46 protein-coding genes and 1 riboswitch (1 of these 47 only partly in view) are annotated in these 56,217 nt (G+C 69.7%); of the genes, 21 read left to right on the top strand and 25 right to left on the bottom strand.

What is annotated here, in order from left to right:
• Window positions 1–194: 194 nt before the first annotated feature.
• Window positions 195–1,430 (top strand): UbiH/UbiF family hydroxylase, encoded by a 1,236-nt coding sequence (locus ACT541_RS09700; RefSeq protein ID WP_476136331.1) that lies wholly within the window; start codon window positions 195–197, stop codon window positions 1,428–1,430.
• A gap of 260 nt (window positions 1,431–1,690) precedes the next feature.
• Here ACT541_RS09700 and ACT541_RS09695 read toward each other — a convergent pair whose 3' ends face one another.
• Window positions 1,691–2,656 carry an AEC family transporter gene (locus tag ACT541_RS09695; protein ID WP_476136330.1) on the bottom strand — a complete coding sequence of 322 codons (966 nt, stop codon included), beginning with the start codon at window positions 2,654–2,656 and terminating at the stop codon, window positions 1,691–1,693.
• 248 nt (window positions 2,657–2,904) lie between these two features.
• On the opposite strand from ACT541_RS09695, the gene ACT541_RS09690 reads away from it, so the two are divergent.
• A complete protein-coding gene (locus ACT541_RS09690) occupies window positions 2,905–3,957 on the top strand; it encodes an HpcH/HpaI aldolase/citrate lyase family protein (RefSeq protein WP_476136329.1) in 1,053 nt (350 codons plus the stop codon).
• A 240-nt stretch (window positions 3,958–4,197) separates the two neighbouring features.
• Entirely contained in the window at window positions 4,198–4,539 is a 342-nt protein-coding gene (hspQ, locus tag ACT541_RS09685) for a heat shock protein HspQ (protein ID WP_476136327.1), read from the top strand.
• Between the two features lie 77 nt (window positions 4,540–4,616).
• Here the strand turns inward: hspQ and ACT541_RS09680 are convergent, their stop codons facing one another.
• The 4 genes from ACT541_RS09680 to ACT541_RS09665 all read right to left on the bottom strand — a co-directional run bounded on the left by ACT541_RS09680 (window position 4,617) and on the right by ACT541_RS09665 (window position 10,750).
• Window positions 4,617–5,639: an SLAC1 family transporter gene (locus ACT541_RS09680; RefSeq protein ID WP_476136325.1), complete on the bottom strand. Its 1,023-nt coding sequence runs from the start codon at window positions 5,637–5,639 to the stop codon at window positions 4,617–4,619.
• Window positions 5,640–5,718: 79 nt separating this feature from the next.
• Window positions 5,719–6,639, bottom strand: a complete 921-nt coding sequence (locus ACT541_RS09675; protein WP_476136324.1) for a response regulator — start codon at window positions 6,637–6,639, stop codon at window positions 5,719–5,721.
• Window positions 6,629–10,039, bottom strand: coding sequence for a hybrid sensor histidine kinase/response regulator (locus ACT541_RS09670; protein ID WP_476136322.1), 3,411 nt, complete (start codon window positions 10,037–10,039; stop codon window positions 6,629–6,631). Before ACT541_RS09670 ends, ACT541_RS09675 begins: the two co-directional genes overlap by 11 nt.
• 300 nt (window positions 10,040–10,339) lie before the next feature.
• Window positions 10,340–10,750 (bottom strand): methylglyoxal synthase, encoded by a 411-nt coding sequence (locus ACT541_RS09665; protein WP_476136320.1) that lies wholly within the window; start codon window positions 10,748–10,750, stop codon window positions 10,340–10,342.
• A 323-nt stretch (window positions 10,751–11,073) separates the two neighbouring features.
• On the opposite strand from ACT541_RS09665, the gene urtA reads away from it, so the two are divergent.
• From urtA to urtE, 5 genes are all read left to right on the top strand, one after another.
• Window positions 11,074–12,360, top strand: a complete 1,287-nt coding sequence (gene urtA, locus ACT541_RS09660) for an urea ABC transporter substrate-binding protein (RefSeq protein WP_476136319.1) — start codon at window positions 11,074–11,076, stop codon at window positions 12,358–12,360.
• A 108-nt stretch (window positions 12,361–12,468) separates the two neighbouring features.
• Entirely contained in the window at window positions 12,469–14,079 is a 1,611-nt protein-coding gene (gene urtB / locus ACT541_RS09655; protein ID WP_476136317.1) for an urea ABC transporter permease subunit UrtB, read from the top strand.
• On the top strand, window positions 14,076–15,221 hold the full coding sequence (gene urtC, locus ACT541_RS09650; protein ID WP_476136315.1) for an urea ABC transporter permease subunit UrtC: 1,146 nt from the start codon (window positions 14,076–14,078) through the stop codon (window positions 15,219–15,221). Before urtB ends, urtC begins: the two co-directional genes overlap by 4 nt.
• Window positions 15,222–15,234: 13 nt before the next feature.
• Complete coding sequence (gene urtD / locus ACT541_RS09645; RefSeq protein ID WP_476136313.1) at window positions 15,235–15,996, top strand: urea ABC transporter ATP-binding protein UrtD; 762 nt, start codon at window positions 15,235–15,237, stop codon at window positions 15,994–15,996.
• Window positions 15,997–15,999: 3 nt separating this feature from the next.
• Entirely contained in the window at window positions 16,000–16,695 is a 696-nt protein-coding gene (gene urtE, locus ACT541_RS09640; RefSeq protein ID WP_476136312.1) for an urea ABC transporter ATP-binding subunit UrtE, read from the top strand.
• 222 nt (window positions 16,696–16,917) lie between these two features.
• On the opposite strand, the gene ACT541_RS09635 is transcribed toward urtE, so the two are convergent.
• Both ACT541_RS09635 and ACT541_RS09630 read right to left on the bottom strand, forming a co-directional pair.
• Entirely contained in the window at window positions 16,918–17,418 is a 501-nt protein-coding gene (locus ACT541_RS09635; protein WP_476136310.1) for a DUF4405 domain-containing protein, read from the bottom strand.
• Between the two features lie 205 nt (window positions 17,419–17,623).
• Window positions 17,624–18,457, bottom strand: coding sequence for an invasion associated locus B family protein (locus ACT541_RS09630; protein ID WP_476136308.1), 834 nt, complete (start codon window positions 18,455–18,457; stop codon window positions 17,624–17,626).
• 502 nt (window positions 18,458–18,959) lie between these two features.
• On the opposite strand from ACT541_RS09630, the gene ACT541_RS09625 reads away from it, so the two are divergent.
• The 3 genes from ACT541_RS09625 to ACT541_RS09615 all read left to right on the top strand — a co-directional run bounded on the left by ACT541_RS09625 (window position 18,960) and on the right by ACT541_RS09615 (window position 23,881).
• Complete coding sequence (locus tag ACT541_RS09625; RefSeq protein ID WP_476137514.1) at window positions 18,960–20,699, top strand: extracellular solute-binding protein; 1,740 nt, start codon at window positions 18,960–18,962, stop codon at window positions 20,697–20,699.
• On the top strand, window positions 20,696–22,426 hold the full coding sequence (locus ACT541_RS09620) for an AMP-binding protein (RefSeq protein ID WP_476136306.1): 1,731 nt from the start codon (window positions 20,696–20,698) through the stop codon (window positions 22,424–22,426). Before ACT541_RS09625 ends, ACT541_RS09620 begins: the two co-directional genes overlap by 4 nt.
• A 132-nt stretch (window positions 22,427–22,558) precedes the next feature.
• Entirely contained in the window at window positions 22,559–23,881 is a 1,323-nt protein-coding gene (locus ACT541_RS09615; protein ID WP_476136304.1) for a GGDEF domain-containing protein, read from the top strand.
• Between the two features lie 2 nt (window positions 23,882–23,883).
• Here ACT541_RS09615 and ACT541_RS09610 read toward each other — a convergent pair whose 3' ends face one another.
• A complete protein-coding gene (locus tag ACT541_RS09610) occupies window positions 23,884–24,735 on the bottom strand; it encodes a ChbG/HpnK family deacetylase (protein WP_476136303.1) in 852 nt (283 codons plus the stop codon).
• A 192-nt stretch (window positions 24,736–24,927) separates the two neighbouring features.
• On the opposite strand from ACT541_RS09610, the gene ACT541_RS09605 reads away from it, so the two are divergent.
• The 3 genes from ACT541_RS09605 (at window position 24,928) to argE (ending at window position 29,633) form a co-directional block, all read left to right on the top strand.
• On the top strand, window positions 24,928–25,950 hold the full coding sequence (locus ACT541_RS09605; RefSeq protein ID WP_476136301.1) for a glycosyltransferase family 2 protein: 1,023 nt from the start codon (window positions 24,928–24,930) through the stop codon (window positions 25,948–25,950).
• A complete protein-coding gene (locus ACT541_RS09600; RefSeq protein ID WP_476136299.1) occupies window positions 25,947–28,367 on the top strand; it encodes a hypothetical protein in 2,421 nt (806 codons plus the stop codon). Before ACT541_RS09605 ends, ACT541_RS09600 begins: the two co-directional genes overlap by 4 nt.
• Window positions 28,368–28,472: 105 nt before the next feature.
• A complete protein-coding gene (gene argE, locus ACT541_RS09595; protein ID WP_476136298.1) occupies window positions 28,473–29,633 on the top strand; it encodes an acetylornithine deacetylase in 1,161 nt (386 codons plus the stop codon).
• 206 nt (window positions 29,634–29,839) lie between these two features.
• Here the strand turns inward: argE and ACT541_RS09590 are convergent, their stop codons facing one another.
• Window positions 29,840–30,109, bottom strand: coding sequence for an EscU/YscU/HrcU family type III secretion system export apparatus switch protein (locus ACT541_RS09590; RefSeq protein WP_476136296.1), 270 nt, complete (start codon window positions 30,107–30,109; stop codon window positions 29,840–29,842).
• A gap of 7 nt (window positions 30,110–30,116) precedes the next feature.
• A complete protein-coding gene (locus tag ACT541_RS09585) occupies window positions 30,117–32,567 on the bottom strand; it encodes a flagellar hook-length control protein FliK (protein ID WP_476136295.1) in 2,451 nt (816 codons plus the stop codon).
• Between the two features lie 428 nt (window positions 32,568–32,995).
• Between ACT541_RS09585 and ACT541_RS09580 the strand changes: the two genes are divergently transcribed.
• Entirely contained in the window at window positions 32,996–34,387 is a 1,392-nt protein-coding gene (locus ACT541_RS09580; protein WP_476136293.1) for an aspartate aminotransferase family protein, read from the top strand.
• Window positions 34,388–34,396: 9 nt separating this feature from the next.
• Window positions 34,397–34,612, top strand: a complete 216-nt coding sequence (locus ACT541_RS09575) for a hypothetical protein (RefSeq protein ID WP_476136292.1) — start codon at window positions 34,397–34,399, stop codon at window positions 34,610–34,612.
• A gap of 78 nt (window positions 34,613–34,690) precedes the next feature.
• On the opposite strand, the gene ACT541_RS09570 is transcribed toward ACT541_RS09575, so the two are convergent.
• The 6 genes from ACT541_RS09570 to ACT541_RS09545 form a co-directional block, all read right to left on the bottom strand.
• Window positions 34,691–34,849, bottom strand: coding sequence for a hypothetical protein (locus ACT541_RS09570; RefSeq protein WP_476136290.1), 159 nt, complete (start codon window positions 34,847–34,849; stop codon window positions 34,691–34,693).
• A 102-nt stretch (window positions 34,850–34,951) separates the two neighbouring features.
• The gene (gene recJ, locus ACT541_RS09565; protein ID WP_476136288.1) at window positions 34,952–36,775 is read right to left on the bottom strand and encodes a single-stranded-DNA-specific exonuclease RecJ; all 1,824 of its coding nucleotides are present in this window, start codon (window positions 36,773–36,775) and stop codon (window positions 34,952–34,954) included.
• 94 nt (window positions 36,776–36,869) lie between these two features.
• On the bottom strand, window positions 36,870–37,877 hold the full coding sequence (glpX, locus tag ACT541_RS09560; protein ID WP_476136287.1) for a class II fructose-bisphosphatase: 1,008 nt from the start codon (window positions 37,875–37,877) through the stop codon (window positions 36,870–36,872).
• A 44-nt stretch (window positions 37,878–37,921) separates the two neighbouring features.
• Window positions 37,922–39,247, bottom strand: a complete 1,326-nt coding sequence (locus ACT541_RS09555) for a homoserine dehydrogenase (protein WP_476136285.1) — start codon at window positions 39,245–39,247, stop codon at window positions 37,922–37,924.
• A gap of 74 nt (window positions 39,248–39,321) precedes the next feature.
• A complete protein-coding gene (locus ACT541_RS09550; RefSeq protein WP_476136283.1) occupies window positions 39,322–40,539 on the bottom strand; it encodes an LL-diaminopimelate aminotransferase in 1,218 nt (405 codons plus the stop codon).
• A 263-nt stretch (window positions 40,540–40,802) separates the two neighbouring features.
• Window positions 40,803–41,255, bottom strand: a complete 453-nt coding sequence (locus ACT541_RS09545) for a hypothetical protein (RefSeq protein ID WP_476136281.1) — start codon at window positions 41,253–41,255, stop codon at window positions 40,803–40,805.
• A 211-nt stretch (window positions 41,256–41,466) separates the two neighbouring features.
• Here ACT541_RS09545 and phaC point away from each other — a divergent pair, with 211 nt between their 5' ends.
• Together phaC and ACT541_RS09535 are read left to right on the top strand one after the other, a co-directional pair.
• A complete protein-coding gene (gene phaC / locus ACT541_RS09540) occupies window positions 41,467–43,269 on the top strand; it encodes a class I poly(R)-hydroxyalkanoic acid synthase (protein WP_476136280.1) in 1,803 nt (600 codons plus the stop codon).
• 140 nt (window positions 43,270–43,409) lie between these two features.
• Window positions 43,410–44,888 carry a hypothetical protein gene (locus tag ACT541_RS09535; protein WP_476136278.1) on the top strand — a complete coding sequence of 493 codons (1,479 nt, stop codon included), beginning with the start codon at window positions 43,410–43,412 and terminating at the stop codon, window positions 44,886–44,888.
• Here ACT541_RS09535 and bluB read toward each other — a convergent pair.
• The 4 genes from bluB to speB form a co-directional block, all read right to left on the bottom strand.
• Entirely contained in the window at window positions 44,843–45,556 is a 714-nt protein-coding gene (gene bluB, locus ACT541_RS09530; protein ID WP_476137513.1) for a 5,6-dimethylbenzimidazole synthase, read from the bottom strand. The genes ACT541_RS09535 and bluB overlap by 46 nt on opposite strands.
• A 152-nt stretch (window positions 45,557–45,708) precedes the next feature.
• Window positions 45,709–45,898, bottom strand: a riboswitch (cobalamin riboswitch).
• A gap of 91 nt (window positions 45,899–45,989) precedes the next feature.
• Window positions 45,990–47,330, bottom strand: coding sequence for a dicarboxylate/amino acid:cation symporter (locus ACT541_RS09525; protein WP_476137512.1), 1,341 nt, complete (start codon window positions 47,328–47,330; stop codon window positions 45,990–45,992).
• 369 nt (window positions 47,331–47,699) lie between these two features.
• The gene (gene argC / locus ACT541_RS09520; RefSeq protein WP_476136277.1) at window positions 47,700–48,743 is read right to left on the bottom strand and encodes an N-acetyl-gamma-glutamyl-phosphate reductase; all 1,044 of its coding nucleotides are present in this window, start codon (window positions 48,741–48,743) and stop codon (window positions 47,700–47,702) included.
• Window positions 48,744–48,832: 89 nt separating this feature from the next.
• Window positions 48,833–49,816 (bottom strand): agmatinase, encoded by a 984-nt coding sequence (gene speB, locus ACT541_RS09515; RefSeq protein WP_476136275.1) that lies wholly within the window; start codon window positions 49,814–49,816, stop codon window positions 48,833–48,835.
• Window positions 49,817–49,983: 167 nt separating this feature from the next.
• Here speB and ACT541_RS09510 point away from each other — a divergent pair, with 167 nt between their 5' ends.
• Window positions 49,984–50,301, top strand: a complete 318-nt coding sequence (locus tag ACT541_RS09510) for an SH3 domain-containing protein (protein WP_476136274.1) — start codon at window positions 49,984–49,986, stop codon at window positions 50,299–50,301.
• An 85-nt stretch (window positions 50,302–50,386) separates the two neighbouring features.
• Here ACT541_RS09510 and rpsI read toward each other — a convergent pair whose 3' ends face one another.
• The 3 genes from rpsI to ACT541_RS09495 form a co-directional block, all read right to left on the bottom strand.
• Window positions 50,387–50,872 (bottom strand): 30S ribosomal protein S9, encoded by a 486-nt coding sequence (gene rpsI / locus ACT541_RS09505; RefSeq protein WP_476136272.1) that lies wholly within the window; start codon window positions 50,870–50,872, stop codon window positions 50,387–50,389.
• A 2-nt stretch (window positions 50,873–50,874) separates the two neighbouring features.
• On the bottom strand, window positions 50,875–51,336 hold the full coding sequence (gene rplM / locus ACT541_RS09500; RefSeq protein WP_476136271.1) for a 50S ribosomal protein L13: 462 nt from the start codon (window positions 51,334–51,336) through the stop codon (window positions 50,875–50,877).
• A gap of 233 nt (window positions 51,337–51,569) precedes the next feature.
• Window positions 51,570–52,037 (bottom strand): PaaI family thioesterase, encoded by a 468-nt coding sequence (locus tag ACT541_RS09495; RefSeq protein WP_476136270.1) that lies wholly within the window; start codon window positions 52,035–52,037, stop codon window positions 51,570–51,572.
• Window positions 52,038–52,166: 129 nt separating this feature from the next.
• On the opposite strand from ACT541_RS09495, the gene ACT541_RS09490 reads away from it, so the two are divergent.
• A complete protein-coding gene (locus ACT541_RS09490; RefSeq protein ID WP_476136269.1) occupies window positions 52,167–52,964 on the top strand; it encodes an enoyl-CoA hydratase in 798 nt (265 codons plus the stop codon).
• 79 nt (window positions 52,965–53,043) lie between these two features.
• On the opposite strand, the gene folE is transcribed toward ACT541_RS09490, so the two are convergent.
• Complete coding sequence (folE, locus tag ACT541_RS09485) at window positions 53,044–53,676, bottom strand: GTP cyclohydrolase I FolE (protein ID WP_476136268.1); 633 nt, start codon at window positions 53,674–53,676, stop codon at window positions 53,044–53,046.
• Window positions 53,677–53,939: 263 nt separating this feature from the next.
• Here folE and ACT541_RS09480 point away from each other — a divergent pair, with 263 nt between their 5' ends.
• Window positions 53,940–54,377: an iron-sulfur cluster assembly scaffold protein gene (locus ACT541_RS09480; protein ID WP_476136266.1), complete on the top strand. Its 438-nt coding sequence runs from the start codon at window positions 53,940–53,942 to the stop codon at window positions 54,375–54,377.
• Window positions 54,378–54,657: 280 nt separating this feature from the next.
• Here the strand turns inward: ACT541_RS09480 and thrS are convergent, their stop codons facing one another.
• On the bottom strand, window positions 54,658–56,217 hold the 3' portion of the coding sequence (thrS, locus tag ACT541_RS09475) for a threonine--tRNA ligase (protein WP_476136264.1). 447 nt of this gene lie beyond the right edge of the window; the window shows 1,560 of its 2,007 coding nt (coding positions 448–2,007); its start codon lies off the right edge, out of view — the gene reads right to left on this strand; the stop codon is at window positions 54,658–54,660.

Here is a 56,217-nt window from a genome sequence, read left to right as displayed (position 1 = left end):
CGGAACATATCATGAACATGGAAGGATGGAAGCCCGGATTGCGCGCGATTCGTCGCAGGCCCGCGGCCCATGTCGACCATCGCCGCGGTCAGCTCGCCCGCTCCGGCACGCCCACCACGGATCGCCTCGCCGCTTGCGTGGATCCCCGCCCTGCCGCATGCTCCGCCGCCCGATCGACCCTCGAGAGACCCGCCATGACGAGCCCCGCCCCCGCCGCCGACCGCCTGTTCGACGTCGCCGTCGTCGGTGCCGGTCCCGCCGGCCTCGCCGCCGCGGCGCTCTTCGCCGAGATGGGCCTCGTCACCGCGCTTCTCGCCCCGCCGACCCGGCCCGACGACGTCCGCACCACGGCGCTGCTCGGCGGCTCGGTCGACTTCCTCGAGACCCTCGGCGTCTGGGAGAAGATCGCCGCCGCCGGCGCCGACCTCGCCACCATGCGTCTCGTCGATGCGACCGACCGGCTGATCCGCGCGCCCGAGGCGACGTTCCACGCCAGCGAGATCGACCGCCCCTCCTTCGGCGTCAACATCGTCAACCGCGACCTCACCGCCATCCTCGACGCCAAGATCGCCGGCCATCCGCGAATCGTCCGCGTCGCAGAGCCGGTCGAGACCGTCCGCCCGCTCGTCGACCGGGTCGAACTCGTCACGCCCTCGGGCGTCACCGTCTCCGCCCGCCTCGCGGTCGCCGCCGACGGCAAGCACTCGCGACTGCGCGAGGCGGCCGGCATCGGGACCAAGACCTGGGCGCATCCCCAGTCGGCGCTGGTGCTGAACCTCTCCCACGAGGTGCCGCACCGCGACGTCTCGACCGAGTTCCACACCCGCACCGGCCCCTTCGTGCTGGTGCCGCTGCCCGGTGGCAACCGCTCCTCGGTGGTGCTGATCGAGACGCCGGACGAGGCCGAGCGGCTGAAGGCGATGCCCGACGCGGAACTCGCGCGCGAGCTCGAGCGCCGCTCGCGGTCCGCCTACGGCAAGATGGCGGTCGAGCCCGGCCGTCAGGTCTGGCCGCTCGCCTCCCTCATCGCCGAGCGCTACGGCGCCCGCCGCATCGCGCTGATCGGCGAGACCGCCCACACCTTCCCGCCGATCGGCGCCCAGGGGCTCAATCTGACGCTTCGCGACGTCGCGAGCCTCGGCGAATGCGCCGCCAAGGCGCTGGCCGAGGGCGACGACCTCGGCGGCGACGCCATGCTCGGCCGTTATGAGCGCGCCCGCCGCCTCGACGTCGAGACCCGTACCCGCGGCGTCGACGTCGCCAATCGGGCGCTGATGTCGGATCTCCTGCCGGTGCAGGCGGCGCGCGCGCTGGGCTTCTTCCTCGCGGCCCGCGTCGGCCCGCTGCGTCGCCTCGTCATGCGCGAAGGCCTGACGCCGAGCCTGATCGCCCCGGCGATGATGCGCGGCGGGGCGTTGCCGAAGGCGTGAGGGTCGCACGCGACGACGTTGCGAATTCCGTCGCCGATGCTTTGAATGCGGTCGCCGCATCGTTCCCTCCCCCCGCGAGGGGGAGGGACAGGGAGGGGGGCAACGGCGGCTCCCCGTCGACTCAAATCCCGATCGCGACGCAGCGCCCCCCCTCTCTGTCTCTCCCCCTCGAGGGGGGAGAGGACCGGATGCGAGGGTCGTCGGATCCGCGAAGGCCGAGACGAGCCGGGAGACCGCGTCCGCGCCTCGCCGTGCTGCCCTCAATGCCCGACGACGACGCCGATCCCCAGCGGATCGTGGGTGACGAACCACAGCGCCGCCGTCAGTGTCGCGACCGACACCAGCGTGCCGATCAGCACGATCGCCGAGGCCGTCGGCACGTGCGAATGGTACTGCTGCGCCAGCACATAGACGCCGAGCGCCGGCGGCAGGCTGGCCATCAGCAGCGCCGTCATCGTCCAGATCGGATCGATCCCGCCGATCCACCACAGCGCCGAGAAGACGACGATCGGGTGCAGCACCAGCTTGATCGTCAGCACCACCGGGATCTCGGCGGTGATCCGCTCGAGCGGGCGCAGGCCCACCGTCACGCCCATGGCGAAGAGCGCGCAGGGGGCGGCCGCCTGCATCAGCGAAGTCAGCATCTTGTCGACGAAGATCGGCGGACGCAGCCCCGTCACCGCCGCCCCGACGCCGACGATGGTGGCGAGGATGAACGGGTGCAGGAAGATGCGCCTGGCGATGATCTGCGCCGTCGACCACGGGCTCTGCCGCTCGCCGGCGATCGCCATCAGCAGCGGCACCATGATGAAGAAGATCGCGTTGTCGAAGCAGAAGACCAGCGCGGTCGGCACCGTCGCCTGCGCCCCGAGCGTCGCCAGCGTCACGCCCGGTCCCATGTAGCCGATGTTCGAATAGGCCCCGCCGGTCGCGGTGATCGCGGCGGCGCGCATGTCGCCCTTGTTGAAGAGCATGCCGACGACGAAGGCGAGGCAGAACATCGCGAAGGTCGAGGCGGTCGTCGTCGCCACGAAGCTCCAGCGCGTCAGCTGCTCGACCGGCGTGCGCGACAGCAGCTGGAAGAACAGCGCCGGCAGCGACACGTAGACGATGAAGAAGTTGAGCCAGCCCAGCCCCTCGACCGGCAGCACGCGCAATTTGCCGCACGCCCAGCCGATGAAGATCAGGCCGAAGAACGGCATGGCGAGATTGACGACCTGTTCCATGGGGCTCCGGCGGGGAAATGTCGAGAAATCGGCGCGGGTCGCCGGCATTCCCGCCATGGACCGAGGCCGGACGATGGCGTTTCGCCCCCGCCCCTGTCAACGCCGCCGAGCCCCGAAAGCCCCGTCCGACCCATGCGCGGCGCGCCTATCAGACTTTCAGTCAGTTGTGCGACGCATCGGACCGATCTAGGACCATTCAAACGTTTCGCATTGCAGCGCAGCAAGAGACTGATCCGGAGGACGCCGCCATGACCGAGAAGACCCCCCGCGCCTTCTTCAAGCCCCTCGCCATCGGCGCGCCGGAGCCCTTCCGCGAGCTGCCGGTGACGCTCGAGCGCATGATCCACTTCGTGCCGCCGCACATGGAGAAGGTCCGCGCCAAGGTGCCGGAACTCGCCGCCAAGGTCGACGTGGTGCTGGGCAACCTCGAGGACGCCATCCCCGCCGATCAGAAGATCGCTGCCCGCAAGGGCTTCATCGAGATGGGCAAGGCGACGGACTTCGCGGCGCTGGGCACCGGTCTCTGGACCCGCATCAACTGCCTGAACTCGCCCTGGGTGCTCGACGACGTCACCGAGATCGTCGCCGAACTGGGCGACAAGCTGGACGTGATCATGCTGCCGAAGGTCGAGGGCCCGTGGGACATCCACTTCCTCGACCAGCTCCTCGCCCAGCTCGAGGCGAAGCACGGGGTGAAGAAGCCGATCCTGATCCACGCCATCCTCGAGACCGCCGAGGGCGTCAAGAACGTCGAGAAGATCGCGACCGCCTCCCCCCGCATGCACGGCATGAGCCTCGGCCCGGCCGATCTCGCCGCCTCGCGCGGCATGAAGACGACCCGCGTCGGCGGCGGCCATCCCGAATATCAGGTGCTGCAGGATGCGAACGGCGACGCCCCGCGCACCCGCTTCCAGCAGGATCTCTGGCACTACACGGTGGCCAAGATGGTCGACGCCTGCCAGTCGGCCGGCATCAAGGCCTTCTACGGCCCCTTCGGCGACTTCTCCGACCTCGCCGCCTGCGAGGCGCAGTTCCGCAACGCCTTCCTGATGGGCTGCCTCGGCGCCTGGTCGCTGCACCCGACCCAGATCGACATCGCCAAGCGCGTCTTCTCGCCCGATCCGGGCGAGGTCGCCTTCGCCAAGAAGATCCTCGACGCCATGCCCGACGGCACCGGCGCAGTGATGATCGACGGCAAGATGCAGGACGACGCCACCTGGAAACAGGCCAAGGTCATCGTCGATCTGGCGAAGCTCGTCGCCTCCAAGGACCCGGATCTCGCCGCCGCCTACGGTCTGTGAGACATCGCGTTGTTCGCCGCCGAACAAGACGACGAACGCCCGTTTACCCCGTCCGAGCCCTCGGACGGGGTAAATTCTTACGCTTCATGCAAGAGATTTCGCATTTCAATCGGTTGAGACACGCCCACATCGCGGCGAGCGCTTGACTCTCGCGCCCCCCTCGTGAAGTTTTTGCTGCGCAAATTCGCGTAGAGCGCGCGCGGCCCCCTCGAGGGCGCCGAGGCACGCGGGAGTGATGCGTTGACGGTCGAATCCAAGATCCGCTTCGCCAAATACGGCATCGGTCAGGTGGTCCGCCACCGGGTCTACCCGTTCCGGGGCGTCGTCTTCGACGTCGATCCGATGTTCTGCAACACCGAGGAATGGTGGGAAGCGATCCCGGAGGACGTCCGTCCGTCCAGGGATCAGCCGTTCTACCACCTCTATGCCGAGAACGCGGAAAACGAATACGTCGCCTACGTTTCCGAACAGAACCTCATCCCCGACGACACCGGTATGCCGCTCAGGCACCCGCAGGTCGAGGAGACGTTCTTCGAGGCCGACGACGGCTCGCTCCGCGTCCGCCACCAGCCGGTGAACTGACCGCGCGATCTTCGGCCATACACCGAGACATCGACGCCCGAAGGCAGGCCTTCGGGCGTCGTCGTTTCAAGCCGTCTTCACGCCTGCGGCGGAGGAGCCGGCGGCATCGGCGGCACGTAGGTGCCGCGCAGGATCATCGCCAGCGACCGCCCGGCGAAGAGACCGATGATCAGGTTGGCGACGAGGAAGAGGCCCGGTGCCAAGAGCGCCGCGGTCGGCGCGCCGGCCTCGGCGAGGCGCATCGCCCCCGTCGGCAGCGCCGAGACGCCGAACGACCACGCCCACCACGGCGCGCCGAAGGGCTGTTCCGACACCCAGCCGAAGTTGCGGACCGCCACCGCGGCCCACAGAAGCGCCACGCCGAAGAGCACCAGCGCGATGACGTCGACGTTGCCCCCGTTGGCCGCCAGATAGGCGACGAGACCGACGGCCGGCGGCGCCATCTCGATACCCATCGACGCGCGCAGCGGCACCGGCAGCGCCGGTCCGTGCAGCAGCCGCTGCCAGATCACGCCCTCGATCACCAGCCAGGTGACGAAGCCGATGCCGAAGGCCATGGCCGAGGCATCGCGCAGGCCGAGGGCCGCCAGCGCCATGCCGGCGACGAAACCGCCGCCGACCGTCGGCAGGAACAAGACCGGCGTCGCCGTCGCGATCTCGCGCCCGCCCTGCAGCAGCCGCCCGACGAACCACGTCGCGAACAGGCCCTGGAAGACGAGGCCGACGATCATCAGGACGATGCCGAGCGGCGCGACGACCGGCTGGATGGCGATGCCGGCGACCATGGTGGCGACCCCGGCGAGCGCGACGAAGCCGCCCATCACCGGATGCGCCAGCTCACCGCGCGCCGCCGTCCGCGCCTTCACCCATTTCAGCACGACCAGCGTCGCGACGCTCGCCCAGACGAGGAAGGCGACCACCGCCAGCGCATCGCCGACGAGGCTCGGCACGCCCCACAGCCGCGCCGCCACCCGCCAGCCGTTGGCGAGCCCGCCGATGCCGAGCACCGCGCCGAAGAGCGCGGTCGGCACACGGGCGACGAAGGGAGCGGCGGGAGCCGGCGAAGGAGCAGAGGCAGGCGTTGCGGCGGTGTCGGTCATGGCGGATCTCGCGCGAGAGGACATGCGTGACCTCTCATAGGCATTTCGCCACCTCTGCGCCAGTCGTTCTCCCCCGCCCCTACCCCGCCTCGATCGCCCGCAGCGCCATGACGGCGGCGGAGGCGCGATTCTCGACGCCGAGCTTGGCGAAGACCGTCTCGAGGTGCTTGTTCACGGTGCGGGGCGACAGGCCGAGAATGTCGGCGATGTCGCGGTTCGGCTTGCCGCGCGCCACCCAGAGGCAGACCTCGGCCTCGCGCGCCGTCAGGCCGAAGCGACGGCGCAGCGCCGCCTCGTCGCCGCCGACCTCGTCGCACATCAGCCGCCACAGCCATTCGTCCTCGCCGGCCCGGCCGAGCGGCGTCAGCTGGATGCGCCGGTTGCCGCTCTCGCCGATCGGCACGAGGTCGGCCACCGCCGCACCCGCCGCCATCGCCGCCACCAGCCGTTCGCGCACCGCCATGGGAAGGCCGCCGGCCTCGCCGCCGATCTCGCCGATCAGCTTGACCGCCTGCGGCGTCGCCCAGGCGATGCGGCCGGTCGCGTCGGTCGCGAGCAGGAACCGCCCCGCGCCGTCGAGCGCCAGCCGCGCCGAGCGCTCGCGCCGGGCATTGGCGAGATGGACGCGGATGCGCGCCGTCAGCTCGTCGAGGACGATCGGCTTGGTGACGTAGTCGACGCCGCCCGCCTCCAGCCCCTCGACGATGTGTTCGGTCTCCGAGAGCCCGGTCATGAAGATGATCGGCACGTCGGCGGTGGCGGCGAGCCGCTTCAGCCGCCGCGTCGTCTCGAAGCCGTCGATGTCGGGCATGACGGCGTCCATCAGGATGACGTCCGGGGTGATCCGCTCGACGATCGCCAGCGCCTGCTCGCCCCCCGTGGCGACCAGCACCATGGCGCCCTGCCCCTCCAGCGTCTCGGTGAGGAAGCCGAGCGTGTCGGGGTTGTCGTCGACGACGAGGACGATGTCGCGGCTCTCCGCCGGTCTGTCAGCAGCCATCGTCGGTCTCCAGCAGCGCGACGAGCCGCGCCATGTCGAAGGTCTCGGCGGCCCGCGCCAGATCGATCATCCGCCGCCCCGGCTCGCCGCCCGCCGCGCGGATCTCCGCCTCGATCGCCGCGAGCTTGCCCGCCACGCCGCGAACATAGCCGATCCGCGCCCATTGCAGCAGATCGATCGCCTCCGCCGCCGTCGGCCGATCGTCGGCGGGAGGCGTCGTGGCAACGGCGGGCGCCGGCGCGGCGGGCGCAGCAGTGACAGCCGGCTCCTCCCCCGCCTCCAACCAGACGAGATCGAGGTGGAGCTGCAGTCGGTCGAGCAGACGAGCGAGATCGAAGGGCTTCGCCACCACGTCGTCGTGCGGCGCCACTTCCACCTCCGGCGGCCGGCTGTCGCCGACGTTGGCCGAGAGGATGACGATCCGCCCGCCGTACCCTCCCGCGCGCAGCGCCACCGCCACCTCCCAGCCGGTCATGCCCGGCATCGAGATGTCGAGCAGGATCAGGTCGGGCGGCGCCTTCCGCACCGCGTCGAGACAGGCCGCCCCGTCGACCGCCTCGGCGACTTCGAAGCCGATCGGCACCAGGACGCGCTTCAGCAGATCGCGGTGATCGTCGTTGTCGTCGACCACCAGGATCGACCGCCGCCGCCCCTCGTAGCCGGTGACCGTCGGCACCGCCGGCAGCGCCACCGGCCGGGCGACGACCGAGAGATGCATGCGGACGCGGAAGCGCGCGCCCTCGCCCGCCCGGCTGTCGACCCGGACGTCGCCGCCCATCACCGTGACGATCATCTTGGTGATGGTGAGCCCGAGGCCGAGACCGGGTTTCTTCGCCGCCGCCGCGCCGCGCTCGAAGGGATCGAAGATGCGGTCGATCTCGCCTTCGGCGATGCCCATGCCGGTGTCGGTGACGGTGAAGGTCGCGATCTCGTGGCGCATCGCGACGTCGAAATGAACCTCGCCGCGCGACGTGAACTTGACCGCGTTGGAGAGCAGATTGACCAGCACCTGCCTGAGCCGCTTCTCGTCGGTCGCCACCACATCGGGCAGTTTCGTCGGCCGGGTGAAGCGGAAGGCGAGGCCCTTGGCCTCGGCCTGCGGCCGGAACATCTCGACGAGGCTCTCGAGGAACTCGGCGAAGCGGATCTCGTCGCGGGCAAGCTCGAGCCGCCCGGCCTCGATCTTGGAAATGTCGAGGAGCCCGTCGATCAGGCCGGAGAGATGCTCGGCCGAACGGCGGATCACCTTGACCGAATGGGCGCGGCCCTCCGACAGCCCGGCGTCGCGCTCGAGCACCTGGGCATAGCCGAGCACGGCGTTGAGCGGCGTGCGCAACTCGTGGGAGAGCCCGACGAGATAGCGGCTCTTGGCGAAGTTCGCCGCCTCCGCCGCCTCCTTCGCCTTCTGCAGCTCGGCGTCGGTGCGCTCGTGCGCCTCGATCTCGTCGAGCAGCAGGCCGGTCTGACGCGCGGATTCTTCTTCCGCGACGCGGCGGCTCTCGTGCGCCAGCACGAAGAACCAGGCGACGACGCCGGCGACGATGATCAGCACGAAGAAGGCCGCCCACAGCGCCCGCGTCAGCGCCGCCTCGATCGCCGGATCGCGCGGGTCGGACTGGAAGTGGATGACCAGCAGCACGAGGCCGATCGCCGCGACGATCAGCGACAGGATGGCGACGTACTCGAGCAGCCGCGGCGACAGGCGTCGGGCGATCGGCTCGGGCAGCAGCGTCCGCGTCCATTCCCGCGCCTGCGCCGAGATGCGTGCCTGCGGCTTGCACTGGTCGCGGCAGCGGGCGTCGAGCGAGCAGCACAGCGAGCAGATCGGCGCGTCGTAGGCCGGGCAATGGGCGCTGTCCTCGGGCTCGAAGTCGTGCTCGCAGACCGAGCAGCGGATGGTCGAGCGGCTCGCCCAGTCCTTCTCCGGCTCGCGGGCGAGATACCACCGCCCGCCGGTCGCCCAGGCGAGGAACGGCACCGCGACGAGCGCCGTGGCGAGCGCCACGAAGGGGGCGAAGGCTTGGGCGATCACCCCGAAATGGCCGGTGACGGCGATCAGCGCCAGCGCGGTGGCGAGCCCCATCGAGCCGAGCCCGACCGGATTGACGTCCGGCAGATGCGCCCGCTTGAACTCGATCCCCGGCGGAGCGAGACCGAGCGGCTTGGCGATGCCGAGATCGGCGGTGATGGTGCCGAGCCAGGCGACGGCGACGATGGCGAAGAGACCGAGCGTCTTCTCCAGCGCCTCGTAGATGCCGAGCTCCATCAGCAGCAGCGCGATCGCCACGTTGAACACCAGCCAGACGACGCGGCCGGGATGGGAATGGGTGACGCGCGAGAAGAAGTTCGACCACGCCAGCGACCCGGCATAGGCGTTCATCACGTTGATCTTGAGCTGCGACACGACGACGAAGGCCGCCGTCAGCACCACCGCCGCCTCCTTCGACGGCAGCATGTAGGAGAAGGCGACGTCGTACATCCACGCCGGCTCGCCCGCATGGCTCTCGGGAACGCCCATGCGCAGCGCCACGACGGCGAGCAGCGATCCGGCGAAGAGCTTCGGCGCGCCGAGCACGATCCAGCCCGGCCCGGCGAAGAACGTGCCGATGCGATGGGCGCGGCCGGCCTTCTCGACGCGGGCGGGCAGGAAGCGCAGGAAGTCGACCTGCTCGCCGATCTGCGGCATCAGGCCGAGGATCACCGACGAGGCGAGGCCGAAGCGGACGACGTCGAAGCTCTCGAACAGCGACCCCGGCTGGCCGCCGGCATGGACGCCGCCGAACTGCCACCACGCCGCGATCTGCGCCGGGTCCTTCCACAGGATGAAGGCGAAGGGGGCGACGTTGAGCACGATCCAGAACGGCTGCGTCCACAGCTGGAAACGCGAGATCGCGGTGATGCCGTAGACGACGAGCGGGATCACCGCGAGCGCCGACAGGATGTAGGAGAGCCACAGCGGCCAGCCGAAGGCGAGCTCCAGCGCCGACGACATGATCGAGGCTTCGATGGCGAAGAGGATGAAGGTGAAGCTCGCGTAGATCAGCGAGGTCACCGTCGAGCCGATGTAGCCGAAGCCGGCACCGCGGGTCAGCAGGTCGATGTCGACGCCCCACTTCGCCGCGGCGCGCGCGATTGGAAAGCCGGTGACGAGCAGCACGATCGACACGACGACGATGGCGGCTGCGGCATTGACGAAGCCGTGGGCGAGCGTGATGGCGCCGCCGATCGCCTCGAGCGCCAGAAAGGAGATGGCGCCGATCGCCGTCTGGGCGACGCGCGGCGCCGACCAGCGCCGGGCGCTCTTGGCGGTGAAGCGCAGCGCGTAGTCTTCGAGCGTCTGGTCGGCGACCCAGCGATTGTAGTCGCGACGGACGGGAAGGATGCGCTGTCGACCGGCCATGCTCTCCGCGTTCCCCCCTCGCCGCGATGCGTCACGCCCGGTGTCGCACGCGCGGGCGCCGCGGTCGAGAGACCGGGCGAGTCGCGGACGTGGGCAGCGCGTAAGCGAGCAAGAATCGTGCGAGCTTCCGGGCACGACTTCGCGCAGAGGCCCTTCATGTTGAGGTGCTCGGCGAAGCCGAGCCTCGAAACGCGAAGGGCCGAGAGGCACCGCCCGTCGTGGCTTCGCCCTTCGAGGCCCGGCGTTGCCGGGCACCTCAGGGTGAAGCCGAACAGGAGGCAGAGATCGGGAGCGTTCCCCTCAGGCGACGCGGGCCGAGCGCTTGACGTGGTCGCCCTTCAGGAAGCCCGACACGACCATCAGGTCGGCCGTCGCCTGGTTGAAGGCGCAGAGCACGTCGTAGACCAGCGCCAGACGCAGCAGCGCCTTGACGTCGACGTCGTGCGGCATCGGCGTCAGCGGGTCGGGGAAGAAGACGAGGAGATCGATCTCCCCTTCCGCGATCATCGCGCCGATCTGCTGGTCGCCGCCGAGCGGGCCGGACTTGACCGTCCGCAGATCCATGTCGGGCAGCGCCTTCTTCACCAGCGAGCCGGTCGTCGCCGTGCCGATCAGCCGGTGCGGGCGCAGGGCCTCGGCGTTGCGCACCACCCAGTCCACCAGGGCGGGCTTCTTTTCGTCGTGGGCGATGACGGCGATCGTGAGCGACATGGGACCTCGTCGGTTCGGCGGCAGGCGGCCGGATCGCCGCATGCGACTTTCGTCGAAAGATTGATACGCGATCCGCACGGCGTCGACCAGTCTCGGCGACGCCGCCCCGATCCCCGCACGGTGCGGATCTCGGTGGAATTCCGCCCTCTGCCCAGCAAAAGGGCAGCAGTCTGCACCAATTCTTCGCATGCCGGCCGATCGGGCAGAACCTGCGTCATATGACGTATGGGCCGTTCTGCTGCGGCGCGTTCAACTCCCTTCCCGAGCGGACCCGACGGCGGGCTCCGTGATCCGAACAGGGTTCCATCCCGGGGGAGATATTCATGACTGTGAACGAGAAGCTTCTGGGCGCGATCGTCGGCGCCGCCATTTCGGCCGGTGCCTTCGCCTCGTCCGCCAATGCCGCCGACACCATCAAGGTCGGCGTCCTGCACTCGCTCTCCGGCACCATGGCGATCTCGGAGACGACGCTCAAGGACACGATCCTCTTCCTCATCGACGAGCAGAACAAGAAGGGCGGCGTCCTCGGCAAGAAGCTCGAGGCAGTCGTCGTCGACCCGGCCTCCAACTGGCCGCTCTTCGCCGAGAAGGCGCGCGAGCTGATCGCCAAGGACAAGGTCTCGGTGGTCTTCGGCTGCTGGACCTCGGTGTCGCGCAAGTCCGTGCTGCCGGTCTTCAAGGAGCTGAACTCGATCCTGTTCTACCCGGTCCAGTACGAGGGTGAAGAGTCCGAGCGCAACGTGTTCTACACCGGCGCCGCTCCGAACCAGCAGGCGATCCCGGCCGTCGACTACCTGATGTCGAAGGACGGTGGCGACGTGAAGCGTTGGGTGCTCGCCGGCACCGACTACGTCTACCCGCGCACCACCAACAAGATCCTCGAGGCGTATCTGATCTCCAAGGGTGTCGCCAAAGAAGACATCATGATCAACTACACGCCGTTCGGTCATTCCGACTGGCAGACGATCGTCTCGGACATCAAGAAGTTCGGCTCGGCCGGCAAGAAGACCGCCGTCGTGTCGACCATCAACGGCGACGCCAACGTTCCCTTCTACAAGGAACTCGGCAACCAGGGCATCAAGGCGACCGACATCCCGGTCGTGGCGTTCTCGGTGGGTGAGGAAGAGCTCGCCGGCATCGACACCAAGCCGCTGGTCGGCCATCTGGCCGCGTGGAACTACTTCCAGAGCGTGAAGGACCCGGCGAACGACGCCTTCATCGCCAAGTGGAAGGAATTCACCAAGAACCCGAAGCGCGTCACCAACGATCCGATGGAAGCCTCGGTCATCGGCTTCAACGCCTGGGTCAAGGCGGTCGAGAAGGCCGGCACCGTCGACACCGACAAGGTCATCGACACCCTGCCGGGCATCGAGACCCCGAACCTGACCGGCGGCATCGCCAAGGTCCTGCCGAACCATCACATCACCAAGCCGGTGCTGATCGGCGAGATCAAGGCCGACGGCCAGTTCGACGTGGTGTGGAAGACCAAGGACCTCGTCCCCGGCGACGCCTGGACCGACTTCCTGCCCGGCTCCAAGGACCTCGAGGCCGACTGGGTGTCGCTCAAGTGCGGCAACTGGAACACCGTCACCAAGAAGTGCGGCGGCTGATCCCCGCCCTCCGATCGTCGTGATGTTCCCCTTCGACGATCACCCCGACACGCACCCGGGCCACGGCCCGGGTGCTCCCTTCTCCTCCCCATCACGGAAGCGAGACGAATGACCGCCCACGTCCGCCGCCTCGCCCGCTCGGGCCTCGTTCTCCTGCTGTTGGCCTTCGGCTCGGTTCTTCCGGCCGCCGCGCAGGACATCTCCGCCGCTCTCGCCAAGCTCGCGACCGACAGCTACGCCGACACCGGCGAGGCGATCGGTCTGCTCTCGACCTCCGGTCACCCGCGCGCCGGGACGATCGTCGAGGCGCTGCGCGACGGCGCCCTCGAATTCGACGCCGCTTCGAAGACCGTCGTCATCCGCGCCGGCGGCAAGGTGGTCGACGCCGCCACCGGCTCGGCCGTCGCCGCGCCGCCCGCCGGCCTCTCGCCCGTGCGCCTCAACAATCGCCTGCGCTCCAGCGTCGCCGCCGCCATGGGCGCGCTGACACTGATGTCGCCCGACCCGGCTAAGCGCCACGAGGCGGCCGACGCCGTCTTCAAGTCGCGCGACCAGAACGCGCTCGCCACGCTCGATGCCGCCATCGCCAAGGAGGCCGACGGCCGCATCCGCGCCTCGCTCCAGATCGCCCGCGCCGCCGTGATCCTGACGAAGACCGACGCCGGCGAGGACGCCCGCGTCGAAGCCGCCCAGGCGATCCGCGAACGCGGCGATCAGGAGGCGGTGTCGCTGCTGCGCTCGCTCCCCTCCGACACGCCCAAGCGCGTACAGGACGCGGCCCAGACCGCCGCCAAGGCGATCGAGACCGAACTGGCGCTGTGGAACTCGGCGCAGAACGCCCTCTACGGCGTATCGCTCGGTTCGGTGCTGCTGCTCGCCGCGATCGGGCTGGCCATCACCTTCGGCGTCATGGGCATCATCAACATGGCCCACGGCGAGCTGGTGATGATCGGCGCCTACACCACCTTCGTGGTGCAGGAGGTGATCCGCACCCATGCGCCCGGCCTCTTCGGCTGGTCGCTGGCGATCGCCATTCCGCTCGCCTTCCTCGTCTCCGGCGCGGTCGGCGTCCTGATCGAGCGCACCGTCATCCGCTGGCTCTATGGTCGTCCGCTCGAGACGCTGCTCGCCACCTGGGGCATCTCGCTCGCCCTGCAGCAGACCGTCCGCTCGATCTTCGGCGCCAACAACCGCGAGGTCGGCGCGCCGAGCTGGATGTCCGGCTCGATCGATCTCGGCCCGCTGACGCTGACCTCCGGCCGCATGTGGATCATCGTCTTTTCGCTCGCCGTCTTCCTCGGCCTGATCCTGATCCTGAAGAAGACGTCCGCCGGCCTGCAGATGCGCGCCGTCACCCAGAACCGCGCCATGGCGGCGGCGATGGGCATCCGCACGCCGATGGTCGACGCGCTGACCTTCGGCCTCGGTTGCGGCATCGCCGGCATCGCCGGCGTGGCGCTCTCCCAGATCGACAACGTCTCGCCCAACCTCGGTCAGAGCTACATCATCGACAGCTTCATGGTCGTGGTCTTCGGCGGCGTCGGCAATCTCTGGGGCACGCTCGTCGGCGCCCTGACGCTCGGTGTCGTCAACAAGTTCCTGGAGCCCTTCGCCGGTGCCGTGCTCGGCAAGATCCTGGTGCTGGTCTTCATCATCCTGTTCATCCAGAAGCGTCCGCGGGGCCTCTTCGCCCTCAAGGGCCGGGCGGTGGAAGCATGATCACCAACTTTCTCGTCAAGGCCCTCGACCGCCGCGTCTCGCTCGCGCTCCTGGCGATCCTCGCCATCGCCGTGCTGGTGCCCGTGCTGAACCTCGTCGTGCCGGAGGGTTCGCCCTTCCACGTGCCGACCTATCTCGTCACGCTCTTCGGCAAATACGCCTGCTACGCGGCGCTCGCCCTGGCGCTCGACCTGGTGTGGGGCTGGTGCGGGATCCTGTCGCTCGGCCACGGCGCCTTCTTCGCGCTCGGCGGCTACGCCATGGGCATGTATCTGATGCGCCAGATCGGCACCCGCGGCGTCTACGGCAATCCGATCCTGCCCGACTTCATGGTGTTCCTGAACTGGAAGGAGCTGCCCTGGTACTGGACCGGCTTCGACCATTTCCCCTTCGCGCTGCTGATGGTGGTACTGGTGCCGGGCCTCCTGGCGCTGGTCTTCGGCGGCCTCGCCTTCCGCTCGCGGGTGACCGGCGTCTATCTGTCGATCATCACCCAGGCGATGACCTATGCCCTGCTGCTCGCCTTCTTCCGCAACGACATGGGCTTCGGCGGCAACAACGGCCTCACCGACTTCAAGGACATCCTCGGCTTCAACATCCAGGCCGACGGCACCCGCTCGGTCCTCTTCGCGCTGTCCTGCCTGACGGTGGCGCTGGCGCTGTGGCTGTCGGCGGCGATCGTCAAGTCGAAGCTCGGGCTGGTGCTGGTCGCCATCCGCGACGCCGAGAGCCGCACCCGCTTCATCGGCTACCGCGTCGCCGCCTACAAGACCTTCGTCTTCGTCGTCTCGGCGATGCTGGCGGGCCTCGCCGGTGCGCTCTACGTGCCGCAGGTCGGCATCATCAACCCGGGCGAATTCTCGCCCGCCAACTCGATCGAAGCGGTGATCTGGGTCGCCGTCGGCGGTCGCGGTACGCTGATCGGGCCGATCGTCGGCGCGGTGGCGGTCAACTGGGGCAAGACCTGGTTCACCGCCGTGCTGCCCTCGCTCTGGCTCTTCGCGCTCGGCGCCCTCTTCGTCCTCGTCACGCTGTTCCTGCCCAAGGGCATCGTCGGCACCATCGCCGACTGGAACGCCGAGCGGAAGGCGACGCCCACCCCGCCGGCCGGCCCCGCGCCCGCGCCTGCGCCCGCCGAGTGAAGGAACCGACGCCATGGCTCATGAAGTCGCCTCCCAGGCGCTGCTCTATCTCGACGACGTCAAGGTCTCCTTCGACGGGTTCAAGGCGCTGAAGGGCCTGAGCCTCGTCATCGAACCGGGCGAGATGCGTGCCATCATCGGCCCCAACGGCGCCGGCAAGACCACGATGATGGACTGCATCACCGGCAAGACCCGCCCCGACGAGGGAGAGGTCCTGTGGGACCGCGGCGCCGTCGATCTGACGACGCTGGACGAGGCGGCGATCGCCGAACTCGGCATCGGCCGCAAGTTCCAGAAGCCGACGGTCTTCGAGAGCCACACGGTCGAAGACAACATCTATCTGGCGCTGAAGGCCGATCGCGGCCCGCTCGCCACCCTGTTCCATCGCCTCTCCGGCGCCGAGGCCGCCCGCATCGACGAGATCCTGGCCACGGTCAAGCTCGCCGACCGGCGCGCGGAACTGGCGAAGAACCTGTCGCACGGCCAGAAACAGTGGCTGGAGATCGGCATGCTGCTGGCCCAGGAGCCGCGCCTGCTGCTGGTCGACGAGCCGGTCGCCGGCATGACCGACGCCGAGACCATGCAGACCGCCGCCCTGCTGCGCGAGATCAATGCGTCGGGCAAGTCGGTGGTGGTGGTCGAGCACGACATGGCCTTCGTCCGCGAGCTCGGCGTCAAGGTCACCGTGCTGCACGAGGGCGGCGTCCTCTCCGAAGGGTCGATCGACCATGTGGCGAACGATCCCCGCGTCATCGAAGTCTATCTGGGGCGCTGAGCCATGCTGAACGTCGACAACGTCGATCTCTTCTACGGCGCGGCGCAGGCCCTGCGCGGCGTCTCGACCAAGGCCGAGATCGGCAAGATCACCTGCGTTCTCGGCCGCAACGGCGTCGGCAAGACCTCGCTGATGCGCGCCATCGTCGGCCAACAGCCGATCGCCGCCGGCTCGATCACCTGGGAGGGCAAGGATCTCGGCCGCAGCGCGCCCTACGATCGCGCCCGTGCCGGCATCGCCTTCGTGCCGCAGGGCCGCGAGATCTTCCCGCTCCTCTCCGTCGAGGAGAACCTCCAGACCGGTTTCGCCGCCCTGCCGCGTGACCAGCGCGAGATCCCCGACGAGGTCTTCGAACTCTTCCCCGTGCTCGGCGACATGCTGCGCCGGCGCGGCGGCGACCTCTCCGGCGGCCAGCAGCAGCAGCTCGCCATCGGCCGCGCGCTGGTGACGCGCCCGCGCCTCCTCGTCCTCGACGAACCGACCGAAGGCATCCAGCCCTCGATCATCAAGGACATCGGCCGGGCGCTTTCCTATCTGCGCGGCAAGGGGACGATGGCGATCGTGCTGGTCGAACAGTATTTCGACTTCGCCCGCGAACTCGCCGACCACTATACCGTGCTCGACCGCGGCGAGGTGGTGATCGAAGGCCCGGCGGCGGACGTCGACGCCGAGGCGGTGCGCGCCAGGATCGCGGTGTGAGCGACGCCCGGGACCGAGACACGAAGAAGGGCCGGAGGACGATCCTCCGGCCCTTCTCTTCTGTTCGGCTTCACCCTGAGGTGCCCGACGAAGTCGGGCCTCGTGAGGCACGAAGCCACGACGGGCGGTGCCTCTCGGCCCTTCGCCCTTCGAGGCTCGCTGACGCTCGCACCTCAGGATGAAGGGCCTCTGCGACGAGTCCGCTCGGACGGTCCTGCGCCCTCACTTCGCCAGAGCCACCCCGAAGACCACCGCGCGGGCTTCCTTGCCGGCGGCCTCCGCCGCTTCGGCGAGGCTCTGCTCGGCCTTGGCTTCGACGCCGGCCGCCTTCAGCTTGGCGATCAGCGCGTCGGGCGTGGTCTTCAGCACCGGCGCGACCGCCGAGATCGGCGCCTCGGCGATGGCGCGGTACATCGCCAGCTGCGGATTGCCGCCGGCGTTGCCCCCCGTCAGTGCCGGCACCGCGAAGGCGACGCCCGCCGCCAGCGACACCGCCAGCGGCCACATCAGCCAGCCGCGCGTCATGTAGCCGACCAGGGGCCACCAGTTCTTGTAGACATGCAGCACGAAGGGCACGATCAGCACCATGCTCAGCCACTCGTGCATGCCACGGAACGCGGCCTGGCCGACATGGAAGAACAGCGCCACGCCCGAGACGAGCGAGACGACGAAGAGACCGGTGGTGAAGGGGGTCGCGTAACGATTGACCCAGTCGCGGAACATGGTGGACACCTCGAATGAACGTTCGAACCGCCGGAAGACGGCCCGTGCCCACGGGATGCCCCCGCGATCACGCGAGATCAAATGAACTCGCGGAAAGGTTGGCGGCGGCTTCGCCGCGCCCCTGAAAAACGCACGAAAAACGCGCGCCGGTCGCCCGACGCGCGTCTCGATGTCGCAACCCCTGCGGCGCGCGACGGCGCCGCGATCAGTTCTTCGGCGCCTCGGCCGGCGCCTCGCCGCCGAGCTTCTTGGCGGCCTCTTCGGCGCGCTTCTGCAGCTCGGACTGGAGTTCTTCCTGGCTCTTCTGGCTGGCGGTCGGGTCGACGCCCGGGCCTTCGGCGGCCGTCTTGTAGGACGACAGCACGAAGGGGAAGGACATCGGCTTCTGCTGGATGTTGAGCGAGGTCACGATCAGTGCCTTGCCCTTCTTCATCTCGGCCACCATCGCGTCCGCCACTTCCATCTCGGCGTAGCAGGCGTTGGGGAAGCAGATCGTGTACTTGGCCTCGAGCTGCTTGCCCTTGTCGACCTGGACGCGCATGCCCGGCTGGATCAGCACCACCGGCGGCACGGCGATCAGCAGCACCTTCTTGGGATCGCCCTCGATCTCGCGCAGCGCCACCGAGGCGACCAGCTGGCCCTCCTGCGAGCGCACTTCCTTGGCGACGAGACAGACGTTCTTCTTCTCGGCGTCCTTGGAGCAGATCTTGACCCAGGGCAGCGGATCCTCGGGGGTCGCGGCCGCGGCGGCGTCCTTCGGAGCCTCCTTCGGCGCTTCCTTGGCCGGAGCGGCGGCAGCGGGGGCGGCCGGCTTCGGAGCCGCGGCGGCGGGCGCTGCCGGCTTCGGTGCGGCGGCGGGCTTCGGTGCAGCGGCGGGCTTGGGCGCCGCCGCGGGCTTCGGCGCCGCGGCCGGGGCTTCCTCTTCCGCCTGCGCCGCCGCGATCGACGGCACCGCGACGAGCGCGAGCACGGCGATCACGCCGGCCGCGACGCCGCCGCGCAGCGTGGAGAGAGCCGAACGAAGGGTGCTTTCAGCCATGGATACCACATCCTCGAAATGATCCGCCGCGACGGCACGGGAAGAGATCGGTGCGATCCGATACCCCCGACCGACGACGACGACAATCCCTCATCCGTCGGTCTCGCCCCGAAACCGCGTCGGACGGCTCCCGGCGTGACGACGGTTCACCGGCGGGAATGCCGGTCGATCTGGGCGAAAGCGTGTCCGCCCGGCGTCGCACGATCCATAGCCGCTCGCACGCCCGATTTCCACCCTTCGCGAGGCGATCCCCGGCGCTTTCCGCCGCCCCGTCGCACCGCGGCACGGGCAGGCGCCACGACCGTGCTAGCATCGCGCCGAAGAATCGCCCGACGGTCGGAGACACGACGCCTTGATCGGCCCGAAATCAGCGCCGGATGACCGGTCCCGACGCCCGCGACGGTGGTCGCAGGCGTCGGCGCTCGCCCTCGCCTTCCTCGCCGCTCTCGCGTCCGGCCCCTTCGCGCCCTCGGCCGAGGCGGCGCCACGACCGGCGATCGCCATGCACGGCGAGGCGGCGCTTCCCCCCGGCTTCGACCATTTTCCCTATGCCGACCCGGCAGCCCCCAGGGGCGGGCGGGTGACGCTCGGCGTCGTCGGCTCGTTCGATTCGCTGAACCCCTTCGTCTTCAAGGGCAACCCGGCCGCCGGCTTCCGCGGCGGCGCGGAAGGGTCGAACGTCTACGAGAGCCTGATGGAGCGCGGCCTCGACGAGCCCTTCGCGCTCTACGGCCTGATCGCCGAGACGATCGACGTCGCCGACGATCTCTCCGCCGTCACCTTCCGCCTGCGCCGCGAGGCCCGCTTCTCCGACCGTACGGCGATCACGCCGGAAGACGTCGTCTTCTCCTTCGAGACGCTGCGCGAGAAGGGCCTGCCCTACATGCGGGCGAACTATCGCGACGTGAGCGCGGTGGAGAAGGTCGACGACCGCACCGTGCGCTTCCGCCTGAAGTCGGCGGAGAACCGCGAGCTGCCGCTGATCCTCGGCCTGATGCCGGTCCTGCCGGCGCACGACTGGAAGGACCGCGAATTCGAGGCGACCCGGCTCGATCCGCCGATCGGCTCGGGCCCCTACCGCGTCTCGACGGTCGAACCCGGTGCCCGCGTCGTCTTCACCCGCGATCCCGACTACTGGGCCAAGGACCTGCCGGTCCGCCGCGGCCTCTACAACGCCGACGAGCTGCGCTTCGAGTATTTCCGCGACCGCAACGCCATGATCGAGGCCTTCAAGAAGGGCCTGCTCGATCTCGCGGTCGAAATCGATCCGGGGCGCTGGACCAATGCCTATGCCTTCCCGGCGGTGACGGACGGCCGGGTGCTGAAGGAGACCTTCGGCCTCGACCTGCCGCGCGGCATGACCGGCTTCGCCCTCAACACCCGCCGTCCGCTCTTCGCCGACCGGCGCGTGCGCGAGGCGCTGACGCGGCTCTTCGACTTCGAATGGGCGAACCGCAACCTGTTCTATTCGCTCTACGAGCGTCAGGTCGGCTATTTCGACGCCTCCGAGCTCTCGGCTTATGCCCGTCCCGCCGACGCGCGCGAGAGGGCGCTGCTCGCCCCCTTCCCCGGCGCCGTCGCCCCCGCCTTCCTCGACGGGACGTGGCGGATGCCGAAGACGGACGGCTCGGGCCGCGACCGCCGGGCGCTCGCCGCCGCGCTCGATCTCCTGAAGCAGGCCGGCTGGCGGCTCGACGGCGCCAAGCTGGTCGATGCGGGAGGTCGCCCCTTCGCCTTCGAGATCCTGACCCAGACCCGCGAGCAGGAGCGCCTCGCCATGGGCTGGCAGCGCACCCTGGCGACGCTCGGCATCGATGCCCGCATCCGCACCGTCGACGCGGCGCAGTACGAGATGCGCCGCAAGACCTTCGACTTCGACGTGACGATGTGGGTCTGGGCGGCCTCCGCCTCGCCCGGCAACGAGCAGATCCACCGCTGGTCGTCGCGCGCGGCGAACGACGAAGGGTCGTTCAATCTGCCCGGCGTGCGGGTCCCGGCCGCCGACGCGGCGATCGCCGCACTGATCGGTGCGCGCACCCGCGACGACCTCGTCACCGCCGCGCGGGTCCTCGATCGGGTCCTGATGTCGGAATTCTTCGTCGTTCCACTGTTTCATCCACCCGGACAGTGGGTCGCCCACTGGACGCGAATCGAACATCCGGCCAAGACTCCGGGATCGGGTTGGCATCTGCCCGCGTGGTGGGTCCGCGCCGGGGAGAGGCAAGAAGGGTCGAAGCCATGATCGTCGCACGCGAGGACGAATCCCGCGCTCACGCCGCCACCGGCGCCTGGGGCCGCGTGACGCTCGACCAGATCGTCGCCCGCAATGCCGAGACCCGCGGCGACAAGGTCGCCGTCGTCGACGTCTCCGACCGCCCCGACTGGACCGGCGGTGCCGCCGAGAGCCTGACCTGGCGCGCGCTCAACACCCGCGTCGAGGCGCTCGCCGCCTTCTTCGCTGCGGTCGGCCTGCAGCCCGACCAGGTGCTGGTGTTCCAGATGCCGCCGACGGTCGACGCCGTCGTCGCCTTCCTCGCCGCCTCGCGCGCCGGCCTGATCGTCGCGCCGCTGCCGCTCTCGGCCCGCGAGGCCGACGCCATGGTGCTCGCCCGCCGCCTCGGCGCCCGCGCCATCGTCACCGTCGCCCGCACCGAGACCGAGACCCACGGCGAGCGCATGCGCGACGTCGCCGCCGAACTGTTCCAGATCCGCTTCGTCTTCGGCGCCGGCGGCGAGCTGCCCGACGGGCTGGTCGACCTGTCGATGGTCTTCGAGGAGGCCGCCTCGCTCGGCGCCGCCCCCGACATCGGCCGCAAGGGCAACGCCGCCGACCACGCGCTGACCGTCGAGGTCGTCGCCATGCCGGCCGAGGCCGGCGAGACCGCCGCCGCGGCCGTCGCCCGCAGCGAGGCCGACGGCGACAACGGCCGCATGATGCCGCTGCCGCGCTCGCACAACCACTGGATCGCCACCGGCCTGATGACCCTGCTCGAGGCCGGCATCGGCGCCGATTCGGTGGTGCTGTCGCCCTTCTCGCTGTCGGGTTCGACCGGCATCGGCGTCGCCGTCGTGCCGTGGCTGGTCGCCGGCGCGACGCTGGTGCTCGGCCTGCCGCGCTCGATCGACGGGCTCGCCGGCGAGGCCGCCACCCGCGAGGCGACGCATGTGCTCGTGCCCACCCGCTTCGCCGCCCGTCTCTCCGACCGGCTGTCGATGCGCCGCGTCGCCCCGACCCTGCTGGCGATCGCCGACGACGAGCCGCGCGACCGCCCGATGCCCTCCGGCGTCGACGTCGTCGACGTGACGCCGCTCGGCGCCTACGGTCTCGTCGTCCGACGCCGCAAGGAACCGAGCGGCCCGGTCGCCCTGCCGATCGGCGCCTGCGGCGCCCCCGCCGGCACGCCCTCTGCGCCGATCCTGATCGAGATGCGCCTCAAGGCGATCGCCCAGACCGCGGCGCAGATGGCGCAGGGTCGCCCACTCGGTGGCGAGCTGCAGCTGCGCGGCGCCATGGTGCCGCACTTCAACTGGCCGACCACCGCCCAGGAGCGCCGTCACCGCCCGCGCGATCCCGAGGGCTGGATGGCCACCGGGCTCGGTGCCCGCGTCGTCACCGCCCAGCCGCCGACCTTCGAACTCGCCGGCCGCATCGACGACGCCGTCCGCATCGGTCAGGCGCTCTACGACCTCGCCGCCCTCGACGAGCTCTATCGCGGCGTCGAAGGCGTGGCCGATGCCGCGGCCCTGCTGGTCGAGACCGCCGAGACCGGCACCGCCGTCGCCGCCGCCGTGGTGCCCGAGCCGGGCAAGCGCTTCGACGAGACGCTGTTCCGCGCCGCCGTCGAGAAGTCCCGCGTCGGCCTCGCCGAGATCCCGGTCAAGGTCTTCCGCGTGCCGGCGATCGCCCGCGGCCCGTCGGGACGCGTGCTGCGCGCCGGCATGGTCCAGCACCTGCTGCACCGCAGCTGACCGGCGGCGCGCAAGGCCGTGCCACGTCCGATCTCCGTGTCGGGGCAATCCCTTCGCCCCGACGACGTCGATCTCTTAACATCTCGTAAACCACGTTCGTGCGAGGATTCCGCCATTCGGAGATCCTCGCTCATGTCCTATCGCGGCCGCGTCCTCGTCATCGAAGAAACGCCCCGCCCGGAGACCCGTCGTCTCTGGGACGGGATCCGGGCCGACGGCTGGGACGTCCGCGCCCTGCCGCTCGCCCGCACGCTCGATCGCGGCGCCGTCGAACATCCCGACGTGGTGGTCCTGAACTTCGCCGGCACCGACGGCGAGGTCGACCGCACCCGCTATCTCGACGCCGCCGCCCGCATGACCATGCTGCGCGGCGCCCGCCGCCTGCCGGTCGTCGCCGTCGACGAGGAGGTCCACCCCGACGAGCGCCCGATCGGTCTGTCCGACGTGCTGCGCGCGCCCTGGTCGGTCGGCCACGTCTCCGCCCGCCTCGGCTCGCTCGCCCGGCTCGCCACCATGCGCGCCGAGATCCTGCGCCGGCTCGACACCGCCTCGCGCTTCGGCCTGTCGCGCACCGAGCCCGACCTCGGCGCCGGTCTCGCCGACGCCCATGTCCTGGTGGTCGGTGCCGGCATCCGCTACTTCACCATCGAACGCGCGCTGTCCAAGCGTTCGACGCTGATCGGTGCCTTCACCATCGACACCGCCGTCGACTATCTCGAACGCCGCGCCTTCGACGCCGTCGTGGTCAACCTGCCGCTCGAGGATGCCATCGACTTCCTCGAGGTGCTGCGCCGCAACCCCGACACCTTCGCCCTGCCCGCCGTCGTCCTGACCGGCGAGACCGAGCCGCGCCTCGTCGAGGCGGTCCACGCCGCCGGCGCCACCGACCTCGTCTTCGCCGACGAGAGCGAGAAGGTCTTCTCCGACCGGGTCGAGGCGGCGATGACCGAGCACCGCCTGCGGGCGACGCTGAAGGCCGCCTACGGCGATACCCGCCACGACCGCACGCTCGATTCCGTCACCGGCCTCTACCGCCGCGCCTTCCTGATGGAACATCTGACGTCGCTGATCGACGACGCCCGCGACCAAGACGAGCCGCTCGCCGTCGTCGGCTTCCGCCTCGCCGAACTGGCCGAGATCAATGCCGAATGGGGCTGGGCCGCCGGCGATCACCTGCTGGCGCAGGTCGGCCGGATGATCGCCCGTCTGGTGCGCGGCGAGGACACCGCGGCGCGGGCGGGCGGCGATCGGCTCGCCATCGCCCTGCCGGCGACCGACGTCGAGACCGCCCGTCCCGTCGCCAACCGCATCGCCGGTATTCTCGAGACTACCGCCTTCTCGGTCCCCGGCGCCCCCGGCCCGGTGTGGATCACGCTCGACGTCGCCATCGTCGAGCCCGACGACGACGAGGACGCCGCCGCGATCCTCGCCCGCGCCTTCGGTCCCGTCGTCTGATCTCAGTCGAGCGCCCGCATCCGGACCACGTCGACGCCCGCCGCCGCGAGCGCGGCGGCATAGGCGTCGCTCGCCAGGAAGGCGAATTCCGCCCGCCGCGCCCGATCGATCGGGTCGGCCGGGTTCGCCGGTCCTTCCGGATGGGCGGGATGGCACATCACCAGCGGCCGTGGCCCGAGATGGTCGAGGAAGGTCGGGAAGACTTGCGGGAAGCGCTCGGGCTCGAAGGCGGTGATGCCGCCGAATCCCTCGTTGACGGTGATGCCGCGCGCCCGCGCGGCACGCGCGAAGCCGCTCGCCAGCGCGGTGATGAACAGCGCCTTGCCGGTCTCGATGCCGCGCGCGACGATCCGTCCCGGCCGCTCGCCGCTGTCGCGCAGCCAGGTCTTCGCCGGATCGAGGATGCCGCGGTCATAGGCCGCGAAGACCGCACGCCGCACGCCGGGGAAGATCTGGACGTGCTGGTGACCGTCGAAAAAGTCGGGATCTCGCCCGAAGGCCGCCCTGAAACGAGCGACCTGACGCCCGATCTCCGCCGTCATCTCCTCGTAGTCGAGACGCAGGAGAAGCGAGCGGCCGAGCACCCGTCCGAGCGAGACGGGCCGACCCTCGGGATCGATGGATCGAACCGGCTGGACGGGCGGAAGATCGGTGAGCGCGAAGTGCAGACCCACGTCGATCCGATCGGCGATCGCCGCGAGTTTCGCGGCGTCGGCCTCGAAGGCCGGGCCCGTCACCATGCAGCCGGTCGCGCCGAGGCGGCCCAGCGCGACGAGTTCGAGAATGCCGCGATCGATGGTTTCGGAGAGCCCGAAATCGTCGGCGCAGAGGACGAAGGACCGCTTGCCTGTCATTCCTGCTCCGAACCGCGGCCTCGCCCCGCGGTCGTCAGCACGGCGACCCGACCCGTCGCCGATCCGTTTGCTCTCGCGCGAAGCCTGCCCGTCTTCGCCATTGACGCCCCGCGAGATTGAGGCGAAGTCTTCTCGCCGAGCGCCGGGTTCATCGCATACACGACCCATCGCGTCCTTGAAAGGATTTCGACCATGACGTCCGCGCCGGAGACCCTCGAGCGCTCCGCCCTCTCCGCCTCCCTGGTCAGTGTCGTCCTGCCGATGCACAACGAGAGCGAGGGCATCGCCCCGCTCTTCGCCCGCCTCGTGCCCGTGCTCGAGAGCCTCGGCTGCCCCTTCGAGATCGTCGCCGTCGACGACGGCTCGCGCGACGACACCTGGGCTCGACTGAAGGCGGCGCGCACCACCGTGCCGGGTCTCAAGGTCGTCACCTTCTCGCGCAACTTCGGCAAGGAGATCGCCGTCACCGCCGGCCTCGCCCACACCCGCGGCGACGTCGTGGTGGTGATGGACAGCGACCTCCAGCACCCGCCGGAGGCGATCCCCGAGCTGATCGGCCTGTGGGCGACGGGCGACTACGACGCCGTCAACGCCCGCCGTGTCGATCTCGACCACCAGTCGATGCTGCGCTCGGCCTTCTCGACGGCCTTCTACAAGTCGTTCGAGTTCATGTCCGACGTGCCGATCGACCGCGAGGTCGGCGACTTCGGTGCCTACGACCGCAAGGTCATCGACGCCTTCCTCGCCATGCCCGAGCGCAACCGCTTCAACCGTGGTCTCTTCGCCTGGGCCGGCTTCCGCACCACCACGGTGCCGGTCACCATGGGCGAGCGCACCACCGGCACCTCGCAGTGGGGCTTCTTCAAGCTGCTGCGGCTGGCGATCGCCGCCATCACCTCCTTCGGCACGCTGCCGCTGAAGATCTGGGCGGTGATCGGCTCCTTCGTGTCGCTGTCGTCGCTGCTCTACGGTGCCTATGTCGTCGCCAAGACCCTGATCTTCGGCGCCGACGTGCCGGGCTTCCCGTCGCTGATGGTGGCGATCCTGTTCTTCTCCGGCGTCCAGCTGATCGGTCTGGGCATCATCGGCGAGTATCTCGGCCACGTCTTCTCCGAGGTGAAGCGCCGGCCGCTCTACTTCGTGCGCGAGGCGATCGGCTTCGACGAGAAGCACGTCGCCCCCGCCGCCGCCCCCACGGTGGAGGTCCGTCGTTGACCCTCGCCGATCCCGCCGGCCGCCGTGCCGCCGATCCCGGCCTCCGGGTCGTCTTCGTCGTCGTCGTCCTCGTCCTCGCCTGGGTCTTCCTGACCCGGCCGTGGCTGTTCGGCGGGTTCACCGTACCCTGGGACGCGGAGGCCCATTTCCGCGCCCAGCTCGGCTTCCTCGCCCATTCGATCCACGAAGGCCGCGGCATCACCTGGAACCCGTGGATCTTCGCCGGCTGGCCGCAGATCTCCGATCCGCAGTCGCTGATCTTCGTGCCCGCCTTCTTCGTCCTCGCCCTCCTGGTGCCCGATCCGAGCGCCCAGGCGATGGATGCCGCCGTCTTCGCCCAGCTCGGCCTCGGCGGGCTCGCCCTGGCGCTGTGGTTCCGTGATCGCGGCTGGCACGCCGGCGGCGCCGTCGTCGCCGCCCTCTCCTTCGCCTTCGGCGGCTCGGCCGCCTGGCGGCTCCAGCACACCGGGCAGGTGATGAGCTACGCGATGCTGCCCATCGTGCTCTTCTGCCTCGACCGTATGATCGCCCGCCGCTCGATCGCCTGGGGCCTGTGGACCGGCATCGCCGCCGGCTTCCTGGCGCTCGGCCGCGACCAGATCGCGTTGCTGTCGCTCTATTTCCTCACCGGCCACGCGCTGTGGGAGATCTTCACCCGCGAAGCGCCCGTCCGCCATTTCCTGCGCACCCTCGTCCCCGGCCTCGCCGTGGTGATCGGCGGCCTGCTGGTCGTGGTCGTGCCGGTCGTCATGACGCTGCTTCTCGCCGAGCATTCCAACCGGCCGGAGATCGACTTCGTCGGTGCCGGCAAGGGCTCGCTGCCGCCCGAGGCGCTGATCTCGGCGGTGATCGCCGATCTCTTCGGACAGGGCGCGCAGGACGTCGACTACTGGGGGCCGCCCTCGCCCGCCTTCGGCTACACCGACGTCTTCCTCGCCCAGAACATGGGCGCGGTCTATGCCGGCGCGATCCCGATCCTGACCATCCTGGTCGCCGGCCTCGCCCGCGGCCGTCTCTTCGTCAAGGAGATCGGCTGGCAGACCATCGCCGCCGTCTTCTTCCTGCTCTACGCCGTCGGCTGGTACACCCCCGCCTTCCGCGTCTTCTACGACACGCTGCCCGGCGTCGACCTCTACCGCCGCCCCGCCGACGCCACCTTCATGATCGGCTTCTCGATCGCGGTGCTCGGCGGCTGGCTGACCCATCGGCTCCTCACCGAGCCGCGACGCCCGCGCGCGCCGTTCGCGGTGATCGCCGCGCAGATCGCGCTCCTCGCCGTGGTCTTCGGCGCACTGCCGATCGCCTTCGGCCTCCACGCCGACCGCCTCGCCCTCGTCTGGAAGCCGCTCGTCACGGCGCTCGTCTTCTCCGGCCTCGCGCTCGTGGTGCTGCTCACCGCCCGCGCCTTCGTCCGCGATCGTTCGCCTCGCGGCGGCGTGCTGGCGGTCGGGCTGCTCGCGGTCTTCACCACGGTCGACCTCGCCTGGAACAACGCGCCGAACGAATCGACCGCCTACCCGTCGGCGACCTTCGACGCGCTCGACAGCGCGACGAAGGATCCGGTCGTCGCCTTCCTCAAGAAGCAGGTGGCGGAGAACGATCACGGCGACCGTCGCGACCGCGTCGAGCTGGTCGGCATCGGCTTCCACTGGCCGAACCTCGGCATGGTCCACGGGCTCGAGCACACGCTCGGCTACAACCCGCTGCGCACCGCCGAATATGCCCAGGCGACCGGCGCGATCGACCACATCGCCATCCCCGAGCAGAAGACCTTCTCGGCGCTGAACCCGTCCTACGATTCGCTCCTCGTCGACATGCTCGGCCTCAGGTGGATCGCGACGTCGCTGCCGATCGAGAAGATCGATCCGAAGCTCGCCCCCGGCGGCCTGACCGAGGTCGCCCGCTTCCCCGCCATCCCCGGCATCTATCCCGCGCCCGGCCGGCCGGAGACGTGGATCTACGAAAATCCGCGCGCGCTCCCCCGCGTGCTGGTGGTCGACCGCGCCCGCGCCGTCGCCTTCGATCAGATCCTCGCCGAGGGCCGCTGGCCGGACGGCTTCGACCCGCGCCGTGAGGTTCTCGTCGCCCGCTCGGGAGAAGGTGCGATCGACGGCCCGTTGCCGGCGGCGAGTGCCGACGCCACACCCGCCGGCACCGCCACCATCGCCAGGTATCTGAACTCGGAAGTGGTGATCGACGCCGACATGGCCCGTGACGGCTTCCTCGTCCTCAACGACGCCTGGCATCGCTGGTGGCAGGTCGAGATCGACGGCAAGCCGGCCGAGGTGGTGCGCGCCAACCTGCTCTTCCGCGCCGTCGCCGTGCCGGCCGGTCACCATCGCCTGCGCTTCACCTTCCACCCGTTCGAAGGGGCGTGGCGGGACTTCCCCGGATTGATGCGGGATCTCTTCGAGTGAACGTCGGGGGTTCCACCGAGCCCCCGAAACCCGGTAGACTGACCGCTTCTCGCCGCCGCCTCACGAGGCGGCGGTTCCCTTTCGCGACCGGACATCCCGCGCCCGATGACCCTTTCCGCCACCGAGATCCTCGCCCGCCTCGTCGCCTTCGACACGACGAGCCGCAACTCCAACCTCCCGCTGATCGAGTGGGTGGAGGCGATGCTCGCCGAGTACGGCGTGCATTTCGAGCGGGTGCTCGATCCGACCGGCACCAAGGCCTGCCTGTGGGCGACGATCGGCCCGCGCGACGTCCCCGGCTACGTCCTCTCCGGCCACACCGACGTCGTCCCCGTCGATGATCAGGACTGGGCGACCGATCCCTTCGTGCTGACCGATATCGGCTCGCGCCTCTACGGCCGCGGCACCTCCGACATGAAGGGCTTCGCCGCCGTCTGCCTGTCGCGCCTGCCCGAGATGGTCGCCGCCCCCCTGAAGCAGCCGATCCACCTCTGTCTCTCGCACGACGAGGAGGTCGGCTGCATCGGCGTCCGCAACGCCCTCGCCCGCATCGACGAACTGGCCCCGGCGACCCCGCTCGCCGCCTTCGTCGGCGAGCCGACCAACATGGCCGTCGTCGTCGCCCACAAGGCCAAGTGGTCCTATCGGGTGACGGTCCGCGGGCATTCCTGCCACTCGTCGCTCGCGCCCTCGGGCGTCAACGCCATCGAGGCGGCGGCGGAGGTGATCGCCGAGATCCGCGCGATCGGCCGGCGCTTCGAGACCGAAGGCCCGCGCGATCCGCTCTACGACGTGCCCTTCTCGACCTCCCACGTCGGCACCATCCACGGCGGCACGGCGCTGAACATCGTGCCGGAGCACTGTGTCTTCGAGTTCGAGTTCCGCATGCTCGCCGGCGTCGACCACCAGCCCTTCGAGGACGAACTGCGCGCCCATGTGGCGACCGTGATCGAGCCCTGGATGAAGGCGCGAGCGCCCGAGACCGGCGTGACGATCGAGCGCGTCAACGGCTTCCCCGGCTTCGACACGCCGCCCGAGGCGGACGCGACGGTGCTCGCCAAGCGCCTCGCCGGCCGCAACGACCACACCAAGGTCGCCTACGGCACCGAGGCCGGCCTCTTCGTCGCCATGGGGCGCATGCCCACCGTCGTGGTCGGCCCCGGCTCGATCGGCCAGGCGCACATTCCGAACGAGTTCATCGAGAAGGTCGAGCTCGACAAGTGCGGCACCTTCGTCGACCGGCTGATCGAGCATTGCCGGGGGTGAGGGGGATGCGGGCCGCCGAGCCGGCGGTCGCCGCACCGTCGTGCGCGATGCTTCGAGACGCGGGCCTTCGGCCCGCTCCTCAGCATGAGGCGTTTGATTTTGCTCGATGAAACCCGAGGCGCCTCATGCTGAGGAGCGCCGAAGGCGCGTCTCGAAGCATCGCGCACCCTGGCACCGAAACAGCTGCGCCCGAACGAAACCCCGCCTCACTTCATCTTGCCCGACGAGCGCAGCACGAAGGAAATGACCTCGGCGACCGCCTTGAACAGCGTCTCGGGGATCTGACGATCGAGCTCGACCGCCGACAGCGCCTTGGCGAGCAGCGGGTTCTCCTCCACCGCCACGCCCGCCTCCTCGGCGCGCGCGACGATCTGGTCGGCGACGTGGCCCTCGCCCTTGGCGACCACGGTGGGGACACCCTGCCCCTCCCACTTGAGGGCCACCGCCAGTTTCTTGTCGTCGGTCTCGTTCGCCATGGAGCCCTCAGAGACTGACGTCGATGAAGTGGCCGGACGTGCTCTGCGCCTCGGCCCGCGTCGCCGGCGGCTCGCCGGCCGAGACATGGACCGCCTCGAGCACGCTGCCGCCGTCCGCCAGCGCCGAAGTGAGCGAGCCGATGTCGGCGGCGAGCTTTTCCGCCATCTCCGGCCGCTCGATCCACAGCCCGACCGAGAGATGCTCACCCGACAGGCCGATCTGCGCATGAACCGGCCCGATCGGCTCGACGTCGAGGGCGAAACGCACCCGCCAACCGACCTTCGCGGTCTCACCCGACTGTCCGCCCTGCTTGCCGTCGCGCTCGACCGTCATCTGCACGATCGACGTTCCGTCGCGGGTGGCGAGCGGCAGCTCGGCCGTCCATTCCTTGCCGCCGCGCTGCACCGACGCCGCCGCCTCGCCCGAGGTGTCGAGCACCGCCCATTGCTCGAGGAGAATGCGCTGCAGCGCCCCGTCGGCGCGCTCCAGCGTCTTGCGTGCCAGCTGTTCGACCGCCTCCACCGTATCGGCGCGTTCGCCGACCGACGGGTCCTGGGCGATCGGCGGCGCCCCCTTGCGCGGCGGCGGCGGCGCCTTGCCGGCGCGTTCGCGGGGGGAGGCCACGATCCCCGCCCCGAGCGACGCCGCCTCGTCGGCCGCCCCTTCGGCGAGACCGAGATCGGCGGCGACCGCCCGCACCAACCGGAAGGCCGCCGCCAACGCCTGTTCGTCGCCCTCGGCGGCCGGCGCCACCACGACGACGTTCGGATCGGTCGCGGCTGTCGTGCTCGCCGTCGCCGGCTTGGGCGTGCCGTCGGGAGCGATCTGCGGCTGCCCGCTGTCGCGAATCAGCATGACGCCGCCCGTGGGTCCGGCGATCGCCGTCGGCCCGTGCGCCGGCGTCTGACCCGCAGTCGGAACCTGCGCCGCACCGGCCGGAGCGGCCGAAACGGTCGTGGTCGTGGGCGCCCCGACATTCGTGGCGACGGGCACCGTCCCCGACGGGGGTGGAGTCGTGTTCGGCGTCGCGGTCGCGGCCCCGGCATTCGGCACCGCCGCATCGCCGGAAGGCTGCGTCGAGGGGGGGACCGTGGGAGGCGCCGTGGGAGGCGTCGTCGGCGCCGTCGTGGTCGCCGGGGCCTGGGGCACGGTCGGCGCCACCGCCGGCATCTCGGGGCCGTCGACGACGGCCGGTGCCGTCACGGTCGCCCCGGCGCCCGGTGTCGCCGCAGGCGTGGGTGCGGGCGCGGGCGCCTGTGCCACCGGGGCCGCCGACGGGGCCGGGTTCGTCGTGTCCGAAGGTATCGCGGGCGCGGCCTGCGTCGCAGCCGGACTCGGCGGCACGGGTGATCCCGTGACCGGCGGCGGTGAAGCCGGTGTCGCGGCGGCGGCCGTCGTCGTGGGCGCCGATGCGCCACTCTGCGGCGTCGGCACGGCCGCACCGCTCTGTCCCGCGCCCGGCGGCACGGCGACCCGCGCGGCCGGCGACGGCACGCCATAGGCTGCGGCGGCCAGACGACCGCGGCCATCGGGCAGAACGTCCGGCGGCACCTGGGTCCGGCCGGACGAGGTCGGCGCGGTCTGGGGCTGGCCGGAAGTCTGCGGCTGAGCCGCGGCGGCCGCCTGCGCCGCCCCGCCATAGGCCGCACGCACCGCGAGCCCACTCGACGAGGCCGGCGCCTCGCCGCCCGTCGCCGCACGCTGAGCCGGCGTGCCCGCCTGCCCAGCCGCGGCGCCGCCCGTCGTCGCCGACGCCGTCGAAGCTGCTGCGGCGGTCCCCGCCGTCGCCGATCCGGCCGGCGCGGCGTTGCCGACCCACTTGGTGAGCGCGTCGCGCAGTGAGGTGAAGACCGCCTTCAGATCCTGATCGCCTGCGGGCGCCGCCACGCCGCCGCGCGCCGCGCGCGTCGACTCCGTGAAGAGCCCGGAATTGCGGAAGGCCGCCGCCACCGAGGCCGCCGAGACCGACCCCGACGCGGCCAACCGCCCGCCGAGGATCTGGTCGACGATCGAGCGAACCGGATCGGGCACGTTGCCGGCCGGCGCGCTCGACAGGCCGGACAGCGCACCGTAGAGCGGTGCCAGACCGCTCTGCGCCGTCACCGCCCGCGCCACCGCCCGCCCCAGCGCCGCGCGCGCCGGATCGACCGCGGGAGCCGTCGCTGCCTGCGTCGTGGTCGGTTGTTCGTTCGGCAGGAGTTCGAGGCGGATGCCGCTCTTGCCGTCACCGCCCGGCACCGCCTGCACTTCGAAGCGCAGGACGTCGCCGACCGCGACCTTGGCCTTGCCGAGATCGACTTCGAGCGTGCCGTGACGACTCGCCAGCGTCGCCATCTGACCGGCGAGCGCCGTCACCCGCGCCTCGAGCTGGCGACCGGTGGACAGGCTCGACAGATCGAGACCGCTCGCCGCCGCACCCGTGGCGGGGCCGATCGTTCGGGAGGAATCGACGACCATGGGCGTCTCCTCTGACCCGTCCCTCGTCAAATCTGGCTCGCCGCCGTCGTGACGACAAGAGGAGCCGCGTGCGAATCGTTCGAGTCGTGGGATTCGAGTGTGCCGGAGACGCCGCACGAGCGACAGCACCCCCGTCACACGAACAAATTTCCGTGTGCGTGGTCGGTCGCTTGACGTTCGTCACGTCGATGTCACGATTCTCGTGTTTCCAACACGCACCCTCCGGTTTCCGTCGCGTATCGGGATGTTCGGCATGACCGCTCTGTCTCGTCTCTTCTCTCGCCTGCCCTCGATCACCGGCTTCGACGCCTTCGTGCTCGTCTGCCTCATCGCCATGACTCTGGCGGCGCTGTCGTTGCGCTGAGGTCGCTTGCCTTCCTCCTCGAGCGATCGCACAGTTTCGTGCCCCCGTCGCGATCGAGGACGACATGACGACCAGCGAGACCCAGTTCCCGGCCTCCGGCCGCCGCCACGGCATCGACCTTTCACGCCTCGCGGCGCTGACCGCGCGCGAACGCGCCCGCTTCGCCGAGCGTCGCCTCCGCTCCGCCGCACTGGCACGCGAGGCGGCCGAACACTGGCTCGACGGCGTGCCGCTCCACTGGATGACCGACTGGGGCCTGCCCTTCCCGCTCTTCGTGAGCGAGGCCCACGGCTCGACGCTGATCGACGTCGACGGCATCGCCCACATCGACTTCTGCCTCGGCGACACCGGCTCGATGTTCGGCCATGCGCCGGCGCCCGTCGTCGCCGCGATCGAGCGACAGGCGGCGCGCGGCATGACGGCGATGATGCCGTCCGCCCTCGTCCCCGAGGTCGGCCGCATGCTCGCCGGGCGCTTCGGCCTGCCGCGCTGGCAGATCACCATGACGGCGTCGGACGCCAACCGCTCGGTGATCCGCTGGGCGCGCGCCGCGACGGGCCGGCCCGACATCCTGATCTTCGACGGCGCCTATCACGGCGCGGTCGACGACACCCACGTCCGCTTGAGAGACGGAAAGCCGATCCTGCGCCCCGGCCTGATGGGCCAGGTCTGGCCGCTCGCCGAGCACACCCGCGTCGTCCAGTTCAACGACACGGCCGCCCTCGAGGAAGCGCTCGCCGACCGCTCGGTGGCGCTGGTGCTCGCCGAACCGGTGATGACCAACATCGGCATGGTGTTGCCCGAGCCCGGCTATCACGAACGCCTGCGTGAGATCACCCGCCGCCACGGCACGCTGCTCGCCATCGACGAGACCCACACGATCTCCTCCGGCCCCGGCGGCTACACCCGCGCCCACGGGCTCGAACCCGACTTCTTCGTCGTCGGCAAGCCGATCGCCGGCGGCCTGCCCGCCGCGGTCTGGGGCTTCACGGAAGAGGTCGAACGCGCCATGCGCGCCGCCCGTGCCGCCACGCCCGGCTATTCCGGCATGGGCACGACGCTGACCGCCAATGCCCTCGCCGTCGCCGCCATGCGGGCGAACCTCGCCGAGGTCATGACGGAGGAGGCCTACGCCGGCATGATCGCCCGCGCCGGCCGCCTCGCGCGCGCCCTCGAGGGCGTCATCGCCCGGCACGGCCTGCCCTGGGTCGTCACCTCGGTCGGAGCCCGGGTCGAATTCATGCTGTCGCCCACGCGGCCGCGCACCGGCGGCGAGGCGGCGCTGATCGGCGACGCCGAGATCGAGGGCGCGCTGCGCCTCGCCCTGATCGAGCGAGGCCTCGTCATCACGCCCTTCCACAACATGATGCTGATCGCGCCTTCGACCACCGACACGCACGTCGATGCCCTCGTCGGCGCACTCGATGGGCTGCTCGGCGAACTCACCGGCGGCTGAGGAGGTTTCATGGCGAAGGATCCCCGCTCCTTCATGCGCGATCCCGGCCGTCTCGGCGCAGCGGCACTGGTGCTGGCGCTCGTGGCGATCGTCACCCGCCAGGGCGTCGGCGCGGCCCGCGCCGGCGAACTCGGCCTCTTCGTGCTGGTCGCGGCGGGTGTCCTCGCCGTACTGCTCGCTGCCGGCTGGTGGCTCGGGCGGGACCGGGGCGACCGCCCGAAATGAGGCGGACATGAAAAAGACGCCGCCCGAAGGCGGCGTCTTTTTTCGACGGATCGCGGCGCACAGAGGCGCCGGACGCGATCAGATGATCTGGCCGAGATAGAGAACCGCGTCGGTCACGGCCAGCACGGCGATGATCGCCAGCGCGGCACGAACGAGGCGGCGATCCCGCCGCGAAACCCGAATCTTCTCTCCGCTGTCGACCATGCTCACGACGACGCCTTCCCCGATGACAGACATGAAAAACCCTCGAATTCGGCAACACACGGCTCCGACAGGATCGAATCCTTCACGTTACCGAATGGTGAATCTCTGGCCCCAGAAAGGGGAATAATTCGGGCGTCACAAGCCCCCGATCCGCGGTCGGCAGACATCGACGATGCGTAGTTGCACTCTTGCATCACCTTGCCAGTGGTCCAGACCGAGCGCACCCACCACGTGCAGCGTCTCGCCGCGTGCATCCAGGATGGTCCGACCGATCGGCTCGTTCGCCGCGCGGAAGGCGATCGCCTTGAGGGTCGAGCCGTTTCCCGCCGCCAGCGTCGCCCGCACGTGCCCCTGCCCCACTTCGTCGGCGAAGGTGACGCGGTGCGCCGGGAAGGCGAAGAGCGGTTCGGGCTGACCGGCACCGAAGGGCCCGGCCCGTTCGATCGTCTCGACGAGGTTCACGGTGGCGCCCGCCGCCGTCAGCGCGCCGTCGATCGCGAGATCGCGCCGCTCCAGCGCCGCCTCGACGCCCGCGGCGATCCGCTCCGAGAGGAAGTCGCGCACCGCGTCGAGCCGGTCGCGCGAGACCGTCAGGCCCGCCGCCATCTTGTGGCCGCCGCCCTTGACCGCCAGCCCCGCCTCGACGGCGGCGCGCACCGCCGCGCCGAGATCGACGCCGGCGACCGAGCGCGCCGAGCCGGTGCCGAGATCGCCGCGATCGAAGGAGACCGCGAGCGCGGGCCGGTGCCAGCGCTCCTTGAGGCGCGAGGCGATCAGGCCGACGACACCGGGGTGCCAGTCGGGCGAGCCGACGACGACGATCGGGCCGGGATCGGTGCCGTGGCGGGCGACGACCTGGGCGTCGGCCTCCTCGACCATCGCCGCCTCCATCACCTGCCGCTCCTTGTTGAGCCGGTCGAGTTCGGCGGCGATGCGCTCGGCCTCGACCGGATCGTCGGTGGCGAGCAGCCGCGAGCCGAGCCCGGCATCGCCGATGCGCCCGCCGGCATTGATGCGCGGCCCGATCAGGAAGCCGAGGTGATAGGGCGACAGCGGCCCGTTGACCCGCGCCACGGCGGCGAGCGCCGCGAGCCCGACGTTGCCGCGCTTGCGTGCCACCTGCAGGCCCTTGACCACGAAGGCGCGGTTGAGCCCGAGGAGCGGCACCACGTCGGCGACCGTGCCGAGCGCCACGAGGTCGAGCAGCGTCAGGAGATCGGGCTCCTTCCGCCCCGCGAAGAAGCCGCGACGCCTGAGCTCGCGCGACAGCGCCACCATCGTCACGAAGGCGACGCCGACGGCGGAGAGATGGCCGAGGCCGGAGAGATCGTCGTGACGGTTGGGATTGATCACCGCGAGCGCCGGCGGCAGATCGACGCCGCACTGGTGGTGATCGATCACCACCGTCTCGAGCCCGAGGGCGCGGGCGTGATCCAGCGCCTCGAAACTGGTCGAGCCGCAGTCGAGCGTGACGAGGAGGCTCGCACCGGCCCGCGCCAGCCCTTCGATCGCTTCCGCGTTCGGCCCGTAGCCCTCGATCAGGCGATCCGGCACGTAGACCAGCGGCTCGAGCCCCAAGCGGACGAGATGGCGCTTCACCAACGCCGCCGAGGTCGCACCGTCGACGTCGTAGTCGGCGAAGAGCGCGATTTGCTCGCCGCGTTCGACCGCATCGGCGAGCCGTGCCGCACCTTCGTCCATCGCCGTGACGGTCGAGGGATCGGGCATCAGGGCCTTGACGGTCGGATCGAGGAAGTCGCGCGCCTCGTCGACACCGACGCCGCGACCGGCGAGGACGCGCGCGACGATCTCGGGCAGGTCGAGCCGCTGGGCCATGCCGAGCGCGGCTTGCGCGCCGGCGACGTCGAGCCGGTCGCGCCAGGCGCGGCCGGATGCGGACGCGGTCACGCCGAGCACGGCGCGCGCGTCGTCTTCCTCGGCAAACCCGGTCAGTCGCATGGCTCGTGCCCCGCGGAGAATCGGTGTCGCCCGCGATCCTGCCGCGAGACCGCACCGCGGCAAAGCCCGCGGCACGCCCGGCGGCCGGTCCCGGTCACACCTCGAACTTGTCGGAGTGCATGTGCCGCGCCCGGATCCAGCGCACCGTGCCGGAGGACGAGCGCATCACCACCGTGTGGGTGGTGATCTGGCCGCGGCCGAACTTCACCCCGTTGAGGAAGTTGCCGTCGGTGATGCCGGTGGCGGCGAAGAGCACGTCGCCCCGCACCATCTCCTCGAGGCCGTAGACCTTGTGCGGGTCGGTGATGCCGAGATCGCGGGCCCGCGCGATCTTGTCGGGCCGGTCGAGCATCAGCCGGCCTTCCATCTGCCCGCCGATGCAGCGCAGCGCCGCCGCCGCCAGCACGCCCTCGGGCGCGCCGCCGATGCCGAGATGGATGTCGATGCCGGTCTCGTCCGGTTCGGTCGTGTGGATGACCGAGGCGACGTCGCCGTCGCCGATCAGCCGGATCGAGGCGCCGACCGCCCGCACCTCCTCGATCAGCCGCGCGTGGCGCGGCCGGTCGAGGATGCAGGCGGTGATCTCGGAGATCGGCACGCCCTTGGCTTCGGCGAGTGCCCTGATGTTCTCGGCCGGCGTACGGTCGAGCCCGACGAGGCCTGCCGGATAACCCGGACCGATGGCGATCTTGTCCATGTAGACGTCGGGCGCCTTGAGCAGGCTGCCGGCCTCGGCCACGGCGACGACCGAGATCGAATTCGGCAGGTTCTTGGCGCAGATCGTCGTGCCCTCGAGCGGCACCACGGCGATGTCGACCGCCGGGCCCTTGCCGGTGCCGACGGTCTCGCCGATCCACAGCTCCTCGACCTCGTCGCGCTCGCCCTCGCCGATGACGACCGTTCCCTCGACGGGCAGGCGGTTGAGCTCGCGCCGCATGGCGGCGACCGCCACCTTGTCGGCGGCGATCTCGTCGCCACGGCCGCGCAGGCGGGCGGCGGCGACGGCGGTGCGCTCGGTGGTGCGCGCCAGTTCCAAGGTCAGGATCCGATCGAGCGCCACGGCCTCTTCGGGCCTGTGCGTCTTCGTCTTGGCCGACGGCATCGGCTGTCTCCCCTGTTCCCGCCTCGGCGGGCTTCGAGCCTCGTTCAGAAGGTCTCGATACGGATGAAGCGCGGCGTCGAGGCGACGTGTCCGTCGCCCTCGATGTCCGAAAGCGCTGCGCGAATGGCGGCCTCGGTGGTCCGGTAGGTCAGCATGATCACCGGCTGCGGCTCGTTCGGCGTGACCGCGTCGGGCGCATCGGCGGAAGGCCGGCGGGCGCGCTGGACGATCGATTCGAGGCTGATGCCGCGCTCGGCCATCCGCGTCGCGATCGCCGCGAAGGCGCCGGGACGGTCGTGCACCTCGAGGCGGACGTAGTAGCCGCCGGAATGGCCCGAGCCGTTCGACGAGAGATACGGCGCCATGTGCTCGGACGGCTTGCCCATGGTCGACAGCGCCGTGCCGCGGGCGATGTCGGCGATGTCGGAGACGACCGACGAGGCGGTGGCGTCGCCGCCCGCCCCCGGGCCGACCAGCATCAGCTTGCCGACGTAGTCCGCCTCGACCGCGACGGCGTTGAGCACGCCGTCGATGCGGGCGATGGCCGAGGACTTCGGCACCATGGTCGGATGGACCCGCTGCTCGATGCCGCCGCCGGCCGCGCGCTCGGCGATGCCGAGCAGCTTGATCTTGTAGCCGAGCTCGTCGGCCTTCTCGATGTCGTCGAGGGTGATCGCCTCGATGCCTTCGATCGCGATCCGATCGGCATCGATCTGCGTGCCGAAGGCGAGCGACGTCAGCAGCGCCAGCTTGTGGGCGGTGTCGAAGCCGCCGACGTCGAAGGTCGGATCGGCCTCGGCATAGCCGAGCCGCTGGGCTTCCTTGACGCAGACGTCGAAGGTCAGCCGCTCGGCCTGCATCCGCGTCAGGATGTAGTTGCAGGTGCCGTTGAGGATACCGAAGACCCGATCGACGCGATTGCCGGCGAGGCTCTCGCGCAGCGTCTTGATGATCGGGATGCCACCGGCGACCGCCGCCTCGAAGTTGAGGCTGACGCCCTTCTCTTCCGCCAGACGGGCGAGTTCGACGCCGTGCTTGGCGAGCAGCGCCTTGTTGGCGGTGACGACGTGCTTGCCGGAGGCGAGCGCCGCACGCACCGAAGCCTCGGCGACGCCGCCGGCGCCGCCCATCAGCTCGACGAAGACGTCGATGTCGGGGCTCTCGGCGAGCTTCACCGGGTCCTGGAACCAGTTCATGCCCGAGAGGTCGACGCCACGATCCTTGGTGCGGTCACGGGCGCAGACGGCGCGCACCGTGATCTTGCGACCGCAGCGCTGCGACAGGTCGGCCGCGTGTTTCTGCAGCACGCCGACCACGGAGGCACCGACGACGCCGAGACCGGCGATGCCGAGACGGAGAGAGGATTGCATGTTCGGCTTCCATCGAGGTGCCGGGGGCGGTCGGCGACCGCCGCCCGGGCCGAGATCTTGACGAGCGCGGTCGATCAGCCGTTCGCGCTCAGCGGGATGACGTTGTGCAGCGTCTGGTCGGCCGTCTCGAAGAAGCGGCGGATGTTGCGCGCCGCCTGACGCAGGCGCTGCTCGTTCTCCACCAGCGCGACGCGGACGTATTCGTCGCCCTGCTCACCGAAGCCGATGCCCGGCGCCACCGCCACGTCGGCCTTTTCGATCAGGAGCTTGGAGAACTCCACCGAGCCGAGGTGACGGAACTTCTCCGGGATCTTGGCCCAGGCGAACATCGAGGCCTTGGGCGCCGGAATCGGGAAGCCGGCGGCGTTGAAGGCCTCGACCATCACGTCGCGGCGCTTCTTGTAGACCTCGCGGATCTCGGCGATGCACTCGTCGCCGGAGTTGAGCGCATGGCTAGCCGCCACCTGGATCGGCGTGTAGGCGCCGTAGTCGAGGTAGGACTTGACCCGCGTCAGCGCCGCGATCAGCCGTTCGTTGCCGACGGCGAAGCCCATGCGCCAGCCCGGCATCGAGAAGGACTTCGACATGGAGGTGAACTCCGCCGCCACGTCCATGGCGCCCGGCACCTGCAGCACCGAGGGCGGCGGCGTGTCGTCGAAATAGATCTCGGAATAGGCGAGATCCGACAGCACGAAGAGCTCGTGCTTCTTGGCGAAGGCGATGACGTCCTTGTAGAAATCGAGATCGGCGGTCACCGCCGTCGGGTTCGACGGATAGCACAGGATGACGGCGATCGGCTTGGGGATCGAGTGGATGACCGCCCGCTCCATCGCCCGGAAGAACTCCGGCCCCGGCTCGATCGGGATCGAGCGGATGACGCCGCCGACCATCAGGAAGCCGAAGGCGTGGATCGGATAGGACGGGTTCGGGCAGAGCACCACGTCGCCCGGCGCCGTGATCGCCTGCGCCATGTTGGCGAAGCCTTCCTTCGAGCCCAGCGTCGCGACGATCTGGGTGTCGGGATTGAGCTTCACGCCGAAGCGGCGCTCGTAGTAGTGCGCCTGGGCGCGCCGCAGACCGGGGATGCCCTTCGAGGTCGAATAGCGGTTGGTGCGCGGCTTGCCGATCGTCTCGATCAGCTTTTCCTCGATGAAGCGCGGGGTCGGCAGATCGGGGTTGCCCATGCCGAGATCGATGATGTCGGCGCCACGAGCTCGTGCCTGTGCCTTGAGACGGTTGACCTGTTCGAAGACGTAAACCGGCAGTCGCCGGATCTTGTGAAACTCGTCCATCGGTCCTGACCTTCTCGTCGGCGTCGTCGCGTCGCCCATGTGTCTTCGGCGCGCGGACGACGAAGTCACGTCGTCACGTCCGTTCGTGCCGATCAGCTCGCGCGAGGCCTCCTGCCCCGGCGAACCGGCACGATTCGCGGCGCCCCGACCGGGCGTCCTGCCCGGCGAGGGGACCGCCTTTTAGCAGATGTCGATGAACTTGGCACCCGCCGATGTCGCCTCCGCGCGCGAAGAGCTCGACGCCCTCGCGTACGGTCCGGGCGTCATTCCGGCACGGCGCCGGATTCGATCAGCTTCTCGGCGTCGGTCTTGGAGCGACGGCCGAGGTCCTTGAGCTCGCCGATCACCGAGGACGGCGCCGAGGCGTCGGCACCGGCGCGCTGACGGGCGCCCAGCGCCAGGAGCTCGGCCTCGAGCCTGTCCTGGTCGGCGGCGTTGCGCACCGGCGTGCCGAGGCGGCGCGCGGTGTCGACGTTGATGTTGGGATAGCCGTCCTGTCCGGTCGCGCTGGAGAGACCGGCATTGGCGTTCCCGGGCGTGTGGACGAAGGCCGTGGTCGGCGCACCGCCCGGCACCTGCGGCACGGCAGCCGGCGCGGCCACGGCCGTGCGGGTCGTCGGCGCGGGCACCGAAGACGAGCCGACGACGTAGTCGCCGGAGGAGCAGCCCGCGACGAGACCGGCGATCAGCGATGCGCCGAGCGCGACGATCGGCACTCGTCTTTGTGCTATGAGATTCTGCGTTGCCCGTTTCGTCACGACCTGCGAGCATCCCGTTCAGACAAGGGTTCCATGCGATCATACTCGTTCGGCGACACATGTCACCAGAACCAGAGGTCGCAGACGGCCCGACGTGGTGAACAATGGGTTCCGACGGCCCGGCCACGGAAAGAAGCAGATCGACCGTCGGAAGGGAAGAGAGACGTTCATGGCCGAAAACGAGCAGAATCCGCTTCTGCGCTATTTCGTGAACAACCCGGACGCCTTCGCCACGAACATCGCGCGCGCGATCGAACAGGCCGGGCGCGCCGCCGCCGCCTATATCGAGCCGCGCGAGCAGGGCAAGCTGAAGTCCGACCTCGCCGAGGAGCTCGCGATCGTCACCAAGACCCTCGCCCATGTCGGCGAGTGGTGGCTGGCCGATCCCGCCCGCACCATCGAGGCCCAGACCCGTCTGGTCGGCGGCTGGATGGACCTGTGGTCGGCGACGCTGCGCCGCATGTCCGGCGACCATCCCGACCCCGTCGCCTCGCCCGACCCCAAGGACAAGCGCTTCGCCGATCCGGAGTGGCAGGAAAACGCCTTCTTCGACTTCCTGAAGCAGTTCTATCTGATCACCTCGCGCTGGGCCGAGGATCTCGTCCAGCAGGCCGAGCTCGACGAACGCACCCGCACCAAGGCCGAGTTCTGGATGCGCCAGATCACGGCGGCACTGGCGCCCTCGAACTTCCTCGTCACCAACCCCGAGCTGTTGCGCGAGACGCTGTCCTCGAACGGCGAGAACCTCGTGCGCGGCATGCGGATGTTCGCCGAGGACATCGTCGCCGGCGGCGGTGATCTGAAGATCCGTCAGTCCGATCCGAGCCGCTTCAAGGTCGGCGAGAACCTCGCCATGACCCCCGGCAAGGTGATCTGGCAGAACGACGTCTGCCAGCTGATCCAGTACACGCCGACCACCGAGACGGTGCGCAAGCGGCCGCTGCTGATCGTGCCGCCGTGGATCAACAAGTTCTACATTCTCGATCTCAACCCCGAGAAGAGCTTCATCCGCTGGGCGGTGGCGCAAGGGTTCACGGTCTTCGTCGTCTCCTGGGTCAACCCGGACGAGCATCAGGCCAAGAAGTCCTTCGAACACTACATGAAGGAAGGCATTCTCGAGAGCATCGACGTGATCGAGAAGGCGACCGGCGAGCGCGAGGTCGACACCATCGGCTACTGCGTCGGCGGCACGCTGCTGTCGGTGACGCTCGCCTGGTGCGCCGCGACCGGCGACGACCGGATCAGGTCGGCGACGCTCTTCACCACCCAGGTCGACTTCACCCATGCCGGCGAGCTGATGGTCTTCGTCGACGAGGACCAGATCGGCATCGTCGAGGCCAAGATGGCCGAGCACGGCTATCTCGAGGGCCGCTCGATGGCGACGGCCTTCAACATGCTGCGCTCGAACGACCTGATCTGGCCCTATTTCGTCAACAACTACCTGAAGGGCAAGGAGCCCTTCCCCTTCGACCTGCTCTACTGGAACTCCGACAGTACGCGCATGCCGGCGGCCAACCACAGCTACTACCTGCGCAACTGCTACCTCGAGAACAACCTCACCAAGGGCAAGATGGAGCTGGCGGGCGTCAAGCTCGACCTCTCCAAGGTGACGATCCCGATCTACAACCTCGCCGCCCGCGAGGACCACATCGCCCCGGCGAAGTCGGTGTTCGAGGGATCGAAGTTCTTCGGCGGCGAGGTCCAGTTCGTGGTCGGCGGCTCCGGCCACATCGCCGGCGTGGTCAACCCGGCCGACAAGCCGAAGTACCAGTTCTGGACCGGCCCCAGGGTCGAGGGCACCATCGAGGGCTGGTATGCGAAGGCGACCGAGCACCCCGGCACCTGGTGGCCGCACTGGCGCGACTGGCTGTTCTCGCTCGCCCCCGAGATGGTGCCGGCGCGCGAGCCCGGCGGCGGCAAGCTGAAGATCATCGAGGACGCGCCGGGCTCCTACGTCCGCGTCAAGGCGTGATCGCGCAGGGCGCCCGCCCGGAAACGCTCCGGCGTTGAGACTATCGCAAGGTGGATCGTGACACGCTCGCGGCTCGAAGCCCCTCCGGGTTTCGGGCCGCGACGCCGTCGCGCCCCTCGCCTCTCGCACGCCGGCCCGCCATGCCCGATCACGCCTCCTCGCCCGTGCTCGCCTTCCTGCGCTCGCTCGCCGTGCTCGCACCGCCCGTGCCACGGGCGAAGGTGCCGACGGCGACGCTCGTCGCGACCGCAGCCCTCCTCTTCGCGCTGCTGGCGGCGAGCGGCTCCCGCGTCCTCGGCGATCCCGATTCGATGTGGCACGCGACGATCGGCAACTGGATCCTGACGCACCGCGCCTTCCCGACCGTCGACCTGTGGTCGCACACGGTCGCGGGCGAGCCGTGGATCGCCAAGGAATGGCTGAGCCAGGTGCTCTTCGCCCTCGCCTTCCGCCTCGCCGGCTGGGCGGGCGTGGTGGCGCTGACCGCCGCCGTCGCCACCGCCGCCGTGCTGGTGCTGGCACGCGAGGCCTTCGCCCGCCTGCCGGCGCTGGTGACGCCGCTGGTGCTCGCCCTGGTCTACATGCTGATGGCCGGCCAGATCCTCGCCCGGCCGCACGCGCTCGCCTGGTTGCCGACGGTCCTGTGGACGCTCGGCCTCCTCCGTGCGGCGGAAGAGGCCCGCGCGCCCCGCCCCGCACTCCTCCTGGTGATGGTGGTCTGGGCCAATCTCCACGCCTCCTGGCTCTTCGGCCTCGGCGTCGTGCCGATCGTCGCGCTCGAGGCGCTGATGCGGGCCGATCCGGCCGATCGCCGCGGTCTCGCCCTGCGCTGGGGCCTCTTCGGCCTCGCCGCGGCGTTGGCGACGCTGGTGCATCCCTACGGCTGGGGCACCTGGAAGGCCGCCTTCTCGGTGATCGGCATCGAGGGGCTGCAGGATTCGATCATGGAATGGCGGCCGCAGAGTTTCGCCGGCTTCAACCCGCTGGAAGCGGTGCTGCTGCCGGTGATCGCGTTGCTCGCCACGGCGGGCGCCCGCATCCCGCTCGCGCGGCTGCTGCTGCTGCTCCTGCTCTTCCACATGGCGCTCGCCCATGTCCGCCACACCGCGCTGCTGACGCTGGTCGGCACGCTGGTGGCGATCGAGCCGATCGCCGCCCGCATCGGCCGGCCGGACGGCGACGTCCCGCCCCCACCGCGGGCCCTGACGATCGGTGCCCTCGTCCTCGCCCTCCTCGCCGCGGCGACGCTGCCGCTGCGCGACATCGCCCCGCCGCGCGACAATGCCCCCGCCGAGGCCCTCGCCGCCGCCCGTGCCGCCGGCGTGACCGGCGCGGTGCTGAACGACTACGGCTTCGGCGGCTTCCTGATCGCGCGAGGGGTCCCGACCTTCATCGACGGCCGCACCGAGCTCTACGGCGGCAAGCGCGTCGCGCTCTATCGCAGGGCGGTGTCGCTGCAGGGGCTGTCGAGCTTCGACAAGGTCTTTTCCGATCCGAAGATCGGCTGGACGCTGCTGTCCACCGGCACGGCGGCGATCGATCTCCTCGACCGCTCGCCCGGCTGGCGCCGCGTCTACGCCGACGAGGTCGCCGTGGTCCACGCCCGCATCGTGCCCTGATCGTCGGCGGCGCGCTGCCCCCACGCCTCTTCGAAGACGAGGTCGTCGAGCGACAGCCGCTGCCGCCATCCCCGCTGCTCCAGTTCCGGCGAGGCGAAGGCGGCGTCGACCCGGCCGAGACAGAGGCAGGCGACGATCTCGATCGCCTCCGGAATGCCGAGCACGGCGCGCACCCGGTCCTTGTCGAGGATCGAGACCCAGCCGACGCCGATGCCTTCCGCCCGAGCCGCCAGCCACAGGTTCTGCACCGCGCAGACGCAGCTGTAGAGATCCGTCGCCGGATCGGCGCTCCGCCCCAGCACCACCGGTCCAGCCCGATCGCGGTCGCAGGTGACGACGACGACGACCGGCGCCTCGCGCAGCCCCTCGAGCTTCAGCCGGCGATGGATCGCCGCCCGGTCGTCCGGGAAGAGCGCCGCCTCGCGCTCGCGTGCCTCGAGGAAGGCGTCGTGGAGCTGCGCCCGCACCGCCGGATCGCGCAGGACGAGGAAGTTCCACGGCTGCATGAAGCCGACCGACGGCGCCCGGTGCGCCGCCTCGAGCAGGCGCCGCAGTACATCCGGTTCGATCGGATCCGGCCTAAACTCGCCGCGCACGTCGCGCCGCGTCGCGATGGCGCGGTAGACGGCGGCGCGATCGGCCTCGTCGAAGGCGGAGAAGTCGGCCATGACGAGACCGTCGCCCTCGGGCGGGACGGCGGACGACGACGACGACGGCGACGGCGACGGCGACGCATGATCGCCCGCGGCGGCGGGCGCGAAGGTGGTGCGCGACATCGATGATCCCCTCGTGTCGACGCGACCCGGCGCCGACCAGACGCTGGGACCTCTTCGGCTCGGCCGGTCTCCCGACTGAGGATCACCCCGCTCCGACGCCTTCCCGGTCGCCCGGTGGCTCTCCCCTCGCGGGGTGTCGGAGCAGTCCCCCTTCACGGTGTTGGGCACGTCGCGGACTTCCACCGCGTTCCCGATTCTCCCGCGTGGGCGGGCACCGAACCGCCGCGAGGGATGCCACGTCCGCGGGGTTTCCGGAAGTCCGAAACGAAAGAGCCCGCCCGGATCGCTCCGGGCGGGCAGGTCTTCTCGGGAGAAGGTCGACCGATCACTCCGCCGGAGCGGCCTCGGTCTGGTCGGCACCGGCCGGGGCGGCGACCGCCTTGGTCGGGTTCAGCGCGGCGTGGAGCTTGTCGCGATCGAGCTCGCCCTCCCACCAGGCCACGACCACGGTGGCGACGCCGTTGCCGATGATGTTGGTGAGCGCGCGGCATTCCGACATGAACTTGTCGATGCCGAGAACGATCGCCATGCCCGGGACGAGGCGCGGATCGACGACGGCGAGGGTGGCGGCCAGCGTCACGAAGCCGGCGCCAGTGATGCCCGAGGCACCCTTCGAGGTCAGCATGGCGACGACCAGGATGATCAGCTGCTGCTGGAAGGACAGGTCGAAGCCGAGCGCCTGGCTGATGAACAGCGTGGCGAGCGTCATGTAGATGTTGGTGCCGTCGAGGTTGAACGAGTAACCCGTCGGAACCACCAGACCCACGACCGGCTTGGAGCAACCGGCACGCTGGAGCTTGGCCATGATCTGCGGCAGGGCGCTCTCCGACGAGGAGGTGCCGAGCACGATCAGCAGCTCGTCCTTGATGTAGGCGAGGAACTTGAAGATCGAGAAGCCGGCGATGCGGGCGATGGTGCCGAGCACCAGGAAGACGAACAGCGCGGCGGTCAGATAGAAGGTGGCGATCAGGCCGGCGAGATTGCCGAGCGCCTGCGGGCCGAACTTGCCGATGGTGTAGGCCATGGCGCCGAAGGCGCCGATCGGGGCGGCCTTCATGACGATGCCGATGACACCGAACACGCCCATCGCGACGTCGTCGATCAGGGTGCGCACCGGCTTGCCCTTGTCGCCGAGCATCATCAGCGCGAAGCCGAAGAGGATCGAGAACAGCAGCACCTGCAGCACGTCGCCCTTGGCGAAGGCGCCGACGACGCTGTCCGGGATGATGTTCATGACGAAGTCGACCGACTTCTGCTGCTTCTCCGGCGCGGTGAACTGGGCGACCGCGGCGGCATTGCCCTGGCCGTGGAAGCCGTGGCCGGGAGCGACGATGTTGCCGACGATGAGGCCGATGGCGAGCGCGAAGGTCGAGACGATCTCGAAGTAGATCAGCGCCTTGACGCCGACGCGGCCGACCTTCTTGGCGTCGTCGATGTGCGCGATGCCCGACACCACGGTGCAGAAGATGATCGGCGCGATCACCATCTTGATCAGCTTGATGAAGCCGTCGCCCATCGCCTTGATCCACTCGTTGGTGGCGAAGGCCGGGAACAGCCAGCCGACGACCGCGCCGAGCACGATCGCGATCAGCACCTGGACATAGAGGATCTGGTGCCAGCTCTTGCGCACCTCCTGCGGCATCTCCGGCAGGATGTGATCGGGCATGTGGATCTGCATGAAGGTCTCCCCCTCTCGGTCGTCACCCCGCGACGGCGTCCCCGCGACCCTCGTCGGTCGTCTCGACGCATGCGAGAGCAAGATGTCCGCTCCGCGTGCCGCGCATGGGAAGTCGCCATACGGCGCGCACGGCGACGTCTCAATTGCGGGTTTCCACAGATGCGACGGCAGCGCGCCGAATCTTCGGGAAATTTCAACGGATTGAGCAAACCCCTTGGAGACTTGCGGCTTTCCACGATCGACCAACGGTCTACGACGAAAGTCGTATCGATTGAATTGGATCGCGTCCAGCCATGCGACGAAGAAGGGCCGGCGTCGCCGCCGGCCCTTCGATGACGTCGCGCAGAGGTGGGTCGATCAGGGGAAGACGCCGACCGTCTCGATGCCGAGATCTTCCGGCCAGCCCATCATGCAGTTCATGTTCTGGATGGCCTGGCCCGAGGCGCCCTTCACCAGATTGTCGATGGCGCACATGACGATCGCCCGGCCCGGCCGCCGATCGGCGAAGACGCCGATGTAGGCCCGGTTGGAGCCGCGCACGTGGCGGGTCTGCGGCGCCGTGCCGAAGGGCAGCACCTTGACGAAGGTCTCGCCGGCGAAGCGCTTTTCGAGGATCTCGGAGATCGACTGCGGCGTCGCCCCGCCCACGAGCTTGACGTAGACGGTCGCCAGCATGCCGCGGTTCATCGGCACCAGATGCGGCGTGAAGGAGCAGAGGACCGGCCGGCCGGCGGCGCGGGAGAAGCCCTCCTCGAGCTCCGCCATGTGGCGGTGATGGCCGACGCCGTAGGCATGGAAACCGTCGGCGACCTCGCAATAGAGGTTCGCTTCCTTCAGCGAACGCCCGGCGCCGGTGACGCCCGACTTGGCGTCGATGACGATCTCGTCCGGATCGATCGCGCCCGCCTCGATCAGCGGGATCACCGGCAGCTGGGAGCACGTGGTGTAGCAGCCCGGATTGGCGACGAGACGGGCCTCGGCGACGGCCTCGCGAGCGAACTCGGTGATGCCGTAGACCGCTTCCTTCTGCAGCTCCAGCGCCTGATGGGCGTGGCCGTACCAGTACTCGTAGGCGGCCGGATCGGAGAGGCGGAAGTCGGCGGAGAGATCGACGATCTTGATCCGCGCCGGCACCGCCTTCAGCACCTCCTGGGTGGTGGCGTGCGGCAGGGCGCAGAAGACGAGATCGACGCCCGCCCAGTCCACCTCGGCGATGGTGATCAGGCGCGGCAGGTCGCAGCCGACGAACTGCGGGAAGGCTTCGGCGATGGTGGTGCCGGCCTTGCGATCGGCGGTGAGCGCGGCGATGCGGACCTTCGGATGGTTCAGCAGGAACCGCAACAGCTCGGCGCCGGTGTAGCCGGACGCACCCAGAATGGCGACGTTGATCGTGTCGGACATGGGAATTCGATCCTCGGAAGACTGGTCGGGACGTATGACGGATTTCGACGACGAGGGGAAGACGGCGGCCGCGCGGGGCCGCCCTTCCGTCAGCGTCGTCGCTTCTCCGCCTCGAGCCCGAGCCAGGTCTGGGCGACCGCCGCGCCGGCGATCGCCGTGAGGTCGGCGTGGTCGTAGGGTGGCGCCACCTCGACGACGTCGCCGCCGACGAAGTCGATGCGGCCGAGTTCGCGCAGGATCGCCAGCGCCTCGCGCGAGGTGAGCCCGCCGGCGACCGGCGTCCCCGTCCCCGGCGCGAAGGCCGGGTCGAGGGCGTCGATGTCGAAGGTCATGTAGGCCCTGGCGTCGCCGACGCGGGCGTAGATCCGCGCGACGACGTCGGCGATCGACAGCGTCTCGAGCTCGTAGCTCCAGACGATCTCGAGGCCGCAGTCGCGCGGCGCATGCGTGCGGATGCCGATCTGGATCGAGCGCGACGCGTCGATCACGCCGGCCTCGACGCCGCGCCGGACGAAGGCGCCGTGATCGGTCCAGTGCCCCGGCCCCGCCTGCCCCTCGTCGCCCCAGGTGTCCTGATGGGCGTCGAAATGGACGATGGCGAGCGGCCCGTGCTTCTCGGCGTGCGCCACGAGCAGCGGATAGGTGACGGAATGATCGCCGCCGAGCGAGAACAGCTTGGCGCCCGAGACGACCACCTCGGCCGCCTGCGCATGGATGCAGTCGTGCGCCTCCCACGGCCGGGCGTAGTCCCACGACACGTCGCCGCGATCGACGACGTTCAGCACCTCGAACGGGTCGAAATGGAACGGATACTGCGGATCGCCGTCGAGAATGGCGGACGCCCGCCGGATCGCCTGCGGCCCGAAGCGCGAGCCCGTCCGATTGGAGACGGCGGCATCGAAGGGAATGCCGAGGATCGCGACGTCGACGCCTTCGAGGTCGCGCGAATAGCGCCGCCGCATGAAGGAGAGCACGCCGCCGTATGTCGGCTCCGCCGCCCCGCCGGAGAGCGGGCCGAACACGGCATTGTCGGTCGGCCGCGGCCGAAGGGGATCACCGGTTCCGGTAGCCATCGTCTCGTCTCTCCGCGCTCCACCGCGTCCTACGCTCCGCCTCTCGTCCGGCTGGACGACGGCGGGGCGCACACCCTACCATTCGATCGTCGGTCGGTCGCGCCTCGCGCGCGACCCCGACATGCGCTCGCTCCGCGACCTCGCGGAACCGCAGGAGGACGTGCCCCATGTCGATCCCTGCCCTCGCCCGTGCGACGCTCGCTCTCGCCGCCTTCGCCGTCCTGGCATCCGGCGCATTGCCCGTCGCCGCCCAGAAACTCGACCGCACCTGCGTCGTCTCCGACCCGACCGGCACCCAACTCAACGTGCGCGCCGATCCGAACGGCAAGATCGTCGGCACCATCGCCAACGGCGTCTGGGTGGCGGTACGCACCCGCACCACGGTCGCCGGCAAGAGCTGGGCCTACATCCACGATTCCGACATGCACGGAACCCTCGGTCCCCCGCTCGGCTGGGTCTTCGACGCCTATCTGAAGTGCCTGTGACGGCAAAGGCGGAAGAACCGAGCCCGAAACGCAGAAAGGGCGGCCCGGAGGCCGCCCTTTCGAAATCCGGAACTCGTCCGCGCGATCAGCGCTTGGAGAACTGGAACGAACGACGAGCCTTGCGCTTGCCGTACTTCTTGCGCTCGACCACGCGGCTGTCGCGGGTGAGGAAGCCGTAGGGCTTCAGGACGGCGCGCAGCTCGGGCTCGAAATAGGTCAGAGCCTTGGAGATGCCGTGACGCAGAGCGCCCGCCTGGCCCGACAGACCGCCGCCCTCGCAGGTGGCGATGATGTCGAACTGGCCGTCGCGATCGGCGGCGAGGATCGGCTGCAGGATCAGCATCTGGAGGACCGGACGCGCGAAGTAGGCGCTGAAGTCCTTGCCGTCGACGGTGATCTTGCCGGTGCCGCGGGTCAGCCAGACGCGGGCGACCGCGTCCTTGCGCTTGCCGGTGGCATAGGCGCGGCCGTACTGATCGACCTTGCGCTCGTGGACCGGAGTGGCCACGGCTTCGGCCTTGGCGGCACCGACGGCGGCGCCCAGTTCCTCGAAGGACTGAATCTCGGCCATTGTCAGACCCTCGCGTTCTTGCGGTTGAGAGCGGCGACGTCGAGCGCCGCCGGCTGCTGCGCCTCGTGCGGATGCGTGGCGCCAGCGTAGATCTTGAGGTGCGTCAGCTGCTTACGGGCGAGCGGCCCGCGCGGCAGCATGCGCTGCACGGCCTTCTCCAGCACGCGCTCCGGGAAACGGCCCTCGAGGATCTTGCGCGCGGTGCGCTCCTTGATGCCGCCCGGATAACCGGTGTGCCAGTAGTAGACCTTGTCTTCGTACTTGTTGCCGGTGAAAACCACCTTGTCGGCGTTGATCACGATGACGTTGTCACCGAGATCGACGTGCGGCGTGAAGGTCGGCAGGTGCTTGCCACGCAGACGCATGGCGATCAGCGAAGCCAGGCGACCGACGACGAGACCCTTCGCGTCGATGATCACCCACTTCTTTTCGACCTCAGCCGGCTTGGCGGAGAAAGTCTTCATTGTCTTACCTCGTGCCGGTCGATCGGCCCGGCACCGGCGATCCAGTCGCCCGCTCCGAAACCGTAAAAGACGAGGGCGGCCCTTCCGGACCGCCGCCTCGGGTGTCCTCATAAGCGAGGTCATGCGGTCGGTCAAGCGGATTTTCGCGAAATGAAAATCGCGGGCGAAGAAATTCGTCAATAAATTCCGTGACTTGCCTAGCGCGGTATCATAATACGCATATCATGGTAACATCATACCGCATCATCGCTCTTCGGAATCGAGTAGGTGAGCACCGCATGGGCGACCGGTTCGGCCTCGCCGTCGGAGAAGATCAGGCAATCGACCACCACCAGCCGCTTGCCGCGCTTGAGGAGCCTCGTCTCGGCGACGAGGTCGGCGGGCGTGGGCTTGCGCAGGAAGTTGATGTTGGCGGAGGTGGTGACGGCGAGCCCGATCGGCCCGATCGCCACCAGCACCGCGATGAAGGCGGCGACGTCGGCGAGGTAGAACTGCGTCGGCCCCGACACCGTGCCACCGGGCCTGAGATGTCGCCCGTCGACGCCGAGCCGCACGCGGGCGTGGGCGCCGTCGGCCTCCTCGATCGTCAGCTTGCCGACGCCGTCGGCGACCTGCGGGAACTCGCGCTCGATGAAGGCGGCGACCTCGGTCGCGCTCATCACGCCCTTCGGTCGTGCGGCCCGCGTCGCGGCTGTCGTCATTCCCCCCTCCCCCTGTTCGGTGCTCGATTGTTCGAGGCTCGACCTCCGTCCGGGTCGACCGGCTCGTCTCATCGATTAGAATAGACCGACGTGTACGAAAAGAAGAAGCCCTATACGAGAGGATCGCCCATGTCTGTCACCGCCCCGATCACCATCGCCGATGCCGACGGCCTGCGCCGGATCACGCTCGTCGACGCCGCTCGCCGCAACGCGCTGTCGATGCGGATGATGACGGCGCTCGCCGCGGCGATCGCCGATGCCGGGGCCGACGGACGCGTCCGCGTGGTGATTCTGGCCGCCGAGGGCCCGGCCTTCTCCGCCGGCCACGATCTGAAGGAGATCACCGCGGCACGGACGAACCCCGATCGCGGCCGCGCCTTCTTCGAGGAGACGATGAAGACCTGCGCGAGCCTGATGCAGGCGATCGTCCGCTGCCCCAAGCCGGTGATCGCCGAGGTGGCGGGCGTCGCCACCGCCGCCGGCTGCCAGCTCGTCGCCTCCTGCGATCTGGCGGTCGCCGCGACCGGCGCCAGGTTCGCCACGCCCGGCGTCCACATCGGCCTCTTCTGCTCGACGCCGATGGTGGCGCTGTCGCGCAACGTGCCGCGCAAGAATGCGATGGAGATGCTCTTGACCGGTGCGCCGGTCGGCGCCGAGGAGGCCGCCCGCATCGGCCTCGTCAACCGCGTCGTCGCCGCCGAGGCGCTGACGGCGGAGACCGAGGCGCTCGCCCGCATCATCGCCTCGAAGTCGCCGTTGACGCTGAAGATCGGCAAGGAGGCCTTCTACGACCAGATCGAGATGGGGCTGGCGGACGCCTACGACCACGCCGCCCGCGTCATGGTCGAGAACCTCCTCGCCCGCGACGCCGAGGAAGGCATCTCCGCCTTCGTCGAGAAGCGCCATCCGACCTGGGAAGGCCGCTGAGGCCCGACCGGGAGACCCGAGACGACGAAGGCCGCGGATCGCTCCGCGGCCTTCGGGAATTCTGCGGGGTTGCGAACGGTCAGCGACCGGAGCCGCGCACCATCATCATGAAGCGCGCCTGTTCGGCCGAGTCTTCCTTGAAGACGCCGGTGAACTCGGTCGTCAGCGTCGAGACGCCGGCCTTCTGCACGCCGCGCATCGACATGCACATGTGCTCGGCCTCGATCATGATGGCGACGCCGCGCGGATCGAGATGCTCCTCGATCGCGGCGACGATCTGCGCCGTCAGGCTCTCCTGCGTCTGCAGGCGACGGGCATAGACGTCGACGAGGCGGGCGAGCTTGGACAGCCCCACGACGCCGTTCTTCGGGTAATAGGCGATGTGCGCCTTGCCGACGAAGGGCACCATGTGGTGCTCGCAGTGGGAATGGAACGGAATGTCGCGCACCAGCACGATCGATCCGTAGCCCTCGACTTCCTCGAACACGCGGTCGAGAACGTCGGCGGGATCTTCGCGGTAGCCCTTGTAGAGCTCCTCGAAGGCCTTCACGACCCGTTTCGGCGTATCGACCAGGCCCTCGCGGTCCGGATCGTCTCCGGCCCAGAGGAGCAGGGTCTTGACTGCGGCTTCGGCGTCTTCGCGGCTGGGCCTTGCGACCGGCGCGAACTTCGCGGAGCCCGCCTCGCGGCGGGCGTCGACGACGGCATCCATGGATGCGATCTCCTTGTGGTGGACCACTTCACCCAAATCTACGGTTCCGCCTTCTGTCCGGATCACCGGATCTGGGGATTCTCTCCGACGCGTGGCAGAGGCCCCGATTGGACATCCTGCCACGACCACCGTTTCGGACTATATAATGAAACTTCCGCCTTTCGACAGGGGCGGGCTGCGACGGTTTTTCACGATGGTCCGTTCGATGAACGCGGACCAGCCACCCGCTCGGTGCGGGGGCGGACGACGAGGCAGGGACTTTCATGATCGACGACGTCTACAACAAGCAGATCCTGGCCCTCGCCCTCGACATCCCGCGCATCGGACGGCTTCCCGCGCCACAGGCCACCGCCTCGCGCCATTCGCGCCTGTGCGGCTCGAAGATCACCGTCGATCTCGTCCTCGACGGTGACCGGGTCGTCGACTACGCCCACGAGGTCAAGGCCTGCGCGCTCGGCCAGTCCTCCGCCTCGATCCTCGCCCGCCACGTGATCGGCGCGACGACGGCCGAGATCCGCGCGGCGCGCGACGCACTCTCCGCCATGCTGAAGGAGAACGGCCCGGTGCCCACCGGCCGCTTCGCCGACCTCGCCCTGCTCGAGCCGGTGCGCGACTACAAGGCCCGCCACACCTCGACCCTGCTTCCATTCGACGCGACCGTCGAGGCGATCGAGCAGATCGAGGCCGAGCGGGGGGCGTGATGAAGGCGCACCTCTCGCGCCACATCTCCGCCTGTTCGGCTTCATGCTAAGGGGCGAGCCTCGTCCGACCAGAGACTCACGACGGACGTGCCACTCGGCCCTTCGCCCTTCGAGGCCCGGCTTCGCCGGGCACCTCAGGATGAAGGACCTCCGCTCGAGGCACGGGACAGCCCCGGCGAAAGGTGACGCGAACGAAAAAGGGCGCCTCTCGGCGCCCTTCCGCATTTCAGATCCGCTCGCGCCTCACGCGGCGTCGCGCTCGCGCTTGACGCGGTCTTTCTCACGCGACGTCGCGCTCGCGCTTGACGTCCGGCGGGGTCGCCTCTTCCCTCAGCTCGGCGATGACGTCGACGAGCGACTTCACGGTGTTGGCCTGGCTGCCGAGACGGCGCACCGCGACGGTGCCCTCTTCCGCCTCGCGCTTGCCGCAGACGAGGATGACCGGGACCTTGGCGAGGCTGTGCTCGCGGACCTTGTAGTTGATCTTCTCGTTCCTGAGATCGACCTCGGCGCGGAAGCCGGCCTTGCGCAGCTTCCTGTGCACCTCGGCCGCGTAGGCGTCGGCATCGGAGGTGATGGTGGTGACGACGACCTGCGTCGGCGCCAGCCACAGCGGGAAGTGACCAGCGTAGTTCTCGATCAGGATGCCGAGGAAGCGCTCCATCGAGCCGCAGATGGCGCGATGGATCATCACCGGTTCCTTCTTCGAACCGTCGGCGTCGACGTAGAAGGCGCCGAAGCGCTCCGGCAGGTTGAAGTCGACCTGCGTGGTGCCGCACTGCCACTCGCGGCCGATGGCGTCGCGCAGGGTGTATTCGAACTTCGGACCGTAGAACGCGCCCTCGCCCGGGTTGATGCCGGTCTTGATGCGGCCGCCCGACTGCGCCTCGATGGTCTTCAGCACCTCGGTCATCACCGTCTCGGCGCGATCCCACAGGGCGTCCGAACCGACGCGCTTCTCCGGCCGGGTCGACAGCTTGACGACGATCTCGTCGAAGCCGAAGTCGGAATAGACCGAGAGGATCAGGTCGTTGATCTTCATGCACTCGTCGGCCATCTGGTCGTCGGTGCAGAAGATGTGCGCGTCGTCCTGGGTGAAGCCGCGCACGCGCATCAGACCGTGCATGGCGCCCGACGCCTCGTAGCGATGCACCATGCCGAATTCCGCAAGCCGCATCGGCAGTTCACGGTAGGACTTCAAGCCGTGCTTGAAGATCTGCATGTGGCCGGGACAGTTCATCGGCTTCAGCGCGAAGACGCGCGCGTCGGCTTCCGGGTCGTCCTCGTGGGTGAAGGCATAGGCCGACTTCACCGCGAACATGCTCTCCTGGTACCAGCCCCAGTGACCCGAGGTCTCCCAAAGCGACTTGTCGAGGACCTGAGGCGCGTTGACCTCCTGATAGTCCTCGGCGAGGCGGCGGCGCATGTAGGCGGTGAGGCTCTGGAACAGCGACCAGCCCTTGGCGTGCCAGAAGACGACGCCCGGCCCCTCCTCCTGGAAGTGGAAGAGATCCATCTCGCGGCCGAGCCGGCGATGGTCGCGCTTCTCGGCTTCCTCCAGCATGGTGAGGTAGGACTGCAGGTCCTTGTCGTTCAGCCACGCCGTGCCGTAGATGCGCGACAGCATCGGGTTGTTGGCATCGCCGCGCCAATAGGCGCCGGCCACCTTCATCAGCTTGAAGGAGGTGCCGATCAGGCCGGTCGAGGGCAGATGCGGGCCGCGGCAGAGGTCGAACCACCCACCCTGGCTGTAGATCTTGATGTCCTCGTTGCCGGGGATGGCGTCGATCAGCTCGACCTTGAATTTCTCGCCCAGCGCGGCGAAGCGCGCCTTGGCGGC

It is taken from the genome of Pinisolibacter sp. DMC100 (assembly GCF_056313705.1).
This window is presented reverse-complemented; position numbering and strand designations above follow the sequence as displayed.

Bases quoted from the DNA above. Each gene is read 5' to 3' on its own strand.
- urtD (WP_476136313.1), top strand. From the start codon at position 15,235: ATGGCTCATGAAGTCGCCTCCCAGGCGCTGCTCTATCTCGACGACGTC.
- rplM (WP_476136271.1), bottom strand. From the start codon at position 51,336: ATGAAGACTTTCTCCGCCAAGCCGGCTGAGGTCGAAAAGAAGTGGGTG.
- ACT541_RS09590 (WP_476136296.1), bottom strand. From the start codon at position 30,109: ATGGCGAACGAGACCGACGACAAGAAACTGGCGGTGGCCCTCAAGTGG.
- bluB (WP_476137513.1), bottom strand. From the start codon at position 45,556: ATGGCCGACTTCTCCGCCTTCGACGAGGCCGATCGCGCCGCCGTCTAC.
- ACT541_RS09495 (WP_476136270.1), bottom strand. From the start codon at position 52,037: ATGACGACAGCCGCGACGCGGGCCGCACGACCGAAGGGCGTGATGAGC.
- ACT541_RS09610 (WP_476136303.1), bottom strand. From the start codon at position 24,735: ATGACAGGCAAGCGGTCCTTCGTCCTCTGCGCCGACGATTTCGGGCTC.
- glpX (WP_476136287.1), bottom strand. From the start codon at position 37,877: ATGCCGTCGGCCAAGACGAAGACGCACAGGCCCGAAGAGGCCGTGGCG.
- ACT541_RS09580 (WP_476136293.1), top strand. From the start codon at position 32,996: ATGACGACCAGCGAGACCCAGTTCCCGGCCTCCGGCCGCCGCCACGGC.
- ACT541_RS09605 (WP_476136301.1), top strand. From the start codon at position 24,928: ATGACGTCCGCGCCGGAGACCCTCGAGCGCTCCGCCCTCTCCGCCTCC.
- ACT541_RS09680 (WP_476136325.1), bottom strand. From the start codon at position 5,639: ATGACCGACACCGCCGCAACGCCTGCCTCTGCTCCTTCGCCGGCTCCC.
- ACT541_RS09675 (WP_476136324.1), bottom strand. From the start codon at position 6,639: ATGGCTGCTGACAGACCGGCGGAGAGCCGCGACATCGTCCTCGTCGTC.
- ACT541_RS09555 (WP_476136285.1), bottom strand. From the start codon at position 39,247: ATGCAATCCTCTCTCCGTCTCGGCATCGCCGGTCTCGGCGTCGTCGGT.
- ACT541_RS09615 (WP_476136304.1), top strand. From the start codon at position 22,559: ATGTCCTATCGCGGCCGCGTCCTCGTCATCGAAGAAACGCCCCGCCCG.
- urtB (WP_476136317.1), top strand. From the start codon at position 12,469: ATGACCGCCCACGTCCGCCGCCTCGCCCGCTCGGGCCTCGTTCTCCTG.
- ACT541_RS09635 (WP_476136310.1), bottom strand. From the start codon at position 17,418: ATGTTCCGCGACTGGGTCAATCGTTACGCGACCCCCTTCACCACCGGT.
- ACT541_RS09690 (WP_476136329.1), top strand. From the start codon at position 2,905: ATGACCGAGAAGACCCCCCGCGCCTTCTTCAAGCCCCTCGCCATCGGC.
- ACT541_RS09535 (WP_476136278.1), top strand. From the start codon at position 43,410: ATGCCCGATCACGCCTCCTCGCCCGTGCTCGCCTTCCTGCGCTCGCTC.
- argE (WP_476136298.1), top strand. From the start codon at position 28,473: ATGACCCTTTCCGCCACCGAGATCCTCGCCCGCCTCGTCGCCTTCGAC.
- ACT541_RS09480 (WP_476136266.1), top strand. From the start codon at position 53,940: ATGATCGACGACGTCTACAACAAGCAGATCCTGGCCCTCGCCCTCGAC.
- urtC (WP_476136315.1), top strand. From the start codon at position 14,076: ATGATCACCAACTTTCTCGTCAAGGCCCTCGACCGCCGCGTCTCGCTC.
- argC (WP_476136277.1), bottom strand. From the start codon at position 48,743: ATGTCCGACACGATCAACGTCGCCATTCTGGGTGCGTCCGGCTACACC.
- ACT541_RS09575 (WP_476136292.1), top strand. From the start codon at position 34,397: ATGGCGAAGGATCCCCGCTCCTTCATGCGCGATCCCGGCCGTCTCGGC.
- ACT541_RS09670 (WP_476136322.1), bottom strand. From the start codon at position 10,039: ATGGCCGGTCGACAGCGCATCCTTCCCGTCCGTCGCGACTACAATCGC.
- urtA (WP_476136319.1), top strand. From the start codon at position 11,074: ATGACTGTGAACGAGAAGCTTCTGGGCGCGATCGTCGGCGCCGCCATT.
- ACT541_RS09550 (WP_476136283.1), bottom strand. From the start codon at position 40,539: ATGGACGAGTTTCACAAGATCCGGCGACTGCCGGTTTACGTCTTCGAA.
- ACT541_RS09695 (WP_476136330.1), bottom strand. From the start codon at position 2,656: ATGGAACAGGTCGTCAATCTCGCCATGCCGTTCTTCGGCCTGATCTTC.
- rpsI (WP_476136272.1), bottom strand. From the start codon at position 50,872: ATGGCCGAGATTCAGTCCTTCGAGGAACTGGGCGCCGCCGTCGGTGCC.
- urtE (WP_476136312.1), top strand. From the start codon at position 16,000: ATGCTGAACGTCGACAACGTCGATCTCTTCTACGGCGCGGCGCAGGCC.
- ACT541_RS09510 (WP_476136274.1), top strand. From the start codon at position 49,984: ATGTCGATCCCTGCCCTCGCCCGTGCGACGCTCGCTCTCGCCGCCTTC.
- folE (WP_476136268.1), bottom strand. From the start codon at position 53,676: ATGGATGCCGTCGTCGACGCCCGCCGCGAGGCGGGCTCCGCGAAGTTC.
- ACT541_RS09665 (WP_476136320.1), bottom strand. From the start codon at position 10,750: ATGTCGCTCACGATCGCCGTCATCGCCCACGACGAAAAGAAGCCCGCC.
- ACT541_RS09620 (WP_476136306.1), top strand. From the start codon at position 20,696: ATGATCGTCGCACGCGAGGACGAATCCCGCGCTCACGCCGCCACCGGC.
- ACT541_RS09700 (WP_476136331.1), top strand. From the start codon at position 195: ATGACGAGCCCCGCCCCCGCCGCCGACCGCCTGTTCGACGTCGCCGTC.
- ACT541_RS09490 (WP_476136269.1), top strand. From the start codon at position 52,167: ATGTCTGTCACCGCCCCGATCACCATCGCCGATGCCGACGGCCTGCGC.
- ACT541_RS09625 (WP_476137514.1), top strand. From the start codon at position 18,960: ATGCACGGCGAGGCGGCGCTTCCCCCCGGCTTCGACCATTTTCCCTAT.
- ACT541_RS09525 (WP_476137512.1), bottom strand. From the start codon at position 47,330: ATGCCCGATCACATCCTGCCGGAGATGCCGCAGGAGGTGCGCAAGAGC.
- phaC (WP_476136280.1), top strand. From the start codon at position 41,467: ATGGCCGAAAACGAGCAGAATCCGCTTCTGCGCTATTTCGTGAACAAC.
- ACT541_RS09630 (WP_476136308.1), bottom strand. From the start codon at position 18,457: ATGGCTGAAAGCACCCTTCGTTCGGCTCTCTCCACGCTGCGCGGCGGC.
- speB (WP_476136275.1), bottom strand. From the start codon at position 49,816: ATGGCTACCGGAACCGGTGATCCCCTTCGGCCGCGGCCGACCGACAAT.
- recJ (WP_476136288.1), bottom strand. From the start codon at position 36,775: ATGCGACTGACCGGGTTTGCCGAGGAAGACGACGCGCGCGCCGTGCTC.
- ACT541_RS09585 (WP_476136295.1), bottom strand. From the start codon at position 32,567: ATGGTCGTCGATTCCTCCCGAACGATCGGCCCCGCCACGGGTGCGGCG.
- ACT541_RS09570 (WP_476136290.1), bottom strand. From the start codon at position 34,849: ATGTCTGTCATCGGGGAAGGCGTCGTCGTGAGCATGGTCGACAGCGGA.